The following is a 57,671-nucleotide window of genomic DNA, read 5'->3' as shown; positions in this document are numbered from 1 at the left end:
AGTGGACCGGCCAGCTGCTCGTCGCCATCTTCGGTGCCGAGCTGAAGATCGCCGTCCCGCTGGTCGAGTAGCGCGGTCTGCCGCGCGTATCGAGACCTCGCCGCCCGCTTTCCCGCTGGTCGAGTAGCGCGCTCTGCCGCGCGTATCGAGACCCTCACGTCCCCGCCGATGGCAGACGAGATCGAGTGGCTCATCGTGTCCGAGATGATGTCCCAGGCTCGCCGTATTCTCTTTCGAGGAGCAGACACCGGATGCCTTTCACCGGCTGTACCCGCACTGACACGACGATCCCAATTCGGTCCCATTATGGGATGACAAAGCAAATCGCAGTCCGATTACCTGACGACCTGGTGGACTTTTTGGACGACTTGGTTGCGAGCGGCGAGGAAGTGAGCCGGGCAGCCATAGTCACCCGTGCGCTGAAACGCGAGAAGCGGCGGCTCGGAGCGCTGCGAGACGTCGAGATCCTGAAGCGGCTTGGGCCGGATGATGATCTGAACTCCCTGGCACGTTTCTCGGCCCAGATTCCCCAGGACATCGATTAATGCGCCCCATCCATCTTGCCTCGATGAACAAACTTCGCCCGGTGGTGGTCCTCACCCGCGAGACGGTACGTCCCTACCTGTCGCGTGTCACAGTCGCCACCATCACGACGTCCCGGCGCGGATTAACGGTTGAGGTCCCCGTCGGACGAGCGAATGGTCTCAACCATGATTCGGTGATCTCCTGTGACAACGTCACGACGATTCTTGTGACGGACCTTGGCGAACAGATTGGATTTCTGCTTCCCTCGCAGGAGCACGCACTCACGGAGGCGCTCAACGCGGCCTTCGACCTCGAATAGCCCTACCTCTCCCCAACCACAACTCATCGCGCTGGCGACTTGTCCACAGATCGACTGATCTCCCGCAGGGGTCCATCGACACCCGGCCACACTTGCGGCATGACAGTGATCCTCAAGGCAAACGGTCCCGCAGACCTTCTTGCGATGGCGCCGCCGATGGTGGGCTTCCTGCCCCGAAACGGTGTCGTGCTCGTCGCCTTTCGCGGCAAACGCACCTGCGGTGCAATGCGATTCGACCTCCCCCCATGCGATGATCCGGTCGTCCACAAACGCGTGGTGACCACCATCGTCGGCATGTTCTGCAAACTTCCAGAGGTGGATGCCGCGGTGGTGATCGTCTACACCGACGATGAGTTCGGCATCAGCAACGCGGTTCCGCAGGCGGCTTTTGCCGAGCTGATTGGGCGTCGTCTGACTCTTTCGGGCTTCGAGTTGCGTGAGTCGATCTGCCAGGCTGCGGATGGCTGGGCTTCCTATTTTGATCCCGATGTTCCGGCGGGCGGTCATCCACTCGCCTGGATCGGCGAGTCGACAGTCGCTCGGACGATCGATAGCCAGCGCGGAATGTTTCCTCCCCAGGCGTCGATGATCGATCGCGTTCCGCGCGCCGAAAAATCACAGCGATCGCGCCTGGCCAAGAGGCTCGAGGCCTACGACAAAGTCAGGGCGAGCATCGTGCGTGGTGACGGACCCATGCCGCCGAGCGTGTTCGACGCCGTGGAAGACCTTCCCCACTTCGCGGAGCGTGCGCTGGCCTGGGATGCTGCCGAGCTCGAGGTAAACGGTGCTCTCCTGGCCTTCGTGCTGCAGGGGCCACCCATTCGCGATCTGATCATGCTGCAGTGGTCGTTCGGTATCGAGGTCGGTGACCGGCTGTGGGAACGTGACCGACTCGACGGGTGTGCTGACGCCGACCTCGAAGACCTCGCCGACCTCGGAGACCTGATGATGGGCATCGGCCCGCGTCCCGATCCGCACAGGATCGAGGGTGGCATCGCGCTACTGCTCGAGCTCACGTCGCGGGCGGAGGATGTGAGGCGGCCACCGCTGCTCTGCATGCTCGCCTGGCTCAACTGGGCGCTCGGTCACGGATCCCAGGCCGGGCTGCATCTCGAAGAGGCGCTTGCCATTGCGCCCGGCTACTCGATGGCACAGCTGCTCCGATCGATGACGGGCACTGGCATCCTGCCGGAGTGGGCTTTCGAGGGGCCTTCTGCGCTTCTGTGATCGCGTCGATCGTTCCCATAGTGGTACCGTGCTCTCATGAGTGGTACACACACCTTCACTGTGGGAGATCGGGGAAGAGTGGTGCTTCCCAGCCGACTTCGGCAGCATCGCGGTTGGCCGGAGGGCACCACCCTTGTCGCAATAGAGACCGCAGCCGGTGTTGTCGTGACGTCTCGTGAGGAGCTGGAATTGATTGTGGAGCAGCAGCTTGCCGGTGTGAATCTCGTGGCCCAGCTGCTCGAGGAACGGCGCGCATCCGCAACACTCGACGACCGCGCGTGAACGTCTTCGACTCCTCCGCACTCCTCGCCTATCTCCGCCGTGAATCGGGCAGCGGTGTGGTGCGAGATCATCTGCTCGACGGGGGTGTGTGCAGTGCGGCCAACTGGTCCGAAGTGGCGCAGAAGGTGCGCGGAGCAGGTGCGGACTGGGCAATTTCCCGGGCATTGCTCCTGAGTTACGAACTTTCGGTGGAGCCGGTCACTGAGGCGGATGCTGAGGACGCTGCGCGCCTCTGGGCTATCGGTTCCAGACTGTCACTCGCAGATCGACTGTGTCAGGCCCTGACGGATCGCCTCGCGGCAACCGCTGTGACCGCGGATGCCGCCTGGCGCGATCTCCCCAACGTGCGGATGATTCGCTGATTTACCATCCGTCACCCTACGAACGCGGTCCCAGATTGTCCGCGAAATCACGAGGCGCCGGACCGCCGGGACGGCCAACCCCGGTCTGGCGATCCGAGCGCATTCTGCGTCTTTTCGCTGCGAAATCGCACAAGTCCGCTTCCTGTCTTTCTCGATGCGAATGTCGTGTGTTCGTGCGGCTTAGGCGAAGTTAAATGTCGGCAGTGTTGAGATACCGAATTCGAGGTCGGCTTTACGAGCTTTTCTTCGAGGGCTTGTCAGGGTCCTCAATTCGTGGGCAGGTTCATCTTGGCTGGCAACACCGCTCAGGTGGACTTGTTGCAGAAGCTAAGGCGATGCGGCAGAAGCCTCCCGGGTCCAAAACCTGCGCTGATATCGGGCGTTCTCCAGGTCCAGGCGATGATGCCGCTTGAAGGCGACTTCTGCGAACGGTTTCAGATCCAAGGTGCGGGCGACTGAGAAATTATCCAATATAACCATTCCGCCGAGGTCAAGTTCCGTGTGGTGATTAGGGCATAGACAGAGGAGGTTGTCGAGAGAGTCCTTCCCGATATGGGGCCTCCCCAGGGGCTTTACATGGGCACCTTCTGAGTAGGCGCGGCCGTCAGCGCCAGGGATCACCTCATCGCAAATTTGGCAGTGGTGTTCGTAGATCTTCTTGATCTCCCGCGAAAGTGCGGTGTCGCGAATGCGCCGTGAAACCGTCGTGGTCGCATAGGCCGGGTCTGGATCGGGGGCTTCACGGGTCACTAATGGAGCTTGCTCGGGTAATCGATCTAACTTGAATCTGACAATGTCGAATCCATCACGCCCTCTACGGATCCAATAATCGGTGACCTCGAATAGCCCGGCGTACACATAGCCGCTGAGGGGCGCATACGGCGAGCCCGAGTGTCGGCCGCGGATCACGCGAACGGGTAGGCCTTCCGCGCGGCTGGTTATCAGCCCCGCGTTCCCAGGAGCATCGATGGATTGATGGTCAATCTGGCGCCTGGTGTTCGAATCGTTTCCACCGTGGCCGGTATAGATGATCCAGTCACCGTGATCCTCGTCATCGACGTATCCTCCCGACACAACAATTGAATCAGCACCTTCAGCTCTCGTGCCAGAAATCCCCGCTTGAAGCGGGCGATGGACGTGAAGCTCATGAAGCTCCCTGCGGTCGATGAACGGCTGTCCCACTCGCACGGTATCCGGCGTACCAAAAAACCTTGACATGAAACCCCTCCTTCGCTCAATGTAAGGGAAACTTCGATATTCATGATCGGGCGAGCCCGATGGACGCACTAAGCAACCCCCACCCACAACCCATCCCGCGCCCGGGTCATCGCCACGTACAACTCTCGCCGATCGAGCTCGCGCCGCTCCGTCTCGGTTGAGTCCTCGGAGACCGGCGCCGGCTCGAACAGCCGCGGGGGAGTGCGCACCACCAGCACCTGCTTGAACTCATGGCCTTTTGCGCGCTTGATCGTGCCCACCTTGATCGCCTCAACCGGCGTGCCGTCGTAGGCGAGCAGCTCGATCGACTTGAGGCCGGCCGCAGCAAGCGCCTTGCTGACATCGCCGGCGGCGGATTTGGTGGGGGTGAGGATTCCGATGTCCCCCAGGTGCACTCCGGCGCGAAGGAGGCTCCGCTCATGTTCGATCAGCGAACGGTCATGACCAGCACGCGAGGTGAAGCGCGTCACCTCCGGTCGCGCGCCGTGCCGCACCACCTCGGAGGTGACATCCGCAGTGGAGGGCGCGCCCTCGATATCGACGAACTCGTCACCGGCGACCCGGGACAGGGCGAGGTCCGCGATCTCGATCGTGTTTCGGTAGTTCTTGGTCATGATCACGCCTCGGCCGGCGATCGAGATGTTCGCCTCCGCGAGCGTGTAACCGCCAGGGTAGATCGTCTGTTGGCCGTCGCCGATGAGGTTGAGACCGTCGGGTCGGTCGCCAGCGATGCTGTGCAGCATGCGGATCATTGCGCAGGAAAGATCCTGAGCTTCATCCACGACAACCGCACTGTATCCCTCGAGCGGTGTCTTCTTCAACGACTGCTCGGCGAGCAGGATGATGTCGGCGAAGTCGTGAACCTGCGCCTCGCGTAGCGCGAAATGGTACGCGCCGTGCAGTTGCCAGACCGCATACCGCTGGGCGCCGTTCAGCCCGCGCTTCCGGCCGATCCGGGAGAGGGCGGCATAGTGTTCGAACTTCGTGAGGCCGCGTCCCTTGATCACGCTGAGGATCTCGTCGCGCCAATAGTTCTGATCACTGTCAATGCGCGCGAGCTCGGTGTTCAGCCCGGCGGTGCGCCAGGCGCAATCGAAAGCGAGGCTTGCTTTGGCGGAATCAAGATGGGTGCCGACTCCGCGCTCGCGCAGAAGGTTGAGTGCAAACGCATGGATGCCGCAGAATTCGATCCGATCAACCACTTCAGGAGCCATCCGCTGCATCAATGACGACAGCACCGCCGGGAGCGTGCGCACGAACGTAGTGACGAGCACGGTACCCGGCCTCGTGCGGGCGATGTATGCGGCACGATGCAGCCCGACAACGGTCTTGCCCGTGCCAGCAGCACCACGAATGCGGGATGGGCCGTTGAACGATCGGCGGGCGAGTCGAGCCTGATCGGGGTGGAGAAAAGCCATCCATTCTTCGATCGGCTTCACCATGATGCTACAGAGCAGAGCATCTTCGATCTCTTGGAGTGTGATCAGCGCATCGTCGTAGCTCGTTTCGATAACCGGCTCGACCAGTGTCAGCTCGACCGCATGGGCGCGAGCGACAATCGGCGGAAAAAGCACCTCAAGCGCGGCACGAGCGGCATGAATCTGCACGGGTCGAAGTCGCGTTCCGCGATCGAGCAGATAGCGGATGGCCAGATCCTCACTCACGAGGTCGACACCGGATGCCTCACCCCGCAGCCGTTGTGTCTGCACGCCTTCGCTCCTGACGCCTCCATTGCCCATAAAGATCGCCGCCACCCTGATCTCACCGGGTGCGATGCCCACGTCGGCAAGGGTGCTCTCGGTGATCTCGCGCAGCGACCCGAAGTTTTCGAATCTCTCGGCGACATCATCCTGTCCCTGGAACACGCGACCGTTGTGAATGCTCACCTGTGTCCACGCTTTGGCGTCGATGAGGAAGACGCCAGACGGCCCGACCACGATGAAGTCGACATTTGCCGTGCGCGACCCCGGCCACGCGCGGTCGGCAAGGACGTGGTAATCCTGCTCGAGGAGAGGCTCCATCAGGCCGGCAAGTGAGCGTTCTCCGGCAGCCCCTGCCGAGTAGTTCCGGTACATCTGGCGCGCCTTCATGGACGCGTATTCGGCAGCTTCCGCTTCGGCCAAATATCGGGCGGCCTCGCCGGACGCCGAGTGACCTGCAGACATCGTCATTCCCCTGAACGTGATGGCCCGGCTGATGCCCGCTGGCTCATTCTTCGACCTATCCTCGCGGAATAACAGAAACTGGTCTATCGCCCGTTCGGGGGTGGTGACGTCTGCGACGATCCCATGATGCGGCGGTCCGTTTATTAGGTTGCGCCGCTTGTAAGGCGCTGATCCGAGCGGTGCGAAAGGTGCGGTGCGAAAGGTGCGACGCTGAAAAATGCGGTGCGGAAAGATGCTTGAATTCCCGGACCAGCACGCTATCGCCCAGCTCGGGGCCAAGGCAATCTTCGAGCTCGCCCCGCACGGCAGCGACTGTACGAACCCGAAGATTCCAACCCGCGTAACCACGACTGTGGTGCGGATGACGCTTGAGTCCGTGCTCAGCAGATTCGGTCAGGTCGCGTCCTGCTGAGTAGTGGAGTTTCTCAACACCGTGCGGGTCGGTGATTCTAGTTCAGGCGGTGGTCAGTTCGCGGAGGATCACCGGCTCGTCGATGACCTCGATCGGGTTGTTCATGACGGTCAGCTCCAGCATCGAGCTTTCCGAGAAGTAGCTGCGTTTGCCGGCTTCCCGCGGTGGTGCCGGTGTGTGGTGCGCCCGGGGTCGTGTAGTGCCGGTGTGGGACGCACCCGGTCGCCACTTCAGCTCGTCGAGATCCGCGTACTCGTGACAGCGTGACGAGAAAAGTCATATCCCAACCACCTTCTCGACGGGTCCCGGTATCCTCTCCTCCACAGGGGCGTGGTAAGAGCACTTATCCACAGAAAGTGCTGGTCAGAAGCATATTATGTTTGTAATATCGGTACTTGTGTGGCATAGTAATGAGTATGAATCCCCCATCCGCAACGCTTCTCGAGCAGCCCGCGGCGTGGTACGCCGCGTCGCCCGCTTCAGCGTCCGCGGAACCCGTCTTAGCGCCAGCGTCAGCGTCAGCGTCAGCGTCAGCGTCAGCGTCAGCGCCCGTGCCCGATGGCCCCGGAACGGAGCCGGGTTCGGGGGAGTGGGGTCGCCCCGGAATTGGCTTCGCCTGCAACCGCAACGGGGCATTCGAGCGTGACGAAGAAAGCACGGCGCTCGCCGAATCCTATGCCGAGGCATTCGCACGTCGGCGACAGAATGATGCGGAGCTGGTGCACCTGGCATCTGTCTCGCTCGAGATAACCGAAGCGACTGCGAGCGCAGGAATCGGTGCACGCATTGCTGCGCGGCGAGCGGATCGCGATGTCGCCGATTCGATCGCCGAAATCGGACTGATCTCGATTCACGAAGCTCTTCATATCTGCCGGGTCGCCCGCGGAATCACCGAACGCACCACGCTGCTTGGTGAACAGCTGCCGGCTCCCTATGAGCGAGTGCGCGAGGCATTCGAGAATCTGAATATCCCCGTGGATTCTGCCAGCGCGATCATCTCGGCGCTGGATGAGGCCGGCTCACGGGCTGGCGCCCTGGCGAATAATACGGCGAATAATCTGGCGCACAATCTGGCGCACACCGACGCGGAGACGAGAGAGAACTTTGCGGTCGCCGAAAAGCTGCTGGTCGAATTTGCTCAGCAAAACCCGGCGGATCAGGTGCGCAAACTTGCCGCACGCTGGCGTGACGCGCTCGATGTCGACGGCGTCGAACCTCGCGAAAAGGCCCTCACGCAGCTGACCTCACTCCACAGATTCGTGCGCGCGAACGGCATGAAGCGATACGTTCTCGATGCGGATCCGGTGGCCGCTGCCTATCTGGATGCCGTGATCGACGGGTATGTCGGTGCCACTATCCGGCGTCCGCGGTTCGATGGTCCAGGCAGTGATGGTCCAGGCAGTGATGGTCCAGGAAGTGATGGCATAGAGAACGACGCGGCAACGAGCGATGCGGCTCTGAACGACGCTTGCGGACGCGATGCGTTCGTGGAAGTGCTCGAAGATACTCGCAGTCTCGGGCAGATCGCGGCCGAAAGCATCGTGCAGCTCGCGCGTCACGGCATCGCCTGCACCAACACCGAAATTCCGGTCCGGGCGACGAGCATCGTGGTGCGGATGTCCCTCGAACAACTCATCACCGGCCTCGGCGCCGCCTACATCGACGGCATCGAAACACCGATCTCCGCTGGTACTGCGCGAATCATGGCAGCGGATGCCGAAATCATCCCGGAAGTACTCGGAGGCGACAGCGAAGTTCTCGACCTGGGCACGCGTCGCCGTCTATTCAGCCGAGCACAGCGTCTCGCGATCACCGAGCGGGACGGCGGATGCGCGTTCCCCGGCTGCGAAGCTCCACCCACCCACACCGAGGCTCACCATATCGAATGGTGGACCGAGGGCGGGCTCACGAATCTGGACAACGCAATTACAGTGTGCTCCCGACATCATCACACGGTCCATCGAGACCGCTGGGGAATTCGGGTCATCGACAACGTGCCATGGTTCGTGCCACCGAGCAGCATCGACGCCACCCTAACCCCGCGTCGAGGCGGAAAACTGCCCGACCCCAGATTGCCGAATCCCGCACGAGGGAACGATTGGTCCCTGTCGCGCTGATCGTACACGTGCGCGTGTGCGTGTGCGTGTGCGTGTGCGTGGCGTGTGCGTGTGCGAACAGCCGAGCAACCCTGCAACCCTGTAACCCTGCAACCCTGCAACCCTGCAACCTGCCACCAAATGCACGTCATCGGGAATGCCGCGGCACACGTGGCGCTTGCACCTGCAATGGCCTCCCCGACGAACACCCTCGACGTCGGATTTCGCTCCGAACGCGGACCGATCCTCATCGCGCTGATGGTGACGACCGGGCTCGTGGCGATTGACTCCACCATCCTCGCAACGGCGGTGCCGTCCATCGTCGGCGACATCGGCGGCTTCTCCGCATTCCCGTGGCTGTTTTCCATCTACCTGCTCGCCCAGGCAGTCTCCGTGCCGGTATACGCAAAGCTCTCCGACACCCTGGGACGCAAGCCGATCATCCTCATCGGCGTCGGTCTTTTCCTGCTCGGATCGATCCTCTGCGGTTTCGCGTGGAGCATGCCAGCCCTCATCGCTTTCCGGGCCATCCAGGGTCTCGGCGCGGGAGCAGTGCAGCCCATGGCCATCACGATCGCGGGAGACATTTACACGGTCGCCGAACGAGCGAAGACGCAGGGATACCTCGCGAGTGTCTGGGCAGTGTCCTCCGTCGTCGGACCGACCCTCGGCGGTCTGTTCTCACAATTTTTGTCCTGGCGCTGGATCTTTTTCGTGAACGTGCCGCTCTGCATACTCGCGCTGGTGCTGTTGGTGCGGGTATTCCACGAGAAGGTCGAGCGTAAAAAGCACACGGTCGATTACCTCGGAGCCGCCCTGCTCACGGCATCCCTCAGCCTGATCATTCTCGCGGTGCTCGAGGGCGGCCAGGTCTGGGCGTGGAACTCTCCGCAGAGCATCGGTGCCTTCGCGCTCGGTGGCATTCTGCTCGCCGGATTCGTGATCGCCGAAAAGTTTGCAGCCGAACCGGTGCTGCCGCTGTGGGTCTTCTCTCGCCGGCTGCTGCTCACCACCGCGTTCATCTCGCTGGGGGTCGGCGCGGTGCTCATCGGGCTCACCTCCTATGTGCCCACCTACCTCGAGCGTTCGATCGGGGCCCCGCCGCTCGTTGCCGGACTTGCGCTCGCCGCGCTGACCATCGGATGGCCCATCGCAGCCTCGCTATCGGGTCGGCTTTATCTGCGCATCGGCTTTCGAACCACGGTGCTGATCGGCATGGCCGTGGCGGTCACCGGCACCCTCGTGCTCGCCCTCACCAGCCAGTCTCCGAGTATCGCGCTCGTGGCGACGAGCTGTTTCGTCGTCGGACTCGGCATGGGACTTGTCGCGACCCCGAGTCTCATCGCCGCGCAAGCGAGCGTGCAGTGGAACGAGCGAGGTGTCGTCACCGGTACCAATCTCTTCTCGCGATCCATCGGCAGTGCACTCGGTGTAGCCATCTTCGGGGCGATTGCCAACAGTATTTTCGCCTCGACCGGTGGCAGCGAGAAGGTGCCGTCGACTGTGGAGGCGGCATCCGGTGCGGTGTTCATCGCCGTGGCGATTGCGGCGATCGCAACTGTCGCCGCGGCATTCGCGATGCCGCGGACGCCCGCCTTGCTGGCAGAGGCTCCGGATGCCGGCACAGCCGACCCGCAGCCGGCCGCCACCTGAGCCAGCCAGCAACTCAGGCGATGCGACTACCCCGCGAGAGCCGACCAGCCGGGGTCCTGGTGCGTGCTACCGCTCCGGCGAGAGCCGCCGCCGCGAGACCCAGTTGGATGAGCAACCCGACAGCCCAGCCGGGCACGGTCGATGCGATCAGCTCCTGCGCCGTGGGGTACGCAGTGCCGCTGCCGCTGCCACTGCCGTTGTTCGCATCCGCTCCGCACGCGTCATAGGTCACCGTGGCCGGTGGAGCGATCTGCGCCATACGGACGCCAGCCTTGATACCGCCGAACAGATCGGTCACGTTGCCGCGCGAGTCGAAGTTGGTGGGCACAGCATCCGCAAGCAGCACATAGGGGTTGGTAACCAGCACTCCCCAGAAGTAGTCGAATCGCGGCGCTTTCGTGAACTGGACGTCTCCGGGTGCACAGCTGGTGGCTCGCCCGTTCTCGTCGAACGTAACACCAGCTGTCGTCGTGATGGTCTGCTCCGACTGCATCACCAGCCCGCCGAGCGCGAACGCGATGAGGGTACCGATACTGAGCGCGGCAACTGCGAGATAGGTCGCCACGATCGAGAACAGCGGACGATTCAGCACACCCGACAGCCCGACACCGAGTGCGGAGACCACACCGAGCTCCACCGCGAGCACGAGAATCGACACCACGATCGCCCCACCACTCAGGCCGCCGAGCAGGGATGCGTAGATCAGAAATGGCACTGACACGGCCAGGAAACCGAAGGCGGTGATCCATGCCGCGAGAAACTTGCCGATCACGATCTGGCCAGTGGTGATGAGGGTGATCTGGGTGGTGGCGAGAGTGCCGGCATCCCGATCGCCGTTGATTGCGTTACCACCGAGCGCGGGTGCCACCAGCGTGCCGAGCAGCAGCACGAAATAGATGATCGTGGAGAAGATTGCCCCACCGCTGGTGGACTCCGCCTGGTTAGTCCCGAGCGCGATCGACAGCAGTATCGTCACGATGGCGATGAGCGCAACGAATACTCCGAGCAGCACGTACCAGGCCCGACCACGCACCCGCTGGCGCAGTTCGAGCGACACGATCACGCCGACACCGGCGAAGAAGTCTTTCATTCGCCACCACCTCGGTTCAGGTCGAGGTAGGTGTGTTCGAGCTCACCAACAGCCGGCGCGAAGGTGCTGATCGCCACACCCGAACCAACGAGCGCCGTGAGCAGAGCGGATGCTGCGGCTTCACCCTGCAGCGGTACAAGCAGTTCGTCCCGGTCGACGACGATCGCACCGGCATCCACTCCGGCGGCGAGAAGCGCTGACGTGAGCGCGGCACGATCCACCGCCCGAATGCGCCAGGGTCTCGCCGTGGATCTGGTGCGCGTGACACTCTCCACACTGGCCGTGACACCTCCCTGCAGATATACGGCTCCATCCGCCATCTCATCGAGTTCTGCAAGCTCGTGGCTGGAGATCAGCACGGCCTTGCCCTCCGAGGCCACTCGCCGCACCAGCTGGCGCAGATCGACGCGAGCCTGGGGATCCAGCCCCGACGCCGGCTCGTCGAGCAGCAGCACCGCCGGGTCATGCACGAGCGCCCGAGCGAGACTGAGCCGCTGTTTCTGGCCGCGCGAGAGCACCCGGGTCGGCTGGGCGGCGAGTTGCTCGAGTCCCACCAGTAAAATCAGTTCAGTGGCGCGGGCAGCGGCGCTTGCCGTATCCATCCGATACAGGCGAGCGGTGGTTTCGAGGGTGGCGCGCACGGTGAGGGCGTTCCACGATCCGAGCAGGTCGGGCATCCAACCGAGTCGGGATCGCACCGCAGCGGTGTCGGTAACCGGATCGAATCCAGCGATGCGGATCTGCCCGACATCAGGTCGCAGCAGCGAGGCGAGCATGAGCAGCAGAGTGGTCTTCCCCGAGCCGTTGGGTCCGATCAGGGCGGTCACTGTGCCGGGCCCGGCAACAAAACTGGCATCGCGCACGGCCTGCACCTCGCCGAATGCGCGCGCCACATTCTCGACGACGATGGATGCATCAGTGTCCGTGTCCGTGTCCGTGTCCGTGTCCGTGTCAATGTCGCTCACAGTTTAAACTTAGGGGCGTGACGGCGCTGCTCACAAGACTGCTGCTCACACCCGAACCCTGTGCACCCCGAACACCAGCATCGGAATCAGCACGAGTGATCGAAGGTCGATGAGGGCGTGAGCCACGATCACCACGAGGATGCTTCCGGTGGCGAGGTAGAGCACCATCAGCAGTGCACCGATCACCAGTGCCCCGATCATGCCAGGCCACCCCTGGTAGAAGTGCAGCACCGCGAACAGGAGCACACTGCCGATCACCGCTCCGGTCGCACTTCCGGTCGCACCAAAGATCAGGGCGGGCACAGCGAGGCGGAACAGCAGTTCCTCAACGACTCCCGCGTTGACCGAAAGCAACGCTCCGAGCACAAGCTCCGGCCGGTTGCGGGGAAGCAGCGCCCCAATATCGCCGATCATCGGCACGGACTCGGATCGTCGAGCAAGCGCCACCGCCACGATGGTGCCGCCGACGAGGGCGACAGCAACTCCGGTGGCGAAACCGGGCAGCAGACCCCCGGTGTCGATGAGCAGCGACCGCCACCATACCCCGATCGGCGAGCGGCCGACCTCCTGCTGAAACAGCGGCACGAACTGTGAGGCGAGCAGCAGGATGACCACCGCCGCACCACCGAACATGGCGAAGGATTCGAGCAACCATTTGCGCATCATCCGCTGCCGGTTACGGGTGCGTTCGAACCGTTTGAAGCGCTGGAATTCGTTGCGATCCTTCTGCACGGCGCGGTACACCAGGAGCGCGACCAGCCCGGTGAGCACCACCAGCAGCAGCACCCGGGTGGTCGGCACATCGGGGGAGAGCACACCCCATTCTGGCCCCGCGCACCCGGGGGAAGCTGCGCGCGGCAGGATTGAGGCATGAGCGAACCGCACAGCAGCCCAACACCCAGCAGCCCAACACACCCGAAGCTCGACGAACTGATCGCGGTGCTCGCTCGCCTGAGGGCACCGGGCGGATGCGCGTGGGATCGCGAGCAGACCCATGAGTCGCTCGTGCAGTACCTCATCGAGGAGACCTACGAACTCGTGGACGCCATCGAGGGTGACTCGGATTCACCGACGCGGCGCACCGATCTCATCGAAGAGCTCGGTGATGTGCTCTACCAGGTGATTTTCCACTCCGATCTCGCGGCAGAGGCCGGCCAATTCACCATTGAGGATGTCGCCTCGCACATGACAGCGAAGATGATTGGGCGGCATCCCCATGTTTTCGGGGATGCGACTGCCGACACTTCGGACGCGGTCGTGGCACTGTGGGAGGTGCGAAAGGCCGAGGAGAAGCCCCACCGCACGAGTGTGCTCGACGGCATTCCACAGGGTATGCCCTCCCTCGCGCTCGCCGATAAGCTCCTCGGGCGCGCGCTCAGGGCCGGGCTGGTCGGGGCGCATGCCGCGGGCTCGGTGCCAGCGCTGCTCGCAGTGCATTTGCAGGATGAGGAGCAGCTCGGTGCCATGTTGCTGGGCATCGTGTCTTCGGCGAAGGCCGGGGGAATGGATGCTGAGCGCGCGCTACGGAGCTCGTTGCGGGAGCTTCAGCGCGAGATCCGCGAGGCAGAAGCAGAGCACCGCTAGTGCGGTAGGGCGAACACCGGATAGTGGGTGGTGCCCCCCTCAACCCGAATGAGAGGGGCACCGCAGCCCGAACCGGCGGGTTTCACTGGAAATTACACAGCAAAAAGCCGCTTCGGGCACAGATCGCCGAATTACCCGATCCGACGACCCTGTATGTGGGTATCGCGCTTGCCGGTGAAGCCAGGCAGTTGATGCGCGATGTGTTGTGTTGTGTTCATGCACGTTGTTGTGTTCAAGCACGTTGTGTGCATAAGTTGTCTGGCCACATTGTGTCTGGGAACGCTGTGTATGAGACCGGTGCAATCGCCGGGTTTTCACACGCGGCGCGCCGAAGCGACTGCCCCAACTGTAACCCACTCACCGCTCGGTCTACGCCTGCGGCACGCGCACGCTGTGCTGGCTGAGGCTGTGTGTCTCGCGAACATGGAACAATCGAGGCATGGCCAGCCCGGTAAATCCTCCTCGTGGAATGCGCGACTTCCTGCCAGCCGAGAAGGCACGTCGCGAACGTGTGCTTGCGGTGATCCGCTCCGTTTTCGCCGCTCACGGGTTTGACGAGATTGAAACGCCGGTCATGGAGGATTCCGCGCGACTTCACGCAGGGCTCGGCGGCGACAATGAAAAGCTCGCGTTCGGAGTGTTGAAGCGGGGCCTCACGGCTGACGATTTCGCTGCGGCGACGGATGCACTCGATCTCGCCGATCTCGGGCTGCGATTCGATCTCACCGTGCCTCTCGCCCGTTTTTATGCCAGCCATCGGGCCGAATTGCCGGCGGTCTTTCGCGCCATCCAGGTGGCGCCGGTCTGGCGTGCGGAGCGACCGCAAAAGGGGCGGTATCGCCAGTTTGTGCAGTGCGACATCGACATCATCGGCGAGGCCGGTGTGCTCGCCGAGATCGAGTTGCTCACCGCGACGGCCGACACGTTCGCCGCCCTCGGTCTGACCGGCTGTAAGATCCGCATCAACGATCGCCGATTGCTGATCGGCATGCTTGACGCTCTCGGCTTCCCCGCGGAGTCGCACGACCAGGTGCTCATCACCATCGACAAGCTCGACAAGGTGGGTCAGGACGGCGTGATCGCCGAGCTGCGCGCACGGGAAGTGCATCCGGCTGCAGTTGATGCCCTCGAGCAGTTCTTCCGGCTGCCGCAGACCCCCCAGCCTCTGGGCTTCGGCGAGCAGGCGATCCGCGCGGCGCTGCCGGCTGGAGCGGATGGCGTGGGAGTGGACGCCGCGGTGCTGGCAGACCTCGTGGCGATCGGGCAGGCTGTGGCCGGAGCCGCAGGTCAAGCAGCGCAAGCAGGCCAAACAGCGCAAGCAGAGCACGCCGTGAACATATTCAGACCCCGAGTCGAGTTCGATCCCTTCCTCGTGCGCGGCATGGGGTACTACACCGGCACCATCTTCGAGATCGGGCATCCCGACCTGACCTATTCGCTCGGCGGCGGAGGCCGCTACGACGGCATGATCGGCCGCTTCCTTGGCGTGGATGTGCCGGCCGCGGGTTTCTCGATCGGCTTCGAGCGCATCGTGGATCTGGTGCAGCTGCCCGATAACGAGAATGCCGGCGGCGTTGCCCTCGTGTATGACAGTGACGTGACATCCGCGACCCTGATGCAGCTCAAAGCGGAGCTCATCGCGAGCGGTCGGCGCGTGCGGCTCGAGCGTGCACCGCGAAATCTGAAGCCTCTGATCGCACAGCTCGAGGCGTCTGGTTTCGTTGAACTGGCGACGGTGTCACGCGACACGACAACGGTGTCCGAACTGCGCATGCGCAGCCTTGTTGCCGATAAGACTGCCGCCGACAAGACTGCTGGCCAGTAGGCTTGCTAACGCAATTTCCCCCATCTGAAGGAGTCCCGTCGTGGCTTTGATCGAAGCAGTAGGTGCCCGCGAAATCCTCGATTCCCGAGGAAACCCGACGGTCGAGGTCGAGGTGCTTCTCGAGGACGGCATCGTCGCTCGCGCATCTGTTCCGTCCGGTGCCTCCACGGGCGCATTCGAGGCCTACGAGCTGCGCGACGGGGACAAGAAGCGCTACGGCGGCAAGGGCGTGCTGAAGGCAGTCGACGCCGTTCTCGACACGATCGGCCCGGCACTCGAGGGTTTCGACGCCACCGACCAGCGCCTGATCGACCAGGCCATGATCCAGCTCGATGGCACCGAGAACAAGAAAAAGCTCGGCGCCAACGCGATTCTTGGTGTCTCGCTCGCCGTGGCGAAGGCCGCCGCCGATTCGGCCGACCTCCCGCTGTTCCGCTACATCGGCGGACCGAACGCCCACGTTTTGCCGGTGCCGCTTCTCAACATCATCAACGGTGGATCACACGCCGACAACGACATCGACGTGCAGGAGTTCATGATCGTGCCGCTCGGCGCGGCATCCTTCAGCGAGGCGCTGCGCTGGGGTGTCGAAACCTACCACAGTCTCAAGTCGCTTCTGCAGTCGAAGGGACTCTCGACCGGCCTCGGCGACGAGGGCGGCTTCGCGCCGAACCTCTCGAGCAACCGCGAGGCACTCGATCTCATCGCTGCGGCGATCGAACAGGCCGGCTTCACCCTGGGGCACGATATCGCCCTTGCGACGGATGTCGCCGCCACCGAGTTCTACCGGGACGGCTCCTATCATTTCGAGGGCAAGCAGCTCTCGGCTCTGGAACTGACGGCATATTTTGCCGACCTCGCAGCCAACTACCCGCTCGTGTCGATCGAAGACCCGCTTCAGGAAGACGACTGGGAGGGCTACCAGCACTTCACCGCGGAGCTCGGACGCAAAGTGCAGATCGTTGGCGACGACCTGTTCGTCACTAACCCGCTGCGCCTGCAGAAGGGTCTCGACCTCTCCGCCGCCAACTCGATTCTCGTCAAGGTGAACCAGATCGGTACCCTCACCGAGACGCTGGATGCCGTCTCCCTCGCCCAGCGCGCCGGCTACACCGCGATTCTGTCGCACCGCTCCGGCGAGACCGAGGACACGACCATCGCCGACTTGGCCGTCGCCACGGATGCCGGGCAGATCAAGACCGGTGCCCCGGCCCGCAGCGAACGCGTCGCCAAGTACAACCAGCTGCTGCGCATCGAAGAGGAACTCGCTGAGGCCGCCGTATACGCCGGTCGCAGCGCGTTCCCCCGCTTCACGAGCTAGTCGCGCTTACGCTTCACGTATGACCAAGGACAGCCGCACCCGGCACCCGCGAGGGCGAGCTCAGCGAGTGCCGGTCCAGATGCCTGCGGAGGCGCCGTCGGGACAGTGGCTCCGCAGCATCCGTCTTTCTGGATTCGCGATCACCGCACTCGTGCTCATCGTGATGTTCATCGTCGTATTGGCCCCCTCGCTGCGCATTTTGGTGGAGCAGCGTCAGCAGATCGCCACCCTTCAGTCTCAGATCGCCGCCACGAAGACAGCGGTGGGCGATCTCACAAACCAGAAGGCCAGATGGAGCGACCCCAAATACATCGAAGCACTCGCCCGTGAGCGGCTCGATTACGTGTTCCCCGGCGAATTCAGCTACTTGATTACGGATGCCGCCGACGCTCCCACCACGGCGAACGGCCAGCCGATCAGCGACAAACTGCAGAGCACACAGGTCGACTGGGTAAAATCACTACTCTCCTCGGTGTTCACCGCCGGTCTTACGGATGCCCCGGCTGACAAGATCGTCGCACCGATCATCATTGGTCAGACGCCGCCTGGTCAGGCGCCGCCGGTTCAGACGCCGCCGGACCAAAATCAGTGAGCACCCCACCATTCGGGGCTCCTTCCGCGGCTGACATCGATGCGGTTTCCCGCCAGCTCGGGCGCCCCGCCCGCAACGTGATCGGCATCGCAGCACGCTGCGTGTGTGGTGCGCCAACGGTGGTGTCGACCCGCCCGAGACTGGATGACGGCACGCCCTTCCCCACGCTGTACTACCTCTCGCATCCGGCCGCGACCGCCGCAATCTCCACTCTCGAAGCCAACGGGGTGATGGCGGAAATGCAGCAACTATTGACTGACGAGTCGATATCCGCAGACTATTCGCGGTCCCACCTGGCCTATCTTGCCGATCGTGAGGGTCTCGAATTCGTCGAGGAGATCGCCGGAATCTCTGCCGGCGGCATGCCCAAACGGGTGAAGTGCCTGCATGCCCTCGTCGGACACTCCCTTGCCGCAGGGCCCGGAGTGAACCCGATTGGCGACCTCGCCCTCGAGCGGGCCGAGTGGTCGCCTCTGGTCTGCCAGTGCGGATGAGCACCGCGTGAAGAGAGGCACCGCGTCGGTGGCCGCAGCCCTGGTGCTGGGGCTGGCAGCGTCCGTGCTGGTCGCGGCTCCGGCATCCGCCGATAACATCCGTGACCGGCAGTACTGGCTCGCCGACTATGGAGTGCAAAAAGCCTGGGCCACGACCAAGGGTGCGGGCGTCACGATCGCGGTGATCGACACCGGCGTCGATGGATCCCACCCCGACCTCACCGGCTCAGTGATCGGCGGAACGGATGTTTCGGGCGTGGGCGCCTCCAACGGTCAGACTCCGGTCGGCGCCGACAGTAAGCACGGAACGATGGTGGCCTCCCTGCTCGCCGGGCACGGGCACGGAACCGGGGATGGCATTCTCGGGGTGGCACCGGAGTCGAAGATCCTCTCCGTCTCGGTGGGCTTCGGCGTCGGCAGTGTCGGCTCCGATGACCAGATCGCTCAGGCGGTGCGCTGGTCGGCGGATCATGGCGCCGACATCATCAACATGTCGCTGACGCGCAACACGCTGGACTGGCCGACGAGCTGGGATGATGCATTTCTGTACGCCATGGACAAGGGCGTGATCGTGGTGGCTGCCGCCGGCAACCGGGGCAGTGGCACCACCGAGGTGGGCGCCCCCGCAACCATGCCGGGAGTTGTTGTCGTCGCCGGGGTCGATCAGAACGGCAGAGCGAGTTTTGATGCCTCATCCCAAGGAATCACCCTCTCGGTCTCCGCACCGAGCGAAGGGCTCGTCGGAGCCGCTCCGGGTGGGGGCTACTACAGCTGGGCGGGCACGAGTGGGGCAACCCCCCTCGTCGCTGGCGTGCTGGCCCTGATCAAAGCCTCACATCCCCGGCTCAGCGCCGGCAACGTGATTAACCGCCTCACTGCGACCGCCCGATCCCAGGGCAACCCGATCGTGTATGGCAGCGGACTGTTCGATGCATCCGCTGCCGTCAGTGCGACCGTTGCGAGCGTGGCGACGAATCCGGCCGCTGAGCTGAAGGAATGGATCCGTCTGAACCGTCGGGCCGTTACGAGTGCGGATCCGATCCCCACAAACTCGCCAACCCGTCCCCCTACCGGCACCGCAGAGCCGACGGTGGTCGCGGCGCCGGTGAGTCCGTTCGGCCGGGTGTTGCCTGCCGTCGGCGACCTGCGCGACATCGGCATACCTCTGCTCGTCTATGCAGTGTTCGCGACCCTGGTGATTCTCGTGCTCCGAAGCATCCTGCGCGACGTTATTCGGCTGAGACGATCCGGTCGGTTTCGAGAGTCCAGGGCTGCCCGACGCAGGCCATAAGATTACTGATATGCCTAAAATCCTTATTGTCGGCGGCGGCTACGCCGGTTTCTACACCGCGCTCAAGCTGGAGCGTTCGCTGCGGCCGGGTGAGGCCGAGGTCACCATCGTTGATCCCCTCCCCTACATGACCTACCAGCCGTTTCTGCCGGAGATCGCGGCCGGATCGATCGATCCGCGCCATGCGGTGGTGTCTCACCGTCGTCACCTCGAAAAGACCACGATCCTTACCGCCAAGGTCACGGGTATCAGCCATGCCACGAAGACCGCCACGATCACACCAGAGATCGGCGATCCGTGGGAATTCGAGTACGACATCATCGTCGTAACGGCCGGATCCGTCTCGCGTACCTTCCCGATTCCGGGAGTTGCCGACCAGGCCATCGGTCTCAAGACGATCGAGGAGGCCACCGCAATCCGCGACCGTATCCTGACGAACTTCGACAAGGCTGCACTCCTGCCTGCCGGTGCCGCTCGCGATCGCCTGCTTACCTTCACGGTCGTGGGAGGCGGTTTTGCCGGTATCGAGGTCTTCGGTGAATTGCGCAGCCTGGCCACCGATCTGCTGCGGTACTACCCGACACTCTCGTTCGACGACACCCACTTCCACCTGATTGAAGCGACGGGCCGCATCATGCCCGAGGTGTCGGTCAAGACCAGCCTGTGGGTCATCAAGAGCTATGCCCAGCGAGGCGCCCAAATCCACCTCGAGACACAGCTGACTTCCGCAGTCGATGGAGTGATCCAGCTCTCGACCGGCGAGAGCTTCGAGACCGACCTCATCGTCTGGACGGCGGGCGTCATGGCCAGCCCGACGATGCGTCACACCGACCTCCCCGTCGAGGAGCGCGGTCGCTTGCGTGTGCAGGCTGACCTCCGTGTTGTCAACGATGACGGCGTCGTGGAGGGTGCCTGGGGTGCCGGGGATGTGTCGGCTGTTCCGGACCTCACCGGGGACGGTATCGCCGGATACTGCGTTCCGAACGCGCAGCACGCTGTGCGCCAGGGCAAGCTCATGGCGAAGAACATCACCGCGACTCTTCGTGGCGATCTCCCGCGGGATTACTTCCACAAGAACCTCGGCGCCGTCGCAACGCTCGGGCTGGGTCAGGGGGCATTCCAGGCTGGCAAGATCGGCATCACCGGAGTCCCGGCCTGGTTCATGCACCGCGGTTACCACGGACTCGCCGTTCCCATGTGGGAGCGCAAGATCCGCGTCTTCAGTGGCTGGGCGCTCAACCTGTTCCTGCGTCGTGACATCGTCTCGCTCGAAGCGCGGGAGACCCCCCGCGAGGCTTTCGCGACCGTCGCGGCGCGCCCGAAGGTCTAGCGCGCTGGATTAGCCCCTGTTCGGCGGTCCCCATAGCCCAATCGCCCCCATAGCCCCCATAGCCCAATCGGTAGAGGCAGACGACTTAAAATCGTCCAAGTCAGGGTTCGAGTCCCTGTGGGGGCACTCGCTGCGTGGCCTTAAAAACCCCGGGATTCCGGGTCTAAACGGGATTATTGAGTGGGCCGGTTGAGCTATTTGCCCACATTTTGCCCACATTTGAGGACATGGCCTGCACATTCAGCGCTACCGCAACACCGTCCAGATCGTCATCGAACAGGTCGGCGTAGGTGTCCAGGGTCATGCTCGCGGAGGCGTGCCCGAGCATCCGCTGCACTGCTTTGACGTTCGCGCCGGCACTGATCGCGAGGCTTGCGGCAGTGTGGCGCAGGTCGTGGGGGGTCACGCGCGGGAAGCTCGGATCGATGGCCTGGGCTTTCGTCACCGCAGCTACGAACCAGCCGTCGTGCGCGGATGGCGTTGCCAGATGCGTCATGCCGTCACCGAACAGCAGTTGGTCAGGTGACTTATTCTCGGCAGTCTTCGCCAGATGGAAGGTCAGCAGATCGGGGAATGGGACCGATCGGCTTGCGTGTGTCTTCGGCGTGCCGACGACGATGACGCCACCGACGCGCACCGCGTTCTCGCGAACTGACAACCGGTGGCGAAGTGTGTTGAGGTCCTTCAACCTCAGTCCCACTGCCTCGCCCCAGCGCAGCCCTGTGTAGGCGAGAGTGAGCAGAAGTGTGGCCTTTGCGCCGGCCTGTTCTGCCAAGAGACCGACCTGATTGTGAGTGAGGTAGACATGCTGCTTTTTCTTCTTTCGGGGCAGCGAGACGCGCCGCGCTGGGTTGGACGAGATCCGTCGATCGCGCAGCGCCACATCCAGGATGGCGGCCAATACGCCGAATGCGCGAATCACAACTGTCGCGCTCCGCGGCCCGGCATTATGAGCGGTCTTAGCGTCGCCGGTGCCGAGCTGGGATACCCACGTTTGCACTTCGCTATGACGGATGGTGCCCACCCCGATATCGCCCCACATGGGCTCGACGAATAATCGCCAGGCGATTTCGACAGCATCCCGTGAAGACGGCTTCAGGTGCGTCTGTGACTTGAGCCAGGTCGCACCGAGTTCGCCAATTGTGACTTTTGCTGCCGTGGCATCAACATATTCGCCGCGAGCTTTGCTGATCTCGATGGATGCGAGAAAGAGCTCGGCATCGCGTTTGGTTCGAAACCCACGCTTATCGGTCTGAGCATGATCCGGCTTCCGGTAGCGAACGCGATAGCGCTTGCCGCTGGCTGATTCGTAAGAGGTGATAGATCCCACCGATACTCCAAGCTGATCGTCTTTCGCCGACCTGGGTCGGGCCCTGGGCAATTGGGAATCAGGCTATGACAGACCTGAGACGAAATTATCCGAATGTTTGGAGCGTCCTACGCAAATTCTCGGAGGCAGGTTGGTTGGCGGGGCAGAAGAGGTCTTATTCACTTCCCGATACCGGCTCGTCGCTTTGCAGCGATCTCTAGGGGCCAAGATCACTCCACTTGCCAGCCAGCTGATTTCAAGTACGCCGCGAGCCGCCCCGTTTCCCGTCGCGTGTCGTTGAGCCTGGATTCAGTACTACGCAGCAGTGGGCTGTCCGGACCAGCTGATGCAGCCGTAGCCGTCTCCAGATCAAACATTGTTTGGAGGCGAGCGGCCTCACGGGTGAGGGCGGACCATTCGCGGAGCGCGTGCAATTCGGAGGTGGCGTTCCGCTCGTCCAATGACTCGGGCTGATAACGCCCGTCCTGTGACGACGCCAGCCAGGAGTCGAACTCGATGGCGGTCATACCCTCGAATGCTTGGCTCAGATTGGGCAGATCGAGGGGACGGTCTGGCTCGCCGAGCGGGGCGAGGAGATAGCTCATTGGCACCCGAAGTGCCATCGCGATATTGAGCAGCTGGCTGATGTCGAGGACGACCTTTCGGCCAGCTTCGATGTTCTCGATGATTGCCTCGGTCAGTGTGCCGCCCACGATCGCATCAGCGAGTTCGCGTGCGGTTCGAAGGCCTCGGGCTCGCCGGGCGGCTCGGATGCGGGCGCCCAAGCTCGACTCCGATCGAAAATCCTTCATTTCCATAGATTACAGCCATTTGGGTTGTGAAAACGACGACTCTGATCTATCTTCATAACAACAACCACTCACCAATTTGGTTGTGAAAACGACAGGAGAATCATGTCAGAGGAATTTATTCAGCCCTCGGTAGTCGGGGAGATCACGGGGCTGACGGTCACCGCTCTTGCGCAACTCCGGTACCAGGGCCGGGGACCATGCTTTTACAAGCCAACACCCCGAACCGTTTTGTACAAAAGATCTGAGATCATCGCCTGGGTTGAGGCCAGTGCCCAGACCCGCACCGGCTCCGCGGTCTACGTATGAGTTGCCGGGCGCCCAGGTGATGGGCCTTTACGCTGCGAAGAGTGCGATCCTCGTGGCTGCTCGGTTGAAGCTCGGCAACACTGCCGCCCGACTGCTGCTGCACATGGCGTTGGAGTGTTGGGACGAGAAGCGTGGCGAGCAGGAGCCGAGACGTTACTTCGGTGGCCGCGAGCTATCAGCGATTGCTCTCGGGTTCCTCGCCCCCGGCAACGGCAGCGCCGCCGCCTACCGGGCGGTGAAGCGCGCAATCCACGAACTTATCGACAGCGGCGCGATCACGAGGCTTCGCACCGGGGGACGAGGTTTGACCTCGGAGTACGAGCTGATGCTCGACAGCTCCCGACCCGCCGCGGCGTATCGGCCGTCGAATGATCCGAACGTGTTGCCGTTCACCGGCGGCCAGGGGGCCACAGATTTGTACCCACAGAGGGCAAGTTTTTAGTCCCCTAAGGGGGCCAAAAAGTTGTCAAGCAGGGGACCAGTGGCTGGTCCCCTTAACAGGAAGAGACCAGGAATGAACAAAACAGAACCAGTACGCGGGCGCGAAAGAGTTCGGAATTTTCGAAGCCCGGAATTTTCGAAGTTCGACACTGTCGGACTCACCAACTCCGGCAGTTACGCGGCCACCACATCGAGGATCACAGTCGTTCGTAACTTCCAAAGTTCAGAACTTGCGAACTCACGAACTGCCGTACCGCCGAACTCTGCAACTCTCGAACTTTCGAAGGCGGTGAACTCGTGAGGATCGTCGCAATCACGAACCAGAAGGGCGGGGCTGGTAAGACCACCACGACGATGAACCTCGCCGCTATCGCCGCGGAGAACTCGCGTGTGCTGGTCGTTGACGTTGATCCGCAACAGTCGACTACCTGGTGGGCCTCGACCGCAGGCGACGGGCTGCCGTTCGATTTCGCGGACGACACCGATCCGGCAACACTCGCTCGGATGCGGGATCTGCCCTACGACGTGATCTTCGTCGACACCCCGGGAAATCTCACCGACAGTCACATCCTCTCCTCGGTGCTATCGGTTGCAGATTTTGCGATTGTCCCGACGGAGCCGGAAGCGTTGTGCATTCCGCCGATGGTTCGAACTGTGCGGACGTTCATCGAACCCACCGCAACGCCTTTTCGGGTCCTGTTGAGCAAGATTGATATGCGGGTCCCCGGGCAGTTGGAAGATGCCGAGAAGCTCGTCGATAGTTTGGGTCTGCCGAGGTTTCAGCGGGCGATTCGCCGTTACAAAATTCACGCCGACGCGCCGATCGAGGGCAAGATCGTCACTCAATATCCGGAGTCCAAGCAGACGGCGAAGTCGATTGACGACTACCGGGCGGTGGCTCTTGAGCTGATGTCGATCTGGGCCAATACCGCTTCTGCGAGTCGATGATGGTCCGCGCAAATTTGGGCCAGTTGCTTGGCAAAGTCGGTGAGACGGTCCCACCAGCGGTGCCGAAACCTGATCCTGCCGAGCCTGCAATCCCAGCAGCAAAAGCTGCGACGGGCGCGCCTAAGCCTGCGCGAGTGAAAGTTCCCGCGGTGCCGACCTATCTGCGTTATGTGCGGAAGGAAACTCGGCTTCGCGAAGACCAGCAGAACCGACTCACGTTTGAGGCGAGGCGTCTGAATCGGGCGAAGAAAAACTCGGGCGCCCGGATCACCGAGAACTCACTTATCCGGGTCGCGGTCGATCTGCTCCTGGCAAAGATCGGTGCTGCGGTCGGCGACGACGAGGACGAAATCGGAAAGTCGATGACCTCGTGAGCGCCCATGAAATTTTGGGGTGGTGTTTTCGACAGGCCGAGGGTATTCACCCCCGTTCGAGGGTCAACAGTTACGTTGGCTGCTATTCCTTTGGGTGTTCCCAGGGCTGGAATACCCAAAGGAATAGCAAAAGCCCATTTTTCCCTGTACCACCGCCTCTGCCGAGGCGAGCTCGATTCCCAACCTCCCTCACCCAACAAGTTGTCCAAGGGAGGTTGGGAATTGAAGCAGAGGTGGTGGTACAGAAAAAAATAGAAGAAGAAAAAAGAAAAGAAAAAAGAAAAAGCAAGAGCAGATGCAAGAGCAAAAGCACGGCGATGCAGGATGTCGGAGGCCGTTTCAGATGGTGCAGTTGACGAAGCGTGACGAGGCGATGCTGGACTGGCTCAGTGTCGTTCGGATGGCTGATCAAGAAGCCGTCCGCTGGGCGTTAGCAGCCCTGCCGGACGGGCACGCGGAACAGCCGGTCGGGGTGCGGCGCGGTAATCAATGGATTGCCCGCCTGGTCGAGGAGGGGCTGGTGCAACGAGCCCAACCGGCGTTCAACGATCGCTCGATCATTTGGGCAACGCATCAGGGCATCGGCAAAGTAGCGCCGAACCTTTACCGTCAGACGACCCGGCATGAGATCGCGGTCGCCGCAGTCTCAGCCCGATATCTAGCCCGCGGGTACACCTGGTTTAGGGACCGGAGGCCGGCAAGCGTTCAGGACCACCAGGTCGACGGGGTGGCCGTCAAAGGTGACATTGTCGAACTTGTCGAAGTCGAACTGACGGCAAAAACTTTGGGCCGGTACAAACTGATCTGCAACTCTCACGCATCACGGATGACTACCGGGGGTATCACCCGAGTGGTGTACCTCGGAACCGCTGAGGCGACCCGGGTGGTTTCCAGCCAGGCGGACAAGTTCATCTTCCGCGACCACCGCCCAAGGCTTCTGACCTTGTCGACGTTCGACGTGCGCGGCCGCTGGATTGGCAGTGAAGCCCAACTATGGGACACCATGCCTGAACCGGTCGCGGGGGTAGGGACAGGGGCTGGGGCACTGGTCCCATCCGAGTTGCCGATTCATGAACTCTGGGACTCCGAGGCATCACGATGAGCACTGACAGCCGGATGGCCCTGGTGCCGTCCGCGGATCCGATGGGGGATACTGTGGGCCGTCTCATCGGGGCAGTGCTGGTGATCGGACTCGCCCTGATTGCTCTGCCGCTGATGATCCCATTGCTGGTCAACATAATGGTCTCCGACATCGTAGCCACACGTACCCGATTCTGGATCGTCCTCAAGTGGCATTGGGTTACCAACGCCATCGGTATCCTCCTAGTCACCTTGCTGGTAGCCGCCGAAATCTTTCTGCTTGCCGGGTGGATTCGCACAGGTCATGCCGGAACCTTCTTTGCCGGCAACTGGGCACCGCAGCTGCTTCCTGTCTTCGGTGGGTGGGCGATCGTGAACCTGCTCTCCGGCATTCTTCTCCTGCCGGTGGTCTGGTCGTACCGTCGTCGGCGGATCGCCGACCAAGTCCGCACCCGCCGTGTCCCCGACGTGCTTCGGCAAGAACGCATCGAAGCTGCCCGCAAACGCGCCGCGGACGGGGCAACGGCGAAACGAATCGGTGTGCGCCTGGACGGGAACACCGGCCGGATCGTCGGCCTGAACAAACACGTCATCTCGGTGCCCCATCAGGTTGCCGGTCGGCAGTCGTTCGGGTTCATCAACCTCCCCACCGTCCGGGTCTTCGCTGACCGATTCCATGACCTTCGGAGAATGCGTGACTGGGTTGACCCGACCGGACAATTTGTTGTCCTCCCCGATACGTCTTCGGCGGTCCGAGCACTGATCGTCGCCGAATCAGGTAGCGGCAAAACAGTCCTCATCAACGGACTTGTCTTGTGCGCGCTCAAACACGGGTGGCCGGTGTTCGTCATCGACGCCAAAGGCGACCCGGCCGACGCCGAATCCCTGGTCGCGGTGGCTGTCTCCCACGGTCGCACCGCCAGCGTCAGCGGTCGTTGGGATCTGTTCAATGGCACAGCCGACCACGTCACCGCCAAACTGATGCGCCTCATGCCGGTCGCGGACGGCGCAAACCAGCACTACCTCGATGAAATTCGTGGGGTGCTGCAATCAGTGCAGGACCAGTCCCCGATACGCAGCGTCACCGACCTTCGCGAGCGTCTGACCAATCCCGGTGCTTACGTGCGGGACCAGTTCGATCTGATGATTGTCAACCAAACCGTCGACCGCAACGGCACCACCGCAGGGATGCGAGCCATGCACAGCCTGATGGTTGCGCTGCGACCCCTGGAGCGGTTCATCAGCGAAGACGGGTGGTCCTACGCAAAAGCCGCAACAGATATCACCGTCATTCCGCTGTCACCGGTCGACGATGCGCAAGCGAAACTGGGCGACCTGCTGATGTTGGACCTGCGAAACTTCCTCGCCGCCCGACTGCGGGCCCGGGACAAGTCCCCGGTCGTTGTCATTGTTGATGAGTTTCCGCAGTTGGTTACCGGCGGGCAAGACCCGGGAGATACGGCGGGCAGCCTGTTCGAAACTGCCCGCAGCGCCGGCGTCGGGTTGGTTCTCGCCACCCAAAGCCCCGCCGGACTGTCCAACGACGAAACACGACGTCGCCGCGCCCTCACCAGCGGTGCCGCGCTGATCTTCGGCCGATCCAAAGACCCCGAAGACGTCGTCAAATATGCGGGCACGGTGTTGCGGATGGAAGCCTCCGGGCAGGCTGCCGGTGATGAACTCGGCACCGCCCGCGCACAGCACACCTTCGTCATCCCACCCCAAGATGTGCGAGAAGCCGCGGACGGTGCGTTCTGGATCGTGCAAGGTGGCGCGATCGCCGCCTTCCGCGCCCTGCCCCACATCGCTGCAGAACCGCCAATTGACGGACCGTCCGACGTCGAATCCGAACCGGAGGTTGCGCTTGAGCATGCAGCGCCGGCCAAGCTCTCCCAGAAACTCCAGCTCACCGACACACCAGATGTTGGGAAGCCGAAGCTATGAGGGGCTCATTGAAGGCGGTCAGCATCCGTAATGGACGACACGATTGCGACACTGTGACGCTCGAGCAGCTCGAGCAGTTCGAGACATCCCGCAGTTGGTGGGTTCCCGTTCGTCCCTGCGGCGACGCCAACAGGGCGGTTCATCGCCTGGGCGGCTTCCGCGGTGCGAAGCGCACCGGAGGACACACCAGCTTCGACAATGATCGTCTTCGTCGTAATCGCAGCCAGCAGATACTTAGCCCGCCGCTGACCGCGCACGGTGACCGTTGGGGTGGGCGGCAACTCACTGATCGCAACCGAACCGCGCCCGACGTTGAGGCCACGCAGTCCCATCGCAGCGACAGTGATCGTTTCCCCGCCCATCGCCGCCGCGGCACGAAGTGCGAGCTGATCCACACCGTGGCTGGTGCTTGCAGCAATCACCCATCGCCGGTCGGCGAGCCCGGTCGTCAACTCGATCGTCATATGGACAGCCTCCACAGTTGGCTCCGTCGTTCCCGTGATCGCAACAGAGGGACGTCCAAGAACATCAACATCACCCTGGGTGAAAAGCACAAGCGGAGCGATCCGGTCGAGGGCATCCAACTGGGTTGGCCACTGATCGTGCCACGGCGTTACCGCACACACGTGGTTACAGGTCATGGACTGCAGAACATCTCCCACACGGGATGGGGTGGCGAAGGCTCGGATCCGTTGGCGCACCAGGTTCGACAGTGGTGCGGCTCGATCTTCTCCGTCGTGAACGGCCGCGACGAAAGCAACGGGACCCCCGAGCGTGTCAACACCGATCGCCACCCCAGGGTCTCCGCTCACCCCAGCGCCAGCCAGGGCAATCCGAGCGATGGTGTCGTCATCAAGCAGGCACAAGGTGGTCCCCATGGAAGGTGACAGTGCGTTGATAGTCATAGTCAGGCTCTCTCTTCAGATCGATCGTGTTTTTTGCCTTCTGGCAGAAGAGATCACGTGCGACAAGACGAGGCGAAGTGCCCACAGTTTCGGGCGAAATAAGCCCGCAGGGCGCACCCAAAAATGTGGGAACGCAGTCGAGGACAGAGTTACGATCGGCCGTCGGAAAGGTCAACAAACCCCCACAGGACAGCGCCGCGAAGCGGCTCCCCAATCCGTGTCACTCAGCCGTCAGCGCACTACCGCGCTGCGCGCGGTGATCCGCGGACGCAACCTCTGCGCACCCGAACGGGTCCCGAAGTCAGTAGAACGCCATACCCTCAAACGAGGGGTTCCTTGATGTTGCGCACGCTCTTACAAGCTCAGCTGCTCACCCATCACGGAAGGAAACAGTCATCATGACAAGTCACGACCTGATCGAGAACCAGACCCCCCAGGCATTTGCCGGAGCGCAACGCGCCAGCAAATACATCGAAACAGCCGCAGACCCCACCGAGGCACCCACACTACGGACCACCACCGAGGAAATACCCTCAATCGAAACGGATGCCGAGCCCACGACTTCCGTCGCGGGTGTCGACCACGCTGATGTCAACACCATTGATGTCGACACCATTGATGCATCCGCCGGCGATCCTGTTGGCAACGACATCATCACCGACGATTTCTCCGCCGCCGGCCGCGGCGGAGAGCCTTACCCCGAGGTCGACAACGTCGACCTCGGCACACTGTCAATTACAGAAGCACCGCGGGTAGCGCGCCGCGGAGCCCGCGGAATGCTCGCCAAGCTCGGAGTGAAGATGCGACCGGGGGCCGCGGAGCTGGCGGTGATTGATATCGCCGACCGGCAGCACCGTAACGAGGATGTTGTCCGCCAGGCGACATGGACCAGAGCCGTCAGCATCCTTGTCGCTAACCCGAAGGGTGGTGTGGGTAAGACACCGACCGCAGTCCTCCTCGGAGGGATCCTTGCTGCGATCCGCGGCGGATCAGTGTGCATCGTTGAAGTTTCCGACGATCCGGGAGCACTTACCTTCCGCACGGAAGGTTCCCCAACTCGTGGACTTGGGGAGCTTGTCCGCGATGCTGCCACGATCAGCAGTGCAGGTCAGCTTGCCGGCTACACCGCCCCGCAATCCTCCTTCGCCGCTGCCATCGGTTCGGTCGGCCCGCGCCTGCGCCTTGAAGCCGAGCAGGTGACCGCGATCGCCAACGTGATCGACGACTACTTCTCCATCCGAGTCATGGATAGCGGCAACCAACCATCTTCGACCGCATTCCGCGCAGCCGTGGAAACTACCGACGTGCTCGTAATCCCCATCTTCGATGCCGGGGATGCAGCACTCGAAGCCGCAGGGTTACTGGACGTCCTGCGCGCTGCAGGCGGGAAAAGCGCCGAGCTTGCCGACACCGCGATGGTGCTGCGACTCCACGACGGGCGACCCGAAAATCCGCAAGTTGTCAAACGGGTCGACAATATCCTCAGCTCCTACAGAATCGATCACGTCCACACGATCCCCTATGACCCGCACATCGCCGAGCGCGGCCAGCTCTCGCTCGGAAAGCTCGGGCCGGACACCCACTTCGCCATCACTGCAGCAGCAGCCGATGTTGTTGCCACCCTCCAGACCAACGTCCGTTGAGACGGGCAAGGAAACAGACATGACACTCACCGATGTACTCGCAAGTCTGCCCACGATCGATAACCCTCTGAACGGGATCCTCCCCAACTTCTCCATCTTCGGAGTTGAGTTCACAGCCCTGTGGCAGAAGCTCGTCGCCGGTATTTGGGCGGTCGGCATCATCCTCGCCATCGTATTTGTGGCTGTCGGAGTCACCCAAATGGCAGGTGCTTCCAGCAGCGGCAACCCTGCCGCCTACAAAGACGCCCGAACCCAAGCCATGTGGGCTGGAATCTCGCTCGGAATACTGGCGGCTCTGTCTGTCATCGTGGGCGCGATCCTCGCCTTCTTCGGATAGGACGCCACAATGCGAGAAGAAGCGAAGCGACTACGGCGGCTCTGGCTCTGGCTAACCGTCGGTGTTGTCGCCGCCGCTGCGCTGGTCGCGACAGGAGTCGCGCTCGGGCAGCGCCCCGTTGCGACCCCGACAGTTTCGCCGTCCGACGCGGCGAGTTCCAGTCCGTCTGCGCTGCCACCTCGTGCTGAACCGGATGGATGCCTCGGGGGCGCAGCCCGTGACGCGAACATGCTCGCGGCCGCAGTCAACTCGGCCGGAAACTCGCAGGCGGGGGCTGTCGGCGTTGCCGCGTCCTTCGTGCGCTGGATCCAGCGTTTTCCCTACCCGACCGCACAAGAAGCCCAACAGGTTGGCACGAGTGTTCTTGCCAAGCAATCGTTCACCTCCGATCTACCCGGCTACCTCGCAGCAAAACCCGACCTGTCCGGCGGCATAGTGCCGAGCGGCACCAAATACTTCATGAACACAGTGCCAGGCGTTTGGTACGTCGAGTCATCTAATCCCGACCGAGTAGTGGTGGCGATCGGAAGCGGTTATGTAATTGACGGCTCGCTCAGCTCAACGCTTCGATCATCCATCACAATTACGCTCACGCTGCAGGATGATCGATGGACCGTAGCGGATGCAAAGGGTGTGCGAACGCCCGCCGAGCTTTACAAGCTCGGTCACCCGTTCACGAGGGGCTGCTGATGGTGACCGTAACGGACAATGGCAACGGGTGGAACCCGATCGGCGGAGTTCAGGACCTTATCAACGGCGCCGCAGGTGCGATCTCCTACTGGTCGGACCCGTGGGGAAACACATTCAAGGCGCTGAAAGATGCTGCGGCGGGTTTGAGCCGCGATGTCTTGCCAGCGCTGACGCAAGCGACCCTCCCGAATCTGAACGCGCAGTGGTTCTTGAACGCTTATGCGGTCTCGTTTGCCGCCGCGATCTTCGTCGCGGTGCTGCTGCTAATTCCCCAGGTCTTGCGCACGGCGCGCGGTACCCAGGCAGGCCGCGACCTTGTGGATTCGGTCGGCCTCTACTTCGGCGTGTTCCTCGTGGGTGCGATGTTCGGTCCCGCCATTGGGATTGTGTTGGTGAACTTCTTCCACGCGATCTCGAACGACATCGTTGCGTGGGGGGTACAAGGTTCCATCGACGGGGTCATCACCCAGTTCCAGAAGATGATCGCCAATGCCGACCCGGTCGGGATCACCGGCGGTGTGCCGATCGCAGTGCTGCTGATGTTGTGCATGCTGCTCGGCCTGTTTCTTGTGCTGATGATGCTGATCGTCCAGCTTGTGACCCTCTACTTCACCGGCGTTCTGCTGCCGCTGGGGCTGGTGTGGATTATAGATCCGGGAAAGCGGTCGTTCGGGACGAAGCTGGTGAGCGTGTGGATTGGGATCCTCGCCGCCCATCCGCTGCTGTTCTTTCTGCTCGGTTTTGCGTTCACGATCATGGCGAACTCGGTGTCAACATTTGGCAACAACGCCAGCCTGCAATCCCTGGTCACCCTGTCGGTGGCAGTGATTGCACTATTTGTTGCCGCGCTTTCTCCGTTGCTGCTGATGAAGTTCGCACCGGTGATCCCGTCCGGCTTCGGTGGCACGAGCGGCCCTGCACTGTCGACACACTCGATCGGTGCACGCAACATGTCCGACGCGGGCCGCCGGTTCGACCGAGGAAACGGCCAACCGAAGGGCAACACTTCGGGTAGCGGATCTGGGTCCAGCGACGCCGGGCCGGCCGTTGGGGGAGAGAGAACGCTTGCCGGTGTCTCCGCTGCGCGAGCGGGAGCTACCGCCAGCGCGGCCGGTGCCGGTGCAGAAGGTGGTGCCGCAGCAGCAGCAACAACAGCGGCCGCAACATCAGCGGCTGCAACGACAACGACGGCGGCCGAGGGGCTCGCCGCAGCCGGTGCGGCGGAGTCTTCGACCGGTGTGGGGGCGGCGATCGGCATCCCGACGTTGGTTGTTGCGGCCGGGGCGATGGCGGCAACGCAGGGGCTGAAGGTAACCGAGAAGGCGGGGCAGCACGCTGTCGCGGCGATGGATGATTCGACAATCGGAAGCGATCGCACCTCATGACCGACACCCGAACTCGCGCGACCGTCCGCTACCTCGGCGGTGAAACCGGCCACCGGTCCTTCTTCGGCGGAACTCACTCGCGAACACGAATCGCATTGATCGCCCTGTTCATCGTCGCCGGCATGATTCTCACCCCGCTGATCGGCTGGCCGGGAATGCTGGTCGGAATCCTCGGCTGCGGGGTCACGTTTCTGGTGACAACAAAAACGCATCGTGGTTCCATGATCGAACGCCGTCTCCGACGCACCCGTTGGAAGAGCCGGATTCAGGCCGGAACTGATGCGTTCGAACCATTCGAGGTCGGTGCGTGGGACCAGGCGGAGCAGACTGTGCGCGACGCGCAGAGCTTGAATGGTCGTGCTCGTCGTCGAGCGCGTTGGAACTCGGAACGGTTATTGACGGCGATTCGCTCGAACCCCGACGGGTCGGACGGTATGGGTTGGCTGCAACACGGCCGCGGCGAACCAGGTATTGCCTGGCATGCCCCGACCGGTGAACCGGCCTACCTGTCAGTGACGTTTGTTGTCAGCGGTCAGCTTCGCGGCATCGAATCCTCCTCCGTGATGGCGAGGGCAGCCGAAGGATGGGGAACGTTCTTGGCCAGTCGCGCAGCCCCGTCAGTGTTGGTCGGCAACGTGCAAACCATGACCAGGGTTCTGCCGGCGGACACCGCGATGCAGGAATGGTGGGTCGCCGACGGGCTCGATGAGGACACCCCAACGGATGCGATCCGCTCCTACGAGGAAGTCCTCAGACTCACCGGGGAAGACGCGATGGTGCAGCGTCACTTCATCACCGTCAGCTGGCCGCTGAACACCTCATTCAACAGCACCGCAGTCAAGTACGGGGAAGGTCGCGACGGGTGGCGTGGACTGATGCGCCAAGAGGTCGCCTCCACCGCCCGCGGACTTACGGAGGCGAAGCTTGGCACGGTTGAGACCCTGACCGCGAGGCAGACGGTGGCGGTGATGCTGCATCAGCAGAACCCGTCCCGCCCGATCGACTTCGTCGCCGATGTCGACCCAGCCCGTGCCGGGATCTCCTCCCACGACGAGTACTCCGCCCACGTTGTTGCCGGCACCGACCCGATGACCGGGGCGGCTGTCGAGTGGTGGCATCGCACGGCGGCGATCAAAGCGGATGCGCTGGCTACGGCTCCCCGCACCCAACTGTGGTTATTGGATCTGTTGATTGGTCGGGATATGCAGTTCATCCGCTCTGTCTCTTTTCACATCCACCTCATTCCGGCATCCGATGCCAAGGCTGCCGCACGGCAGGACTTGGTGCGGGACGCGGCCGAGTCGCTTTCCCGTCAGGAGGCCGGCAAGTTCGACACGGACGACACGGACGTTGCGATGACGGCTGCCCGCCGGAGGCAAAGCGATCTGGTTTCAGGTTCCCACCATCACGGTGCATCGTGGATCGGATATGTGACCATTTCGGCCATAAGCCGGGAGGAGCTGGCTCGTTCCTCGCGTCAGCTTGAGGAGACCTGCGCGGCATCGTTGGGAATTGACCGGCTCGATTGGTTGGACTCGTACCAATCGGCGGCGTCCGGCACGACTTGGCCTATCGGCCGGGGTTTAGCCGGTGCTCGCACGTCACTGTCGTCGCGTATTTATGCACGCCTGGCAGGTAAGAGCGAGAAGGAGTCCATTTCATGACCGAGCAGAACAGCACCAGCCAGTCTCGACTATGGCGTGCACCTGTACTTCGGGCGTTCGCCCCACCGGCCGAACGCCCTACCGGTGATCGCGCCGATCACAGCGCTGATGAAAGCGGCGAAGACAGGGCAAAAGCGACCATCGTTCCGAGTGTTGAGATTGTGCCGTGGGCACAACCCGGCTCGCGGCTTCGCACCAACCCGCGGGCTGCTCGCCGCGGCTTCTTCGCCCCCACGTTGGACGGCGCGCCGACAACAACCCGGCAGGCCGAGATCCTGAACACAGCGTTGATCGGCCCGCCCACCGGCACCCGCGGTGTCGTCACCGGCCGGGACGTGCTCTCCCGCACATCGATCTCCCACGATCCGATTACGGCGTATAACTCCTCCCCGCGTGAGGTATCCAGTCCGAATGTGATCGTGATGGGAGATGTGGGTGCGGGCAAGTCCACTCACACCAAGGCCAACCATGTCCTTCGCCCCTTACTGCTGAAGGGTCGTCGTTGTGTTGTGTTCGACAAGAAGGACCAAGCCGGGGAGGGCGAATATTCGAACGTTGTTCGCCAGTACGGGTATGAGCCGATCAAGTTCACCCCCGACGGATCAGGCACGACTTTGAATCTGCTGGACCCGACGATCCTCAAAGGCACCGGCCTGCAAGGCCAAGCACGGCTGTTGAATATTGTCACCCGCCTCGCCCGCGGCGACCTGCCCCTGGACGCGTGGGAGGAGGAAGCCGTGCGGGCGGCCCTTCGGATGACGGTCGAGCAAGTCGGCGACCGGGCACCGGTTTTGGCGGATGTGCTGCCGAACCTAGGCAACGTGGCCGATGATCCGGACTACCAGACCCTGTCAGTCAGTGCCCGCGACGACCTCCATAAAGCTGGCCTGTCCGTCCGGTGGACGTTGAACGGGCTTCTGGATGAATATGCGGGACTGCTGGATGGTGAAACGTCCAAAACTGTCGACCTGTCGGGCAAACTCACCTCCTTCGACATCTCCCAGCTTCCAGATGATGGTGCTGCAGTTCCGGTGGTGATGGCGATCGGGAACATGTGGATGCTCGGCCGGCTTCGGAACGAACGCGGGTGGGCGACAACAGTCGTCTACGAGGAGGGGTGGCACATGATCGGCGGACCCTCCGCCCAGCTGATCAAAGCCAACCAGAAACTATCCCGAGGTTTGGGAATCTCCAACGTCTTCGTCATGCACAAAGGATCCGACATCCCACCGGAATCCCCCGGGATGGCGATCATCCAGGAAGCGCAAACAGTATGCATTTACCGGCAATCCCGTCCCGAAGACGCCCAGTGGTGCACACGAACATTTGGTCTGGCGCCGGAGACTGCGGAGACGATCGAGAAGCTGCGGGATGGGCACTACATCTTCAAGTACGGCTCCCATCCCGAAACGCATGTGCAGCACATCCTCTCCGACTGGGAAGCAACCATCACCAACACGGACGAAGCCCTCGCCGCCGCTGCTTCCACATCCGTAACCCGGCTGTGATCATGGGTGCCGGGACAAGTGGGTGCTGGAAAGTGAAGAGGTAGCGGTGGGGCTCAAGGCGGTCATCGCCATTGTTGTGACCGGACTGATGACCGCGCTCGGCGGTGCCGTCGCCCTGTCCTCCGGGACGGGGTGCGCGCCGGCCTCAATCGATGTCGCTGCCGTTTCGCACCTTAATACGACCATTTCGGGCTTCACCGGCGATCAGCTGGTCAATTCTGCCGCGATCATGAACGCAGCGACCGCCGCAGGAATGTCGCAGCAAGCGCAAATAGTCGGAGTGATGACCGCCATTGGTGAATCTGGGCTCCGGAACCTCACCTACGGTGACGACATCCAAGGTGTCATCAACCCGGACGGAACCCCGACAACGTCGCTTGGACTGTTCCAGCAACAGGCATCGTGGGGGAGCGCTGGGGACAGGCTCGACCCGGCACGGTCAGCGGCGTTGTTCTTTAGCCGTCTTGCCCAGCTTCCGGGTTGGGAGAAGCTCACGCCGACTGCGGCCGCGCACGCAGTGCAGGTCAACGCAGATCCGATCTACTACACACCGTTCGTGGGTCCGGCATCAAAAATTGTTGCCACCCTCGGGGCGAACTCCACCGGCGGCAGTTGCCCGATAGGTGGCGACTCTCAAGCTCTCGCATTGGAGCTCGTCGGCCACATCGACGACAGAACTCTCACTGGTGGCGAGGCGCCGTTGGATCAGATCCGGTCGATTGCCCAGGGCAAAGCTGTACCTGATTGCGGGATCGACGTCCGCATCTTGCAAATAATTGTCATCGCCGTCCGGAACTTTGATGCCGTCGGAGTCAGTTCCATCAACCGCAAATGCACCGGTGAAATTATCGGGGCCGGGGCGCTGTCATCCCACTTCATTGACGGTGGTGGTCATGCTGTTGACTTCAACAGCCTCGACGGCCGCAATCTGACCGGGGCTGATGGCCTGTCGCTGCGACTGATTGGACTGCTTGACCCGGTGGTGCCGGAGGGTTCGCGTATTGGCCAGTCACAATGCCGGACAGCATCCGGTGTTCCGCTGACCCTGCAACACTTCGGGCAACTCGAGGACTACTGCACCCACCTCCACGTGCAGGTGAAGGATGCGCCGGGGCAACTGACGTTGCCCTGAACCCCGGCGCCCGTACCCTGGCGCCTGAACACGTGCGGCCGAACCCTGGGGCTCGGTGCAGGCAAGTGCCAAATCTGAATGAGCTGCAGCGCAGCGCAGTCCTTGCGAGGTTTGTTGACCTTTCCGTTCGGATGACCGTAATTCGCTTCCTGCCCTTTCGTGCCCGGCTTTCGCGGCATATCCTCCCTCTCTTCGCTCAGTCCGGTATTCCACGACCAGGCACTCCAGTGCGTCCGCTTTTCAACGATCTCTTCTGCCGGAAGGCAAACAAAACAGTTGATCTGAGAAGAGAGAAGAACATGAACAACACACCCACATTTGACCAGTTGCAGGACCAGCACCAGAGCATCAGCCGCGACAGTCTCGCGCGTGCGGTCTGGTCGACCATTCTTGAACCGGGCGACCATGAAGCCGGACACCTGATCGCCCACATGAACCCAGCCGAAGCACTCGAAGCAGTCCTTACTGGGAAGGTCGAAACGGTGGACGGGATCCCGGTTCGACCGATTCGGGATCGAGCCATCCCAAGGTATTCGAGCGGGACCGTAAACATGGCCTTCCGGATGGCCGCACGATACGGGGCAGAACTGGTCACTCCGGAACATCCGAATTGGCCAACCCGGCTCGGGGATCTCATGTTCAACACACCAGTTGCCTTGTGGGTGCGCGGCAACACCGAGCTACTCGCCGATGAGGTCGCGACTGCGATCGTGGGGGCACGCGCAGCAACCGGCTACGGCGAGCATGTGACGATGGAAATTACTGCCGGATTGGTCGAGCGCGGGCACACCATCGTCTCCGGTGCCGCCTACGGGATCGACGGGATGGCCCACCGCGCCGCCCTCGCAGCCTCAGGCCGGACGGTTGCCTACCTTGCCGGGGGAGTGGATCGGTTCTACCCCAGCGGCCACGACGCCCTGCTGTCTCGGATTGTCGAGACCGGTGCAGTGGTATCAGAACTGCCCTGCGGGGCAGCACCAACAAAGTGGCGATTTTTGATGCGTAACCGACTCATCGCAGCGAGCACCAAGGCGACCCTTGTCGTCGAAGCAGGGTGGAGGTCCGGGTCGCTGAACACGGCCGGGCATGCGATCGCACTCGGTCGCCCGGTCGGCGCCGTTCCCGGCCCAGTCACCAGCGCCGCATCAGCTGGATGTCACCGGCTGATTCGCGAACACATCGCCACCCTCGTCAGCACCGCGGAGGAGGTAGCCGGGCTGTAATCAGGGTCTTATCGGTTGGCGGGCAGCCCACAGCCTGCCCGCCAACCTCCCGCATTTCTCGACCCGCCGGCCCATTCGCCAGCCCGACAGGAGCGGGCAGGCGGAGGAACACTTGCTCGTGCGAACGACACACACCGACCGAGGAGCCGTGATCCGGCCCGATGTTTTTGCCCTTACAGGGGGCTTGTTTCTTTTGCTGTGAAGCCTGTGGCAGCGTCCGGCCGTGCGGGCTGCGCGCAACCGGCTTTCGCGGCATATCCTCCCTCGCTGCGCTCGGTCCGGTATTCCACGACCAGTTGCACTTCGCCCTCCCGCCCTCCCCGGCGACAAGTCGCCTTCACGGCAAAAAAACGTGGAGGGAGGAAGGGAAGAACCGATGAACACCAACACCCAGAACAGCAACACCGAGAACACCAGCACACGGAGCACCAACACCCGGAGCACCAGCACCCGCAGTGGCACGACGACGGCCCCTAAGTCCGGTCGGACGATCGAGGAGAAGAAGGCCCAAGCGGAAGCGCTCCACGACTCGATCAGTACCCAGGTGGAGGACTTGCGAAATACAAAGCAGTGGACCGAATTTCTGAAATTCGCTACCGCGTTTCACACCTACAGCTTGAACAACCTGTTGTTGATCCTGTCCCAACGTCCCGAAGCCACCCAGGTTGCCGGATTCCGCAAATGGCAAGGGCTCGGCCGACAAGTTCGCACTGGGGAGAAGAGCATCAAAATTTTTGGTTACTCGACGAAAAAGGTTACCGAGGAGGACGAAAACGGTGACAGCCAAGAACGACAAGTCGCGCGGTCCCCGATCCTGTCAGTTTTCGATATTGGACAGACCGACCCCGTCGAGGGTGTTGAAGTTCCCGGGTCGATCACAGCGCAACTCACCGGTGCGGACGATTTCGGCATCATCGACACCCTGTCCGCGCACCTGGTCGAGAACGGGTGGATGGTGGAGCAGCGGTCCATCCCCGGTAACAAGAACGGCCACACGAACCCTGAGCAAAAACTTATCGTCCTCGATGCAGACCTCAGCCGGGAGCACATGGCCAAAACCCTGATCCATGAAACCGCGCATGTTTTGCTTGGCCACACCGAGAACATGACCGACTACACCCTGCACCGTGGAGTGATGGAAACCGAAGCTGAGTCGGTTGCCTACATCGTCGCCGGGCTTGTCGGATTCGACACCAGTGCTTACAGCATCGGATACATCGCCGGGTGGGCGGACGCAGATACCGCACTGATCAAATCCACCGCCGGACGGGTGTTGTACACCGCACACCAAATCGCCGGAATTCTCACATCCAGCACCGAAAAAGACAACGATGACCCCGACGAGAGGCTAAATAGCGACGACGCGTAACGATCACCATGGGGAGGGGGCAGCTCGTGTGCTCCCTCCCTGGTCCATCAGGGGAGACTTCCGACGGACCGACCTTAGCCGCGAAACACACCGCGACACGGATAACCAACACCGAGGATGCCACCGCGCCGTAGTCCTAGCGAGTTGCCGGCCTCGCCCAAGGGCGAGGCCGGCAACCAACAAACTCGGTGGCCAATGACCGCGACCAATGAAGCGGTCCAACATATCCGGAAGCGAGGCGCGGGCATCTTCCGTTTGGGTCGAGCGCCAGGTAGCCCAGGGGATTACCCGTGGGCCACGCACCGCAGATCGACCATATTTACTGCGTCGCGGGCAAAATCCCATCGACGTCGAGGAGAACCGACTTCCCGCTTATATTCGAAAGTATGTTCTACTAAATGAGTGGGAGAGAATAAGCGCTACGGAGGTGCGATCGGGCGCGAAATCGAAGAGGCTGTGGTGCGCCCCAAGCCCACCGGCCTCAGCGACGCGGAGCTCGACCTGGCCCACCATCCCATGACGGAGGCAGATACTCCGATCGCGGTGCGCGCCTACGTCCGCTTCCACGAAGCGGTCATCCGACCAGATTGTGAAGCTATCGGCTGGACTGATCGAGCAGTCAAGATCCGCTTGACCATACGCAACGGGCCGGTAAGCGAAGTCTGGGTGTGGGCCTCCGCCGTCGAACGGCGCGATCACCTGTAACGGCGCAACCATAGCGGTGCACTCGTAACCGGGCAACCATGGCAGTGCACGCGGCGACGCAGTACGTTCGTACCCATGTGTGGCCGATTCACGATGACTAAAGAGACCGACGAACTAATCAACGAATTCGTTGCCGAGGGCGGCGACTTCCGTGACTGGCGGCCGTCCTACAACATCGCCCCCACCGAAACGATCCCATTGCTACTCCAATCAGCGAAGGGCGACGGTGAAGTTACGCGTCGCCTCGAGCCAGCACGCTGGTCGTTAGTGCCGAGCTGGTCCAAGACCCTGAAATTGAAGTATCCGACCTTCAACGCGCGAGCCGAGTATCTCGCCTCCAAAGCCACTTGGAAGGGGCCGCTGTAAACGCATCGAGCCCTTGTGCCGGCATCGGGTTACTTCGAACGGCAAACCTTTTCCGACGGCACAAAGATCCCGCACTACATTCACAATCCCGGCGGCGAACTGCTGATGCTCGCCGGCTTGTACTCCTGGTGGAAAGACCACAGGGTCCCCGACGACGATCCAAACGCATGGACTCTCACGACGACGATCCTCACCTCCGGTGCGGTCGACGAGCTGCTCCACATCCACGACCGAAACCCGGTAACGCTCCCGTCCGAGTGGTGGGATCGTTGGCTCGACCCGGAACTTGCGGGCACCCAAGAACTCGTCGATGCCGCCGTGCAGGCGGCGCTGCCGGTCGCCAGATCCCTCGCGGTGTACGAAGTTGCACCGCTGCCATTTCGAGGAAACGGGCCCTATCTCATCGAGCCGGTGATCGCGCTCGAGGGGACCGAGGACTGGCTCAGCACCGAAAGCTAAGTAGCGCTGGCCCCGGTCGTACAACTCACACCACAGAATCACCAGCATCTCAGGTAGTCAACTCGTGCGCCGTATCATTCGTGCACCAGTGGTGTCTACGCCTCAGACGGCGCAGAGGGTTCGGGAATAATCCAGTGGGCGAGGCCGCGTTCCTTCCTGAACGCCTTGGGCGATTCGTCCGTTATGTGCTTCCGCGAATACCGAGCCCGGTAGGGTTCTGACACAGCCACGGGGGCTTATATCTGCTAGCGAATAGAGACAGCATGGCAAAGGTTCCAAAAGCTGGCTGGTACAACCCTGGCGATTCGGTACCAGTGGGAACAAAACAATGGTGGACCGGTGGGGCTTGGGAACAGCGATTCGCTCCTGGTCCACCGACCGATAGTCCAACAACGCCAGGGTGGCACCGCCCCTTCGGAGAGCCCCACCTGCGGTGGTGGTCGGGTAGCGAGTGGAGCCGTGCTCGCTGGTCGGAGTCGGGGCACACCTCGGTTGCAGAGGACATCGGTCAGAGCATCATCGTGTCAACAACGCTGGGTGGCGGAGACGCTCACGCAATCGCCACGATCATAAATACGCTGAAATCAACCTACCCGCCTTGTCGGATTGTGAGCTTGAACACCTACACGAGCGCGGTGGTTGCGGGCACAAATGTTGTCGTGGTCGTTGAGTGGGCTGGCCCGTCACTAACGCTGGATCAGCCGTAGTGAGGATCTTCCAGAGTAGCGAGCACAGGTAGAACAGGTGTCTTCAGGTCAACGTTCAGCTGCGTTGGCTCCAGCGGAATGTCGAAGTTCGTGCTGACGAAACGCTGGCGATGTGCTCGCACGCCAAGCTGGTGAAGAAGTGCCTAAGCGGTGTCTCACCTCACTCAGGAGAACGGGATCCGAGGTGACTCGTCCTGCCGCTACCGTACCGTCTGGTTCGATGACGATGTATCCATTTTCGAACAATGCGTCACACCCAAATAGGCAGACAAGCATTGCGACGGCATCGAAGTCCCATCGTTCACTATCACTGAGCTCTGATCGAGGGACGATATGACCCGCGACAAGAAAAGCCGACGGCACTGCTCGCGCGCAAACGCCACAGATCGCGTTGCCAGCTCCGAGCAGCGAGGCCCTCAGAGCACCCTGTTCTTTGCGAATTGTTGACAACGTTTGAATCTGAGGCCAATGCGACGAGTGAAATCGAGGCCACGGTTTTCTGGTTCTAGTTTGCCGGTTCTTGGGTTCTGACGCTGGGGAGGCTGTCGATGCCGCGTCCGCGGAGTCGGTAAGAGGCGCCCTTCAGCGTGAAGACGTCGGCGTGGTGGACGATCCTGTCGATCATCGCGGCGGCGACGGCTTGGTCGCCGAAGACTCCTCCCCAAGCGCTGAAGGGCAAGTTGCTCGTGAGGATCAGTGAGGCGTGTTCGTAGCGACTCGAGACGAGTTGGAAGAACAGGTTGGCGGCGTCTTGCTCGAAGGGGAGGTAGCCGACCTCGTCAACGATGATCAATCCGTAACGCCGCAGCTTCGCTAGCTCGGCGGGCAGCTGGCCGTGCCGGTGGGCATCGCTGAGGCGGGTAACCCAATCGGTTGCGGTGGCAAACAGCACCCGCTGTCCGTGCCGGGCCGCGACGATTCCGAGCGCGGTGGCGAGGTGGGTTTTCCCGGTTCCGGGCGGTCCGAGGAGGACCACGTTGCGGGCCTCGGTGAGGAACCCACCCGAAGCCAGCGCGCCAACCTGTTGCCGGATCGCGGGTTGTGCGTCCCAGTCGAAGTCCTCGAGGGTTTTCCGGGAGCCGAACCCGGCAGCTCGGATCCGCAGCTCTGCGCCGGAGGCATTCCGGGCGGACACTTCCCGTTCCAGGACTGCAGCAAGGTAGTCCTCGTGGGTCCAACCCGCGTCCCTGGCCTGCTCCGCGAGGCGGGTCGCGGCCTCGAGGATGCGGGGTGCTTTCAGCGCGGCCGCGAGATAGGTAATCTGCTTCACCGCATCGGAAGGCATCTTTGTGGCGCTCACGAGGCGGCCTCCGTCCCGGTAAGTCCGAACGCCCTGTCGTAGTCAGCCAGGTCTCGGGTGAGCTCGTCATCGATGGTGATAGCGCGAGGGGATTGGAACTGTTCCCGAAGCCGCCTCGCGGTCGCAACATGGGCAGCATCGGTGATCGTCGATCCTCTGGCCCAAACCCGGGCATGTTCGGTGATCACCCGTCCCCCGAGACGCACCCGCACCCGTTCCAGGTCCGCCGTGACGTCCACGAGGCGGCCGATCGCGGTCGGGTCGACGGAGTAATCGTTCGAGTCGACACGAACGTAATAGTCGCGTCCGAGCCGGACCCGACTCCGCCAACCCAATTGCAGCACGATCGGGGGCAAGGGCAGCATCGCGGCCCGGTCAGCATCGAGACGATCCACCGGGCGCACTTTGATCGTCCGCACGACCCTGGAGTTCGCCAGCTGAAGCCAGTCGCCGAACTGGGTGTTGAAGTCCGCCGGCGAGGCGAACGTGCGACCCGGCATGAAGGAGGTTTCGAACCAGCCGATGCGGCGTTCGACGATCCCTTTCGATTCCGGGTCGCGGGGCTTGAGTAAAACCAGCCTGGCGGCCAGCATCCCCATGAACTCGGTCACCCCGTGCGCGCGGCGCGGTCCCCGACCAATGCCGGGCTCGTTGTCCCAGATCAACCGTCTCGGGGCCCGGCCGAGTTGCTGGAGCAACTCCCACGACCCCAGCAGCAGGTCCTCCGTTTTGCGGGTCGGGATCATCCGGCCCAGAACAAACCGCGAATACGCCGGAACGATCACCAGCACCGGCAACAGTTTCGCGCTCCCGTCCTCAAGCGGAATCTTCCGCGGCGGGAACCACAAATCACACTGCGCCGCATCCCCGGGCTCCCAGACAAGACGGTCCGCCGGATCGACGCGGCGCTCCTCGGGCCGCAACCGGCGCACGTTGTCCCGGAACCAGGTAATCGACCCGGACCATCCAACCCGTTCCGCGATTACCGTCGCCGGCATCTGCGGGAACTCGGCCAGCAGGGCGCGCACCCGTGGCTCGAACGGCGAGAACGACGTCGGCTGCTCTAACCGCTCATACCTTGGCGGGCTCGTGGACGTGACCGCCCTCGCGACCGTCGACCTCCCAACACCCAAATCTCTTGCGACCTGCCGCTGCGGCACCCCGTCCGCGACAAGCCTCCTGATCAACGCCCAATCTTCCAAAGTGATCACCCATCCAATCTGCCTGGGTGGCCTCATTTTCGAACGTCGCTATGGCCTCATTTTCAAACGTCGTCGACACGAATTCGGGCGATCGCTTCCGCATCGGTCAGCCCGGACCCCGCAGGCCAGTCTTCGTGCGGCCTTCCTGGAAGCGAGCGGGAAGGGGTTTTCACGTCTAATTCCTGGAGCAGTGCGTCAGCATCGATGTCGCTGAGAGGCGAAAGGTAGGCCTCACGGGGAACACCTAACCGAGACAAGGGCCCTGGAGTTCCCCAGGCGACTAGCTCAGCAACGCGGTCGCGGTGAAGCTTCAGATCGATTGCAATGGTCTCGACTCGGACAAGTTTCCCTGCATCATTGGCCTCGGATTCACGAGGCCCTCGAGGATAGTTCGACGGTCGCGGCCAGTCGATGGCGCTGGATACGACTCTGCTGACTGCCCTCACGAAGGGAGCGCCATAGTGAAAGACGATGTCATCGGGCGCCAGATCTTGTAGTGCACGCCGATTCTCCGGCAGCACATTATTGACCCTGGGACGTGTCCACAAAGTCCCGTTCGGAATCGCTGTTCGAAAGTTCTTGTTCTGGCTTGCCCACCAATAGCTCATAGGAGTCATTATCTCCAGAGCCGCCGCTTGCGGCGACCTGTTGCAGCTGCTGCCTCCTGCTGTTCGAGCCCTCAGGATCTGCCTAGTTCAACACGGTGGCTATCTGTTCGGCCGGCGGAACGGTCAAATGCTCCGCGGGAGGTAATGCCAGTTCCCTCGAGGTGTGCGAGGTGGCACCGCTGCCATTGCGAGGGCACGGACAATATCTGATCGAGCGGGCGACCGCGCTCGAAGGTACCGAGGACTGGCTCAGCACTGAGGGCTAAATAGCCCCGGCTCCAATCGTGCAACCCACAACCCAAAACCCACACCACGATCCACACATCTGGGTCATCTGGAGGAGGTCGAAGGGACTGGCCAGTTCGCGTCCAATGTGACGATGCCGTCTGCTATTTACAAACCGGCTGTTATCGGTAATTAAGGCCGTGATGAAGCCGCTACGGGATGGGCAGAATCGTTCCGACCCGGAAATTGCTTGCCCGTCAACGGAACGGCGCATGGGTTGATGCGCATGACACACTGATCAGTATGGGATTTTTGAAGCCACTTAAGTCTAAGGTCAACTCAAACGTATGTCCCTAGAACTCGCTCAGGCCGAGACGAGAGTCGGAATCTGGGAAAAAGAGCGTCTAGCTAAAGATGGCAGCAATTCTCATATGAAGGAGAGATGGCTCCCCGATGAGCGGCTTAAGGTAGCGAGACTTCGAGCGGAACTCGACGATATAGGTGACGCAATCGACTTGAGGGTCTTTGGCTTGCCAATAAAGGGGGGCCAAGACAATCCGAAGCGCGCTCACCGCTGGACGGTTGACGACCCTGACTGGGAGAGTGCAAGCAGCGCGCCACTTATGCTTCCGGCCAGAATCAACGACGATGACGATGACGATGACGACGACGATGACGCAACTTTGGTCGAACTTTGGGTTTTTGACCGCAGTGTGTATCTTGCGCTCGATCCGGATCTCACAGCTGTCGATGTAGTCGCTCTCCTAAACCAAGAGAAGAACACGCGGCGGCTTGCGCTGCAGAAGGCGCACTCGCTCCAGTCGATGGCCGAGCAGCTCGACAAGCCTCGGCAGCGGCAGCGAATCCCTCAGGAAGTCCGCCTCGAAGTTTGGCAACGCGACAGTGGCAGGTGCATCGATTGCAGCAGCCAGGCGGATCTGGAGTTCGACCATATCATCCCGTTCGCAATGGGTGGATCGAACACAGTGCGAAACCTGCAATTGCTATGCGGGGAATGCAACCGTCGCAAAGGCATGACCCTCGGTTGAGTTTTACCCACCTGAGCCCGAACGAGCCAGCATGGCCGCTGTCAGCGTTCGAGTCGCAAAAACAGTGAGAGATTGCTGTCGACGGGCAAACTTGGCGTCAGCGAAGAGCGCCGAGTCAGTCGTTGGCGGCTGCCTCAAGTTGTTCCGCGCTGAAACCGAACATTTGGTCTTCGTCCTTGCCGCTTGACAACCAGATGTTGGCGGCATCGGACACACTGATACTTTCCATCGCTACTGCTCCCTCGGTGTTGATTAGACGAACAGTGCTCCACCGTTCGTGATGACGAAACTCTAGCGCTGGTTCTGTCGCGTGTTGTCGGAGGGTCCGAGCATCTGAGGGGACTGAGGACTGGCTCAGCACCGAAAGCTAAGTAGCGCCAGCCTCGGTCGTGCAACCCACACCGCACCACCCACACCGCGAACCACAGTATCGGCGCCGTGTATGGGAGGTCGAGGAGGCCGGGCCGTTCGCATCCAAGGCGATGATGCCGTCTTCCTATTTACATACCGGCGGTTATCAGTCATTTTCTAATTGATACGAACTCAGGTGAGTACGCTAATTCATCGAGACGGCGCCAATGACTCGATATGCGGGCTCATAACCCAGAGGTAGCAGGTTCAAATCCTGTCCCCGCAACGAAAAGAAAGAGGTGGTCGAAAGCCGCTTCCGGAGAAATCCAGAAGCGGCTTTCGACGTTCGATGAACCGGTTGACTACAGGTCTGACTACATGTTGCGTTGGGCACGCTCATGTTTTGACGGGACAGCACCCCCCAGGCTGAGAAGTTCAGCAGGCCGCTGAGAAGCTACGCTACCGAAGCGCCTGCATATGAATTACGTTCTGTGAAACTTCCATCCGTCTAAGTCAGACCAGTGATAGATCTCACCGGTTCCACCATCTAGCCAAAGGTCGGTCACTTCGGGTGGACAGCGAAACTCTCCCCACGTGAAGTACGACGGCGAGACCGGAAGCAGACCTCCATCTTCACCGGACCCAGCCATTAACAAGTAAAGATGGCTCCTTTGAGCGTTCAATCTGCCGCTCTCGACTTCAAGCTTCATCAGCTTGCTGGACACCAGTTCAGACTCGTTTAGGTAAGTGCTCAGTCGATTGAGGTACGGCTGATCAAGCGAGATCGGAATATTCGAGTTCCAGCTTCCAATCGTGATCAGGTTTCGAGCGTTCGTGTGTACAAAGGCATAGACGTCTGGCGCAACTTGCACCGGGTTTGCTCGTTCGGCAGAGGTATCAGCAACCATCAACTGAGAAGCAATATCTCGAGAGAGCTGCCCAATCCCGGCACGAGTGGCTGGCATAGCCCAGCCGTATTCAAAGGCCAGTGCCCAGGAAGCGGCACCAGAGTACTCATCCAGCAATTGGCGTTCAAAGTGTCGCAACTGATTGCTGTCCCGGAGAAAATTCCGATCGAGCGTAGATGTGACCTCAGCAATCTCGAATTGTCCGTCAGCGCGCTCCAGCGTCAGGTCGACTGCACCTTGCCTTCCATCTGTATCTTCAAGTCGCGGTCGTAAGTGCGTCAGGATCTGAAGGTATGTAGCCGCCCGGACCTCGCCGGGCTTAGCTCCCACGAAGTCCAACTCACGCTCGCGATGCGTGTCTTGCGAAACCGATAACCATGCTTTCTCCACAGAGGTACCTTCAGGACACCATCCACTCAATAGGTTTCGGGGCATCAGCGCTCGTCCCGAAGGGGAATGAGGGTTTGATCGGATGAATCGAAGTGCTCTTTGCCGATGACTGGCTCGTGAGGCATGGTTTGAGAGTATCGCCCGCCCACTGGCGATACACCAAGCGTAATAATCAACTCACCCGAGCCCGAAGTACCGCTCGAAGAACCCGGCAAACCGGTCGAGTACTCGCTGTTTCTTCTCACCGTGGCCGCCGCCCGGCGAGAACCGCGACGCGGGCGGCAGTACCTTAGTGATCGCCACGCCGGTGGTCTGAATGACGCCATCGCGGAAGGCTCGGTTGATGAACTCGCGGGTTGCATCTGCATCGAGGCCCTCGTCGATGATGAGTTGCGTGAGCTCAGCATCCCGTCGGGTGGTGACGAAAGCGGCCCACTCAGAGTCGACTGAGCCTGCGACGGAGACGCGATCGACGAAAGCCTCGATGAGGTCTTTCTTGTTGCGCAAGCTGGGTGAAGCGTCGATCGCGCGGGTGATCTCGGCGCGAACCTCTTTGTCGTCGCCGTCGCCGCGCTCGTCGCGGTATTTCTGCACGAGCAGCAGGATGTAGTCGACTGTGATTTCGACCTGCTTGATGAGCTCAATCTCGAAGACAAGGTCGTCGTTGATCGTCTCCTTCTCGTCGGTCGGACGACGCAGAGAGGCGTAGATGTCGAGGTATTCCGAGCGGTAGTCCTGCATCTGCCGCTCAGAGAGGATCTCGTTGCCCTCAAAGTCGTCAAACGAGGTCAAAATGTTTTGCAGCCGCAGAATCGCACCGAGCAGGGCAATGAAGTCTTTCTGATTCTGCTCGCCGACGATCTGCTGGCCCGGCGTGAAGCGGTCGAGCAACTCCGTCACCTTCGCCGCATACTCCGTGTAGTACTCGCCGTAGGGCTTGAGTACCACCACGCCCTGCGCGTTCTTGTTGCCGAACAGTGCGATCGCACCGTTGGTCTGCTGCTCGAGGTCGCGAAAGCTGACGATGTTGCCGTATGTTTTCACCGAGTTCAGGATGCGGTTGGTGCGTGAGTAGGCCTGGATCAGCCCGTGCGAGCGCAGGTTCTTGTCGACCCATAGGGTGTTGAGCGTTGTTGCGTCGAACCCGGTCAGAAACATGTTGACGACAATGACGACGTCGATTTCGCGGTTCTTGAGCCTCATCGACAGATCGGTGTAGTAGCCGGCGAAGCCATCAGAGCTTGTGCTCCAGCGCGTGCCGAACATGTTGTTGTAGTCGGTGATCGCCTCGTCTAAAAACTGCCGCGACGGCAGGTCAAGGGCCGCGGTGTCGAAGCCCTCTTCGTCGAGAAAGCCATCAACTTCGGCCTCGTTGGCGGCGAACGAGTAGATGATGCCGACTTTCAGGCGCTGAGCATCCGGAATCGTCGACTGCATCGACCGGAACGCCGAGTAGTAGCGCTTCGCTGCGTCGATCGAGGCTGTGGCGAACAGGGAGTTGAAGCCGCGCACCCGCCGTTCCCCTAGTGCGTAGTGTTCGCTGCGCCGGGTCTTCTGGTCGAAGTGTTCCAAGATGTACTCAACAACCATGCCGATGCGGGTCGGATCGAGCAGCGCACGCTCGGTGTCGATGGCCGACACCTGCTTATCGGTGAGCCCCTCGGGCAGCTTGATCGTGTTGACATAGTCGATCCGAAACGGCAGCACGTTCTTGTCGGTGATCGCATCGACGATTGTGTAGGTGTGCAGCTTCTCGCCGAAGGCCTGCTCGGTGGTCTTCAGCTGCGGGTTCCCGCCCGATCCGGCGTTCTCGGCAAAGATCGGCGTGCCGGTGAATCCGAACAGGTTGTAACGCTTAAACGCCTTAGTGATCGAGGCATGCATGTCGCCGAACTGCGAACGGTGGCACTCGTCAAAAATCAACACGACGTGGCCGTCGTAAATCGTATGGCTCTTATCCGACTGCACGAGTCGCGCCAGCTTCTGAATTGTCGTGATAACAATGCGCCGCTCCGGGTCAGCCAGGTGCTTCGCCAGTTGCGCGGTCGACGTCGACGCGTTCGCTGACCCTTTCTCGAAGCGGTCGTACTCTTTCTGCGTCTGCCAATCCAAGTCTTTCCGGTCCACAACGAAAAGCACCTTGTCGACGCTCGGCAACCGCGACGCAAGCTGTGCGGCCTTGAAGGAGGTGAGGGTCTTGCCCGACCCGGTCGTGTGCCACACGAACCCGCCGGCCGCGATCGTGCCGAGCTTCTTGTAGTTGGTGGCCACCTCGATGCGCTGCAGAATGCGCTCTGTCGCGACGATTTGGTAGGGGCGCATCACCATCAACTGCCGGTCACCCGTCAGCACGCAATAGCGGGTCAAAATGGCGAGCAACGCATGCTTGGCGAAGAAGGTCTTCGTGAAACCCACCAGGTCGCGGATGGGCGTGTTCGCAGCATCCGCCCACCACGAAGTGAACTCGAACGAGTTGCTCGACTTGCGTGTGCGTGCCCGCCCTGCAGCATCCTCAATGTGCTGACGCCGTGTGGTGTTTGAGTAGTACTTTGTCAGCGTGCCGTTGCTGATCACAAACAACTGCACGTAGTCGAACAAGCCAGAGCCGGCCCAGAAACTGTCCCGCTGGTAGCGGTCAATCTGATTGAACGCCTCACGAATATCAACCCCGCGCCGCTTCAACTCCACATGCACCAGCGGCAACCCGTTGACCAGAATGGTCACGTCGTAGCGGTTCGCGTACTTTCCGCCACCATCAACAGAGCCACCGTCTGCGCCGCCGGCTGCGACCTCGTACTGGTTGCTCACCTGCAGACGATTGTTGTGGATGCTGTTCTTATCGATCAGCGCAATGTTCTTCGTGCTGCCGTCATCCCGCCTGAAGGCGTAGACGTGGTCTTCTTGCACGCGCACAGTCTTCTGCACCGCACCATCGCTTGCGCCCACCACATACTCGGCGAGCAACCGCTGCCACTCGTCGTCAGTGAAGGTGACAGCGTTGAGCGCTTCGAGTTGCACGCGGAGGTTTGCGAGCAGTTGGGCCTCTGAGTGGATCGTCACGTACTCATACGCCTGGCCCTGCAGCAACCGGATGAACTCCCGCTCAAGTTCTGCCTCCGACTGATACGCGGCCGACGTCGCCGGGTCGGTGACGAACTCTGCAACGACCGTGCTTTCCGAGCTGATCGCGATCGGCTCGAATCGGCTCGCGGGTGCGTCAGACATCTATGTCACGCTCCTCCCAGGCGCCGTACGTACCGCCTGGCCAGGTCCACTCGATGCGACCGTTGCAGGAGCGGCCAAGCGCTATCGCTCCCGCCGTTGAGGGCGAACGGAATGGTATGTCACGCGTTACCCGACCTTTTCCGTTCTCGACCGAAATTGACCCGTCTGCTACTAATCGCTCATGTTGCGCACGGTACGACGCGTAGGCACGTTGAGTGCTTTCGGCGCTGCCCACGCCACTCCAGGCGGCCCGGACAGTCGACCCTGCGAGCACGGTGAACTCGTCACCGATAACCTGCGCGCGTGCGTCAACTCCCGCCTTGGCGTGCAGGAGAGTGAAAACCGGAGAAGCGTTCTCTGCCAATCCAGATGCTGGAATGGCAGGACGAGTGCGGATCGCATTGACGCCGAGGACAGGCAACACAATTTGAAGCTGAGCGATGAATGCTTCCATGTCTGAGGCCTGCGCTTCGGACAGCTTTCGACCTTGCGGCGTGTTGTCGTTCTGCAACTCGACCCTGGCGGCTTGCCGGGCGAGTTCCACAAGCCTCGCCTCAAGGTAGCCCCAATGGCCTTCGTTGAAAGCGTCATCTTTCGCCGTAATGATGACGACACGATCCCAAAAGTCCTTCTTGGTCGTATGGTCACGAAAACGATTGATGAAGTTCTCGGTGCGCCCGATATAGCACTGGGCGATACCAGAAGAGTCGTCATCACCGCCGAGCAATAGATACGCGCCGTTCCGTTTAACCTCACTTCGCTTGAGGATGTTCGCCAGTTCCGGCCGAGGGCCTGCAAGTACGTGCCCTGTCCACCCGGCGATCTCTGCGGTCGTAATGCCGCCGGGGGCGCCATCCACCAGGAAAATCTCAATGTGCTTGCCGCTCACGATGCCTCCTCGAAGGTCAGTAGTTTGTCGCGGTAGTGCTCGTACTGCTTACGGCGGGCCGCGAGCTCGGCGGGGAGACCGACGCTTAGGTCATTGACGAGGGTGTCGAACTTGTCCAGGACCTCGACGATCCGCTGCTTCTCCTCCAGAGGGAGATCGGGAATCGGGATTTGGTTGAGATTCGCCTTGTTCAGCTTCGGCTGGGCAGCCCCTGAGATGAAGGGAGCAAGATCGATGGAGTTCAGGTAGATCTCGACGAAACGACGCTCGACATAAGTGCCGAACTTCAGGACGTGCGCGTGGTTGTTTACCCACGTCTTGCCCGAGATCGAGAACGCGATCGGCGTTGAACGGGCCAAGAGATTCGCGCCGTCTTCGGAGACCAGGAGATAAGCCCCGTCGAAAATGAAGTCGCTCACGTAGTCCACTACGCCGGAAGCGCCGTAGTAGGGGATTCCCCCGGGTATGCGAGCGTCCTTGGTCACTGGTCGTCTCTTGCTGTCCAGATTCTTGGCCAGTTCACCCAGTAGCCGAACCCTCCCTTCATCGTTAGCCAGCAGTAGCTGACTTCGATAGTGGCCATACTGGCGGCTCCGCGCTTCCAGCTCCGCTTCCAGCTCCGCTTCCAGCTCGGTGAAGTTGTCCAAGATTCTCACGATCTCGCGCTGCACTCCGAGAGGCGGGACAGGGATTCGAAACCGCTTGAACTCCTGGGTCTTCAGGTTCTTCTGCGCGCCCTGGCTGCTGCAGCCATATATCTCGGGCTGCATGTTGAAGAGAACGTAAGCAAGAAAGTCTTTATCAACGGATTCGTCGATGGGATTAAAGGTAAATCCCGAGTCAAGCATCCAGAACTTGCCTTCTACTTTGCGCACACACTTCGCCGACATCGCGAACCGCGAAATTACGTACTCATTTTCACGGTTGAAGGCGTCAGTACGAAAGCTTTCACCACCACCGCCGTATACCGGGTAGCGAGTGCCCGCATCGGACATCTTTGTTACTCGAGTGCCGAAATTCAGCTTGATGACACTTCCGAGCTCTCTGCGAAGAACCCCTCTAGGACAAAGTTCCTCGATCAGGCCATCAACACGACTCACTGCGTACCTTCAATGTCGGCGACGATGGCATCAATAGCTGCGCGCAGCTCGACCTGGCGTTCAACGATGCGGGCGATCTCCGCGTTGAGCTCGGTGATGTCGACGGCCTGGCGCAAGTCTTCGGCTGTGACGTAGGAGGAGACCGAGAGCAGGTAGTCACGCTCGGCGATGGCGCTATTCGGCACGACGGTCGTGAAGTGCTCAACGTCGGCACGTTCGATGAGAGTGGTCAGGATGCGGGTGCGGTGGGCATCCGTCAGCTTGTTCTTGTTGCCGCTGCGCGTGAATTCGGCGGACGCGTCGATGAAGACGACATCGTTCGACTGCTTGGACTTCTTGAGCACGAGAATGCAGGTGGCGATGGTGGTGCCGAAGAAGAGGTCTGATGGTAGCTGGATCACAGCGTCCACGTAGTTGTTGTCGACCAGGTATTTGCGAATCTTCGCCTCTGCGCCTGACCGGTACATGACACCGGGAAACTCGACGATCGCCGCCGTGCCGTTGACGGCCAGCCAGCTGAGGATGTGCATGGTGAAGGCGAGGTCTGCCTTCGACTTGGGCGCGAGAACTCCGGCGGGGGCGAAGCGGGAGTCGTTTATGAGCAGCGGGTTCGCATCACCCTCCCACCTGATCGAGTAAGGCGGGTTGGAGACGATCGCCTCGAACGGCTCGTCGTCCCAGTGCGCCGGATCCATGAGCGTGTCGCCGTGCGCCAGGTGGAACTGTTCGTAGGGCACGTCGTGCAGGAACATGTTGATGCGTGCCAGGTTGTAGGTGTTGAGGTTGATCTCTTGGCCGAAGTATCCGCCTACTTTGCCGGGGCCGAGTACTTTCTGAAACTTGAGCAGCAGCGAGCCGGAGCCGACGGCCGGGTCGTAGACCTTCTTCAGTTCGGTCTTGCCCATGCTGGCAATTTGGGCGAGCAGCTCAGAGACCTCTTGCGGTGTGTAGTACTCGCCGCCCGACTTGCCGGCGTCGGCTGCATACATTTGCATAAGGTATTCGTAGGCGTCGCCGAACGCGTCGATTTCGTGGTTCTCGAAATCGCCCAGGTTCAAGTCGCCGATGGCGTTGAGCAACTTGACCAGCTTTTGGTTGCGCTGCGCAACAGTGGAGCCGAGCCGGTTCGAGTTGGGGTCGAGCTCTTGGAAGAGGCCCTTCAGGTCGTCTTCACTCTCCGTGCCGACAGCAGAGCCCTCGATGTTCTGGAAGATACGGCCAAGGGTTTCGTTGAGGTTCTCGTCTGCGGCCGCAGTGCTCTTGACGTTTCTGAAGAGCTCGCTCGGGAGGATGTAGAAGCCCTTCTCTTTGACTGTTTCGGCTCGGCCGAACTCGGCTTCAGGGTTTTGGAGCTTCGAATAGTCGAAGGCTTCATCGCCGGCGGCTCGCTCTTGCCGGTTGAGGTAGGCGGTGAGGTTTTCGGAGATGAAGCGGTAGAAGAGCATGCCGAGGACGTAGCTCTTGAAGTCCCAGCCGTCGACTGACCCGCGCAGGTCGTTTGCTACCCGCCAGATGGCCTTGTGGAGCTCAGCGCGTTGGGCCTCGCGGGTGGTGGGAGTCATGGTGTTCAGCGTAGTGAAGAGGGTCCCCATTCACTGGCACGACCCCCGCACTGTCGACGCTCACTATGACTCGTCGCGCGTCTCGTGAGCCGAGCGTGATGACTCCCACTGCCCGCAACACGAGAGTGCCGTCCGCCCGCTGGGTGCTGTGAACTTGGCCGGTATATGTCGGCGTTCTGTCACCGCTTCGTGTCGCTTACGGTCGAGGTCATTGGTTCGTCGATTAGCGCGCGTGACCTTCGGTAGAACGTCGCGCGGGACATCCCAAGGTCCCGCGCCACCTGGGCGACGGGTGTGCCACCTTGGATGAGGCTGAGGGCACTGCGAATCTGACTGTCAGTGATGCGCCTCGGCCGGCCCCCAAGGTTTTGGCCGGCTGCTTTGCGTTTACTGATCGAGTCGACGATGCGTTCGCTTTTGATCTCGTGTTCCATCTGCGCGAGCGCGGCCATGATCGTGAACAGCATTGAGCCCATCGGTGTTGACGTGTCGACGTCACCGCCGCCCAAATTCAGAACGCGCAGCCCCGCACCGCGACCTCGCAGCTCGTCGGCGAACGCGAGCATGTTCTGAGTAGAGCGGCCGAGCCGATCGAGCGTCGTGATCACGAGAGTATCGCCCTCGATTAGTGCGTCAAGTGCTCGATTGAATTGGGGCCGGGATGCTTGCGCGCCGGATACTCCGTTATCCACGTAGAGGTCATCGCGCCTAACGCCGGCAGCCAAGAGATCTATCTGCTGTCGGTCCGAGGACTGCTGTTTCGTCGAAACGCGTGCATAGCCGATCAACTTCTTCATGGGGGCCTCCCGGGTGTCGCATAAGTAATGGTGTGTACTCAGATTTAACCAGAAGGTTTCGATACATAGTTACGAGAATCGTGGCAGCTAAACAAACCCGCGCGAATCCACGAAAACTGGCACGTCAGCGTTGCCTCGTCGGTGAGCTCGACGAGACGCCTCGTATCCCTAGGGTTGCGAGATGCTGAGATCGCAAAGCGCCGCCACGGGCTCGTCCGTAAGGCACCCGGTCATTCGGCTTAATATCGGGATACCTAAACGGAGGTCAGTCACGGTCGGAGGAGGCTGAATCCCCAGACCATAGCGAACACCACGACAGCGATGAGTGGGAAGAGCCAGTTCACGGCAATGAGCAGCAGGTGCCGACCGCGTGGTCGCTTCGCCTCGCCCTGAGCCTGCAGTGGTTCGACGATTTCGTCGTCGTCGCGGCTTCGAAGGGTCGCGACGGTTCCGATCACCGATAGGACAAGTAAGACAGCCGCGGTACCGACGAGCAGCGGCAGCGCAGAGAAGACCAGCCAAGCGTCGGATGCTGATCCCGGAGCGAAGAGCGCTGCCAATGCGCTCGTTACCCCGACGACGACGAGTAGCACAGGCGGGAGCCAGCGTTGCCGGATGACCGCTCGTGGGTAGAACGGGAAGGCGAACATCAGCGTCAAAAGCACGGGGATAGCAAGTAGCAGCAGCTGAGGAACCGAGATCAAGACGAGACCCTGATCGAACCAAGCGGTACTTGCCAGAGCGAAGACAAGGAACGTGAAGAGTCCCACGACCGGAAGGAGCACCGTTCTGACCGCTTGCTCTCGCGCATTCATGACAGGAAGGTCCAACGACGCCGCGTACTCTCGGGCGGCACCGAATGCTTCTTCCGCGCTCTGACCGGAGTCGGCCAGCAGCTCTCTGACGCTGGCAATTGCGTCGCCGATTGCGGGTCCGGAGACTCGGCGAAGGCGCAGCTCGACGGTGAAGTCCTCGATCCACGTATCGTCGGTCATTGTCGTCTTCATGGGGTATCCGTTCTTCCTGTCGGTGCGGTGTTCAAATAGTCATTACCATTTGCGGTGAAGCGCAGCCACTCGCTTCGCGTTCGTTCCAGTTCGCTGCGTCCACGGTCAGTGAGTGAGAAGTATTTGCGGCCAGGACCGGCGTCACCTGGTCGCCATTCGACGGCGACGAACCCGGCCGACTCATAGCGGCTGAGAAGGGGATACAGCGTGCCGCCCTTGACTGTGCCCAGCCCATTGGCTTCGAGGTCGGAGATGATCGCGTATCCGTAGGAGGCTCCCTGTTCCACGGCACGCAGGGCGAACATTCCCAGCACCGCGCGCATCCAGTCGCTCGGCCACGCGCTGGTCAGCTGCACTTCTTCCTGATGTTCCGAGTTCATAAATAGATTGTCTCTCTAACTAGTTAGCCATGTCAAACACGCTCATGCCCGCACCTTCGATTCGACCCGTCGCCGACAGCATTTTCTTCTAACTGGACGAAGGCTACGCGCGCGTAGGTGGGGCCGCGTCATAGCCCGCGAGTCGGCCCGTCGCGTTGCGATTTGGTGCGGTGGGGCTCGTTCTCGAACGGATGGTGGAACTGACATAACCGCCGCGTTACCCGGTGCCGCGTGCGGGCGTCGTGGGCATTTCGGCGCGGGGTGACCGTGCGCATGCCGAGCTGGTCGCGGTGGGCTTCATCACTCCCGTAACGCCGTGCGCTGCTGCTGGTGTCGCTACCGAGTGGCGTTTTGTTGGGCGCGTGCTGCATCGACGGCGCGGTCGGCGTAGCTGATATGGGGGTCTGCCTCGCTCATCCTGCCGCGGTCGCGGCCGCCCATGTGTGGAGCCCATCGGGGGTGAGGCTGGCTCACTCGTTCGAGTTGAGGCTATCCGCTGTCTCGTAACCAAAGTGCCTCGTAACCGGCGAATTCAGGCGGTGGTCGCAACACCGGCTTGATTTGACTGGTTCGAGAGTATCTCGCTGAGGACCTCAGCTGGGGTGCGGTAGCCATGACGT

51 protein-coding genes, 1 tRNA gene and 1 pseudogene (1 of these 53 running past the window's edge) are annotated in these 57,671 nt (G+C 61.6%); 35 read left to right on the top strand and 18 right to left on the bottom strand.

The window, feature by feature from the left end; all coding sequences use genetic code 11:
- The 6 genes from mfd to IWX88_RS13500 form a co-directional block, all read left to right on the top strand.
- Positions 1–71, top strand: partial view of a transcription-repair coupling factor gene (mfd, locus tag IWX88_RS13525; protein WP_196831128.1) — the end only. The gene continues 3,580 nt to the left of window position 1, outside the view; the window shows 71 of its 3,651 coding nt (coding positions 3,581–3,651); its start codon lies off the left edge, out of view; the stop codon is at positions 69–71.
- Positions 72–311: 240 nt separating this feature from the next.
- The gene (locus IWX88_RS13520; RefSeq protein ID WP_196831127.1) at positions 312–545 is read left to right on the top strand and encodes a hypothetical protein; all 234 of its coding nucleotides are present in this window, start codon (positions 312–314) and stop codon (positions 543–545) included.
- A gap of 23 nt (positions 546–568) precedes the next feature.
- Positions 569–844 (top strand): type II toxin-antitoxin system PemK/MazF family toxin, encoded by a 276-nt coding sequence (locus IWX88_RS13515; protein ID WP_305038638.1) that lies wholly within the window; start codon positions 569–571, stop codon positions 842–844.
- A gap of 99 nt (positions 845–943) precedes the next feature.
- Positions 944–2,071, top strand: a complete 1,128-nt coding sequence (locus IWX88_RS13510; RefSeq protein ID WP_196831125.1) for a DUF4192 domain-containing protein — start codon at positions 944–946, stop codon at positions 2,069–2,071.
- 36 nt (positions 2,072–2,107) lie between these two features.
- Complete coding sequence (locus tag IWX88_RS13505) at positions 2,108–2,353, top strand: AbrB/MazE/SpoVT family DNA-binding domain-containing protein (RefSeq protein ID WP_196831124.1); 246 nt, start codon at positions 2,108–2,110, stop codon at positions 2,351–2,353.
- Entirely contained in the window at positions 2,350–2,715 is a 366-nt protein-coding gene (locus IWX88_RS13500; protein WP_196831123.1) for a PIN domain-containing protein, read from the top strand. The genes IWX88_RS13505 and IWX88_RS13500 overlap by 4 nt, the downstream gene beginning before the upstream one ends.
- A 327-nt stretch (positions 2,716–3,042) precedes the next feature.
- On the opposite strand, the gene IWX88_RS13495 is transcribed toward IWX88_RS13500, so the two are convergent.
- Together IWX88_RS13495 and IWX88_RS13490 are read right to left on the bottom strand one after the other, a co-directional pair.
- Complete coding sequence (locus IWX88_RS13495) at positions 3,043–3,933, bottom strand: YDG/SRA domain-containing protein (RefSeq protein WP_196831121.1); 891 nt, start codon at positions 3,931–3,933, stop codon at positions 3,043–3,045.
- Between the two features lie 68 nt (positions 3,934–4,001).
- The gene (locus tag IWX88_RS13490) at positions 4,002–6,104 is read right to left on the bottom strand and encodes a UvrD-helicase domain-containing protein (protein WP_196831118.1); all 2,103 of its coding nucleotides are present in this window, start codon (positions 6,102–6,104) and stop codon (positions 4,002–4,004) included.
- 226 nt (positions 6,105–6,330) lie between these two features.
- On the opposite strand from IWX88_RS13490, the gene IWX88_RS13485 reads away from it, so the two are divergent.
- From IWX88_RS13485 to IWX88_RS13475, 3 genes are all read left to right on the top strand, one after another.
- Positions 6,331–6,510, top strand: a complete 180-nt coding sequence (locus IWX88_RS13485) for a hypothetical protein (protein WP_196831116.1) — start codon at positions 6,331–6,333, stop codon at positions 6,508–6,510.
- 551 nt (positions 6,511–7,061) lie between these two features.
- Positions 7,062–8,627 carry an HNH endonuclease signature motif containing protein gene (locus IWX88_RS13480; protein WP_196831114.1) on the top strand — a complete coding sequence of 522 codons (1,566 nt, stop codon included), beginning with the start codon at positions 7,062–7,064 and terminating at the stop codon, positions 8,625–8,627.
- A gap of 168 nt (positions 8,628–8,795) precedes the next feature.
- Positions 8,796–10,259 carry an MFS transporter gene (locus IWX88_RS13475; RefSeq protein WP_196831147.1) on the top strand — a complete coding sequence of 488 codons (1,464 nt, stop codon included), beginning with the start codon at positions 8,796–8,798 and terminating at the stop codon, positions 10,257–10,259.
- Positions 10,260–10,272: 13 nt separating this feature from the next.
- On the opposite strand, the gene IWX88_RS13470 is transcribed toward IWX88_RS13475, so the two are convergent.
- The 3 genes from IWX88_RS13470 to IWX88_RS14345 are packed head-to-tail and all read right to left on the bottom strand — an operon-like array spanning position 10,273 to position 13,130.
- Positions 10,273–11,349, bottom strand: coding sequence for an ABC transporter permease (locus IWX88_RS13470; RefSeq protein ID WP_196831112.1), 1,077 nt, complete (start codon positions 11,347–11,349; stop codon positions 10,273–10,275).
- Positions 11,346–12,314 (bottom strand): ABC transporter ATP-binding protein, encoded by a 969-nt coding sequence (locus IWX88_RS13465; RefSeq protein ID WP_370568373.1) that lies wholly within the window; start codon positions 12,312–12,314, stop codon positions 11,346–11,348. Before IWX88_RS13465 ends, IWX88_RS13470 begins: the two co-directional genes overlap by 4 nt.
- Before the next feature lie 45 nt (positions 12,315–12,359).
- On the bottom strand, positions 12,360–13,130 hold the full coding sequence (locus IWX88_RS14345; RefSeq protein WP_196831110.1) for a CPBP family intramembrane glutamic endopeptidase: 771 nt from the start codon (positions 13,128–13,130) through the stop codon (positions 12,360–12,362).
- Positions 13,131–13,184: 54 nt separating this feature from the next.
- Here IWX88_RS14345 and IWX88_RS13455 point away from each other — a divergent pair, with 54 nt between their 5' ends.
- The 8 genes from IWX88_RS13455 (at position 13,185) to IWX88_RS13420 (ending at position 20,877) form a co-directional block, all read left to right on the top strand.
- A complete protein-coding gene (locus IWX88_RS13455; RefSeq protein WP_196831108.1) occupies positions 13,185–13,898 on the top strand; it encodes a MazG family protein in 714 nt (237 codons plus the stop codon).
- A gap of 439 nt (positions 13,899–14,337) precedes the next feature.
- Positions 14,338–15,723: a histidine--tRNA ligase gene (hisS, locus tag IWX88_RS13450; RefSeq protein WP_196831106.1), complete on the top strand. Its 1,386-nt coding sequence runs from the start codon at positions 14,338–14,340 to the stop codon at positions 15,721–15,723.
- Positions 15,724–15,763: 40 nt separating this feature from the next.
- Positions 15,764–17,044 (top strand): phosphopyruvate hydratase, encoded by a 1,281-nt coding sequence (eno, locus tag IWX88_RS13445; protein WP_196831104.1) that lies wholly within the window; start codon positions 15,764–15,766, stop codon positions 17,042–17,044.
- 160 nt (positions 17,045–17,204) lie between these two features.
- Complete coding sequence (locus tag IWX88_RS13440) at positions 17,205–17,636, top strand: septum formation initiator family protein (protein ID WP_370568372.1); 432 nt, start codon at positions 17,205–17,207, stop codon at positions 17,634–17,636.
- A complete protein-coding gene (locus IWX88_RS13435; protein ID WP_196831100.1) occupies positions 17,633–18,130 on the top strand; it encodes a DUF501 domain-containing protein in 498 nt (165 codons plus the stop codon). The genes IWX88_RS13440 and IWX88_RS13435 overlap by 4 nt, the downstream gene beginning before the upstream one ends.
- A 7-nt stretch (positions 18,131–18,137) precedes the next feature.
- Complete coding sequence (locus tag IWX88_RS13430; RefSeq protein ID WP_196831098.1) at positions 18,138–19,421, top strand: S8 family serine peptidase; 1,284 nt, start codon at positions 18,138–18,140, stop codon at positions 19,419–19,421.
- Positions 19,422–19,431: 10 nt separating this feature from the next.
- The gene (locus IWX88_RS13425) at positions 19,432–20,751 is read left to right on the top strand and encodes an NAD(P)/FAD-dependent oxidoreductase (RefSeq protein WP_196831096.1); all 1,320 of its coding nucleotides are present in this window, start codon (positions 19,432–19,434) and stop codon (positions 20,749–20,751) included.
- A 52-nt stretch (positions 20,752–20,803) separates the two neighbouring features.
- A tRNA-Leu gene (locus tag IWX88_RS13420) sits at positions 20,804–20,877 on the top strand.
- 37 nt (positions 20,878–20,914) lie between these two features.
- On the opposite strand, the gene IWX88_RS13415 is transcribed toward IWX88_RS13420, so the two are convergent.
- The gene (locus IWX88_RS13415; protein WP_196831094.1) at positions 20,915–22,081 is read right to left on the bottom strand and encodes a site-specific integrase; all 1,167 of its coding nucleotides are present in this window, start codon (positions 22,079–22,081) and stop codon (positions 20,915–20,917) included.
- A 209-nt stretch (positions 22,082–22,290) separates the two neighbouring features.
- A complete protein-coding gene (locus IWX88_RS13410; protein ID WP_196831092.1) occupies positions 22,291–22,872 on the bottom strand; it encodes a helix-turn-helix domain-containing protein in 582 nt (193 codons plus the stop codon).
- A gap of 102 nt (positions 22,873–22,974) precedes the next feature.
- Between IWX88_RS13410 and IWX88_RS13405 the strand changes: the two genes are divergently transcribed.
- From IWX88_RS13405 to IWX88_RS13380, 6 genes are all read left to right on the top strand, one after another.
- A complete protein-coding gene (locus IWX88_RS13405; RefSeq protein WP_196831090.1) occupies positions 22,975–23,178 on the top strand; it encodes an AlpA family transcriptional regulator in 204 nt (67 codons plus the stop codon).
- 19 nt (positions 23,179–23,197) lie between these two features.
- Entirely contained in the window at positions 23,198–23,620 is a 423-nt protein-coding gene (locus IWX88_RS13400; protein ID WP_196831088.1) for a hypothetical protein, read from the top strand.
- A gap of 296 nt (positions 23,621–23,916) precedes the next feature.
- A complete protein-coding gene (locus tag IWX88_RS13395; RefSeq protein ID WP_196831086.1) occupies positions 23,917–24,567 on the top strand; it encodes a ParA family protein in 651 nt (216 codons plus the stop codon).
- Between the two features lie 134 nt (positions 24,568–24,701).
- Positions 24,702–24,941 (top strand): hypothetical protein, encoded by a 240-nt coding sequence (locus tag IWX88_RS13390; RefSeq protein ID WP_196831084.1) that lies wholly within the window; start codon positions 24,702–24,704, stop codon positions 24,939–24,941.
- Positions 24,942–25,314: 373 nt separating this feature from the next.
- Positions 25,315–26,043, top strand: coding sequence for a hypothetical protein (locus IWX88_RS13385; protein ID WP_196831082.1), 729 nt, complete (start codon positions 25,315–25,317; stop codon positions 26,041–26,043).
- Positions 26,040–27,965: a hypothetical protein gene (locus tag IWX88_RS13380; protein ID WP_196831079.1), complete on the top strand. Its 1,926-nt coding sequence runs from the start codon at positions 26,040–26,042 to the stop codon at positions 27,963–27,965. Before IWX88_RS13385 ends, IWX88_RS13380 begins: the two co-directional genes overlap by 4 nt.
- 5 nt (positions 27,966–27,970) lie before the next feature.
- Here IWX88_RS13380 and IWX88_RS13375 read toward each other — a convergent pair whose 3' ends face one another.
- Entirely contained in the window at positions 27,971–28,870 is a 900-nt protein-coding gene (locus IWX88_RS13375; RefSeq protein ID WP_196831078.1) for a DNA-processing protein DprA, read from the bottom strand.
- Between the two features lie 398 nt (positions 28,871–29,268).
- Between IWX88_RS13375 and IWX88_RS13370 the strand changes: the two genes are divergently transcribed.
- From IWX88_RS13370 to IWX88_RS13980, 11 genes and pseudogenes are all read left to right on the top strand, one after another.
- Positions 29,269–30,513 (top strand): hypothetical protein, encoded by a 1,245-nt coding sequence (locus IWX88_RS13370; RefSeq protein ID WP_196831077.1) that lies wholly within the window; start codon positions 29,269–29,271, stop codon positions 30,511–30,513.
- Between the two features lie 19 nt (positions 30,514–30,532).
- Positions 30,533–30,850, top strand: coding sequence for a hypothetical protein (locus tag IWX88_RS13365; protein WP_231369299.1), 318 nt, complete (start codon positions 30,533–30,535; stop codon positions 30,848–30,850).
- Between the two features lie 9 nt (positions 30,851–30,859).
- On the top strand, positions 30,860–31,540 hold the full coding sequence (locus tag IWX88_RS13360; protein ID WP_196831076.1) for a hypothetical protein: 681 nt from the start codon (positions 30,860–30,862) through the stop codon (positions 31,538–31,540).
- Positions 31,540–32,925, top strand: a complete 1,386-nt coding sequence (locus IWX88_RS13355; protein ID WP_196831075.1) for a hypothetical protein — start codon at positions 31,540–31,542, stop codon at positions 32,923–32,925. The genes IWX88_RS13360 and IWX88_RS13355 overlap by 1 nt, the downstream gene beginning before the upstream one ends.
- A complete protein-coding gene (locus IWX88_RS13350; RefSeq protein WP_196831074.1) occupies positions 32,922–34,589 on the top strand; it encodes a hypothetical protein in 1,668 nt (555 codons plus the stop codon). The genes IWX88_RS13355 and IWX88_RS13350 overlap by 4 nt, the downstream gene beginning before the upstream one ends.
- Positions 34,586–36,097, top strand: a complete 1,512-nt coding sequence (locus IWX88_RS13345; RefSeq protein WP_196831073.1) for an ATP/GTP-binding protein — start codon at positions 34,586–34,588, stop codon at positions 36,095–36,097. Before IWX88_RS13350 ends, IWX88_RS13345 begins: the two co-directional genes overlap by 4 nt.
- Before the next feature lie 22 nt (positions 36,098–36,119).
- On the top strand, positions 36,120–37,229 hold the full coding sequence (locus IWX88_RS13340) for a hypothetical protein (RefSeq protein WP_196831071.1): 1,110 nt from the start codon (positions 36,120–36,122) through the stop codon (positions 37,227–37,229).
- Between the two features lie 299 nt (positions 37,230–37,528).
- Positions 37,529–38,452: a DNA-processing protein DprA gene (gene dprA / locus IWX88_RS13335; RefSeq protein ID WP_196831069.1), complete on the top strand. Its 924-nt coding sequence runs from the start codon at positions 37,529–37,531 to the stop codon at positions 38,450–38,452.
- A 376-nt stretch (positions 38,453–38,828) separates the two neighbouring features.
- Positions 38,829–39,821: an ArdC-like ssDNA-binding domain-containing protein gene (locus IWX88_RS13330; protein ID WP_196831060.1), complete on the top strand. Its 993-nt coding sequence runs from the start codon at positions 38,829–38,831 to the stop codon at positions 39,819–39,821.
- Positions 39,822–40,223: 402 nt separating this feature from the next.
- Complete coding sequence (locus IWX88_RS13325) at positions 40,224–40,526, top strand: hypothetical protein (RefSeq protein WP_196831057.1); 303 nt, start codon at positions 40,224–40,226, stop codon at positions 40,524–40,526.
- A 75-nt stretch (positions 40,527–40,601) separates the two neighbouring features.
- Positions 40,602–41,351, top strand: a pseudogene (locus IWX88_RS13980) (SOS response-associated peptidase).
- A 1,212-nt stretch (positions 41,352–42,563) separates the two neighbouring features.
- Here the strand turns inward: IWX88_RS13980 and istB are convergent.
- Both istB and istA read right to left on the bottom strand, forming a co-directional pair.
- Entirely contained in the window at positions 42,564–43,343 is a 780-nt protein-coding gene (istB, locus tag IWX88_RS13310; RefSeq protein WP_196831141.1) for an IS21-like element helper ATPase IstB, read from the bottom strand.
- 11 nt (positions 43,344–43,354) lie between these two features.
- Positions 43,355–44,560, bottom strand: coding sequence for an IS21 family transposase (gene istA / locus IWX88_RS13305; protein ID WP_196831139.1), 1,206 nt, complete (start codon positions 44,558–44,560; stop codon positions 43,355–43,357).
- Between the two features lie 1,180 nt (positions 44,561–45,740).
- Between istA and IWX88_RS13300 the strand changes: the two genes are divergently transcribed.
- Positions 45,741–46,442 (top strand): HNH endonuclease, encoded by a 702-nt coding sequence (locus IWX88_RS13300; protein ID WP_196831054.1) that lies wholly within the window; start codon positions 45,741–45,743, stop codon positions 46,440–46,442.
- An 833-nt stretch (positions 46,443–47,275) separates the two neighbouring features.
- Here the strand turns inward: IWX88_RS13300 and IWX88_RS13295 are convergent.
- The 8 genes from IWX88_RS13295 to IWX88_RS13260 all read right to left on the bottom strand — a co-directional run bounded on the left by IWX88_RS13295 (position 47,276) and on the right by IWX88_RS13260 (position 57,051).
- On the bottom strand, positions 47,276–48,091 hold the full coding sequence (locus IWX88_RS13295; RefSeq protein WP_196831052.1) for a hypothetical protein: 816 nt from the start codon (positions 48,089–48,091) through the stop codon (positions 47,276–47,278).
- A gap of 177 nt (positions 48,092–48,268) precedes the next feature.
- On the bottom strand, positions 48,269–51,316 hold the full coding sequence (locus tag IWX88_RS13290; protein WP_196831050.1) for a type I restriction endonuclease subunit R: 3,048 nt from the start codon (positions 51,314–51,316) through the stop codon (positions 48,269–48,271).
- Complete coding sequence (locus IWX88_RS14340) at positions 51,309–52,205, bottom strand: GIY-YIG nuclease family protein (protein WP_196831048.1); 897 nt, start codon at positions 52,203–52,205, stop codon at positions 51,309–51,311. Before IWX88_RS14340 ends, IWX88_RS13290 begins: the two co-directional genes overlap by 8 nt.
- A complete protein-coding gene (locus IWX88_RS13280; protein WP_196831046.1) occupies positions 52,202–53,305 on the bottom strand; it encodes a restriction endonuclease subunit S in 1,104 nt (367 codons plus the stop codon). The genes IWX88_RS14340 and IWX88_RS13280 overlap by 4 nt, the downstream gene beginning before the upstream one ends.
- On the bottom strand, positions 53,302–54,867 hold the full coding sequence (locus IWX88_RS13275) for a type I restriction-modification system subunit M (protein ID WP_196831045.1): 1,566 nt from the start codon (positions 54,865–54,867) through the stop codon (positions 53,302–53,304). Before IWX88_RS13275 ends, IWX88_RS13280 begins: the two co-directional genes overlap by 4 nt.
- Before the next feature lie 179 nt (positions 54,868–55,046).
- Positions 55,047–55,664: a recombinase family protein gene (locus IWX88_RS13270; protein WP_196831044.1), complete on the bottom strand. Its 618-nt coding sequence runs from the start codon at positions 55,662–55,664 to the stop codon at positions 55,047–55,049.
- A 269-nt stretch (positions 55,665–55,933) separates the two neighbouring features.
- Positions 55,934–56,659 carry a hypothetical protein gene (locus tag IWX88_RS13265; RefSeq protein WP_196831043.1) on the bottom strand — a complete coding sequence of 242 codons (726 nt, stop codon included), beginning with the start codon at positions 56,657–56,659 and terminating at the stop codon, positions 55,934–55,936.
- Between the two features lie 8 nt (positions 56,660–56,667).
- Positions 56,668–57,051: a PadR family transcriptional regulator gene (locus tag IWX88_RS13260; protein WP_196831042.1), complete on the bottom strand. Its 384-nt coding sequence runs from the start codon at positions 57,049–57,051 to the stop codon at positions 56,668–56,670.
- Between the last annotated feature and the right edge of the window lie 620 nt (positions 57,052–57,671).

Origin of the sequence: Frigoribacterium sp. CG_9.8 (assembly GCF_015751965.1) — a bacterium.
Lineage (GTDB): Bacteria > Actinomycetota > Actinomycetes > Actinomycetales > Microbacteriaceae > Lacisediminihabitans.
This window is presented reverse-complemented; position numbering and strand designations above follow the sequence as displayed.

Bases quoted from the DNA above. Each gene is read 5' to 3' on its own strand.
- IWX88_RS13425 (WP_196831096.1), top strand. From the start codon at position 19,432: ATGCCTAAAATCCTTATTGTCGGCGGCGGCTACGCCGGTTTCTACACC.
- dprA (WP_196831069.1), top strand. From the start codon at position 37,529: ATGAACAACACACCCACATTTGACCAGTTGCAGGACCAGCACCAGAGC.
- IWX88_RS13520 (WP_196831127.1), top strand. From the start codon at position 312: ATGACAAAGCAAATCGCAGTCCGATTACCTGACGACCTGGTGGACTTT.
- IWX88_RS13330 (WP_196831060.1), top strand. From the start codon at position 38,829: ATGAACACCAACACCCAGAACAGCAACACCGAGAACACCAGCACACGG.
- IWX88_RS13365 (WP_231369299.1), top strand. From the start codon at position 30,533: ATGACACTCACCGATGTACTCGCAAGTCTGCCCACGATCGATAACCCT.
- IWX88_RS13405 (WP_196831090.1), top strand. From the start codon at position 22,975: ATGTCAGAGGAATTTATTCAGCCCTCGGTAGTCGGGGAGATCACGGGG.
- IWX88_RS13360 (WP_196831076.1), top strand. From the start codon at position 30,860: ATGCGAGAAGAAGCGAAGCGACTACGGCGGCTCTGGCTCTGGCTAACC.
- IWX88_RS13475 (WP_196831147.1), top strand. From the start codon at position 8,796: ATGGCCTCCCCGACGAACACCCTCGACGTCGGATTTCGCTCCGAACGC.
- IWX88_RS13400 (WP_196831088.1), top strand. From the start codon at position 23,198: ATGGGCCTTTACGCTGCGAAGAGTGCGATCCTCGTGGCTGCTCGGTTG.
- IWX88_RS13470 (WP_196831112.1), bottom strand. From the start codon at position 11,349: ATGAAAGACTTCTTCGCCGGTGTCGGCGTGATCGTGTCGCTCGAACTG.
- IWX88_RS13510 (WP_196831125.1), top strand. From the start codon at position 944: ATGACAGTGATCCTCAAGGCAAACGGTCCCGCAGACCTTCTTGCGATG.
- IWX88_RS13495 (WP_196831121.1), bottom strand. From the start codon at position 3,933: ATGTCAAGGTTTTTTGGTACGCCGGATACCGTGCGAGTGGGACAGCCG.
- IWX88_RS13345 (WP_196831073.1), top strand. From the start codon at position 34,586: ATGACCGAGCAGAACAGCACCAGCCAGTCTCGACTATGGCGTGCACCT.
- IWX88_RS13355 (WP_196831075.1), top strand. From the start codon at position 31,540: ATGGTGACCGTAACGGACAATGGCAACGGGTGGAACCCGATCGGCGGA.
- IWX88_RS13490 (WP_196831118.1), bottom strand. From the start codon at position 6,104: ATGACGATGTCTGCAGGTCACTCGGCGTCCGGCGAGGCCGCCCGATAT.
- IWX88_RS13260 (WP_196831042.1), bottom strand. From the start codon at position 57,051: ATGAACTCGGAACATCAGGAAGAAGTGCAGCTGACCAGCGCGTGGCCG.
- IWX88_RS13275 (WP_196831045.1), bottom strand. From the start codon at position 54,867: ATGACTCCCACCACCCGCGAGGCCCAACGCGCTGAGCTCCACAAGGCC.
- IWX88_RS13375 (WP_196831078.1), bottom strand. From the start codon at position 28,870: ATGACTATCAACGCACTGTCACCTTCCATGGGGACCACCTTGTGCCTG.
- IWX88_RS13300 (WP_196831054.1), top strand. From the start codon at position 45,741: ATGTCCCTAGAACTCGCTCAGGCCGAGACGAGAGTCGGAATCTGGGAA.
- istB (WP_196831141.1), bottom strand. From the start codon at position 43,343: ATGCCTTCCGATGCGGTGAAGCAGATTACCTATCTCGCGGCCGCGCTG.
- IWX88_RS13505 (WP_196831124.1), top strand. From the start codon at position 2,108: ATGAGTGGTACACACACCTTCACTGTGGGAGATCGGGGAAGAGTGGTG.
- IWX88_RS13485 (WP_196831116.1), top strand. From the start codon at position 6,331: ATGCTTGAATTCCCGGACCAGCACGCTATCGCCCAGCTCGGGGCCAAG.
- IWX88_RS13265 (WP_196831043.1), bottom strand. From the start codon at position 56,659: ATGACCGACGATACGTGGATCGAGGACTTCACCGTCGAGCTGCGCCTT.
- IWX88_RS13270 (WP_196831044.1), bottom strand. From the start codon at position 55,664: ATGAAGAAGTTGATCGGCTATGCACGCGTTTCGACGAAACAGCAGTCC.
- hisS (WP_196831106.1), top strand. From the start codon at position 14,338: ATGGCCAGCCCGGTAAATCCTCCTCGTGGAATGCGCGACTTCCTGCCA.
- IWX88_RS13370 (WP_196831077.1), top strand. From the start codon at position 29,269: ATGACAAGTCACGACCTGATCGAGAACCAGACCCCCCAGGCATTTGCC.
- IWX88_RS13380 (WP_196831079.1), top strand. From the start codon at position 26,040: ATGAGCACTGACAGCCGGATGGCCCTGGTGCCGTCCGCGGATCCGATG.
- IWX88_RS13350 (WP_196831074.1), top strand. From the start codon at position 32,922: ATGACCGACACCCGAACTCGCGCGACCGTCCGCTACCTCGGCGGTGAA.
- IWX88_RS13290 (WP_196831050.1), bottom strand. From the start codon at position 51,316: ATGTCTGACGCACCCGCGAGCCGATTCGAGCCGATCGCGATCAGCTCG.
- IWX88_RS13515 (WP_305038638.1), top strand. From the start codon at position 569: ATGAACAAACTTCGCCCGGTGGTGGTCCTCACCCGCGAGACGGTACGT.
- IWX88_RS13410 (WP_196831092.1), bottom strand. From the start codon at position 22,872: ATGAAGGATTTTCGATCGGAGTCGAGCTTGGGCGCCCGCATCCGAGCC.
- IWX88_RS13455 (WP_196831108.1), top strand. From the start codon at position 13,185: ATGAGCGAACCGCACAGCAGCCCAACACCCAGCAGCCCAACACACCCG.
- IWX88_RS13385 (WP_196831082.1), top strand. From the start codon at position 25,315: ATGCTGGACTGGCTCAGTGTCGTTCGGATGGCTGATCAAGAAGCCGTC.